Genomic DNA, 43,199 nt, shown 5'->3' with positions numbered 1-43,199 from the left:
TGGGGGCGGGGGGTGGGGGGGCGGGGGGGGGGGGGGTGGGGGTGGGGGGGGGGGGGGCGGGGGGGGGGGGGGCGGGGGGGGGGGCGGGGGGCGGGGGGGGGGGGGGGGGGTGGGGGGGGGGGGGGGCGGGGGGGGGGGGGGGGGGGGGGGGGGGGGGGAGGCGCGGGGGGCGGGGTCAGGGCCCGGGCTGGTGGGCCTTCCGCCTGCTGGAATCTAGGGTTTTCTGTCGTCCTTTGCTGTTTCCGGTGGCCAGTTGTTGGCCGTCACTCATTCGTGGTCAAGAGTTGTGGTGACGACATGACCAAAACGAATCTTCATCTGAGGGTCGTCCTCGGATAGCTACCTTCTGCGAACCTGGCAGAGTGCGCTCATCGCGTGTTTGTCCGGCCAAATGGGCCGTGCACATTGTGCACTTTTGTGCACGGGTGGCTTTTCGACCTTCATTTTGGTCCCTATCATCCTGGTTCTGCCTTCACCACTTCATGCAGGTCTCTGATGCAAGCGACATGACTTTGGGGTTCGGATCGTAGGTTTCCTTAGGACGTGCCGGGTTCAGCGGGAGCGTCTTGGGGGTTATCTGTGGCTGGCATAGAAATCATCGAAAGAGCGGAGGTGTGTGGGATCCGGACTCTTCTTCCGGGGCCGGTCCTGGTTTGGTTGATCAGTGCGACGTGTCCATAGTTGGACGCGCGGCTACCGGTTTCCTCCCATGCATAGGGTCAGTGCCGTTCCCGCTAAGAAAGGCGTCCCGGGCAGACTTGCGGTAGACGAGGCGGTTGCCGCGTCTCTCAGAGACGGGCCCGTCACCGACGGTCATTCCGCTGAACACAGCGATGATCACGTTGGCGGCACTGGCGTCGTGGACGAGGAAACCCGCACTGACCCACCGTGCCGGCGTCGTCCTCTACCCCCTCATCATCTGGCTACGCCAATAAGAAGACACGCCCCCTAGGTGTAATTCGGCGTGTGTTCCGCGCGGGAAGTGGGAGTCCGGATTGGGCGTCTGATGGTGAGAAATGCCGCCCTCGCTCCTCCTATTGACAGACCGTACGATTGTCGTACAATTTTCTCAGAGGGCCATCGCAACGTAGCGGCCGCTCCACAGAGAGTTACGAGGAGGTAACTAGTGAGCATCAATCAAGCTGATATGCAGCACAAGAAGTTAGGCCAGGCCGCTTTCGCAGTTGGCGTTGGCAACTTCATGGAATGGTTCGATTTCGCCGTGTACGGGTTCTTCGCCGTCATCATCGGCCAGCTTTTCTTTGCGGACCAGAGCCCTGTGGTGTCTCTCCTGTCTTCCCTGGGCGTTTTTGCGGTCGGCTTCCTTATGCGGCCGCTCGGCGGGTTCATCCTGGGACCGATCGGTGACAAGTACGGCCGCCGCGCGGCCCTGAGCTTCTCGGTCCTGGCCATGGGCCTGGCCACCACGATGATTGGGTTTATTCCGACCTACGCGGCCATCGGCGTCGCCGCTCCTCTGTTGCTGGTGCTCCTGCGCTGCGTCCAGGGGCTTTCAGCGGGCGGGGAGTGGACGGGTTCCGCTGCCTTCCTGATTGAAGGAGCCCCCCGCAACCGCCGCGCCACCTACGCCAGCGTCATTTCGGCAACGGCAGCCTTGGCCACCGTTGCCGGCAGCGGCTTCGCCCTCTGGCTCAACAACATCCTGACCAAAGATCAGCTCATGGACTTCGGTTGGAGGATCCCTTTCTGGGCCGCCGCACCGCTGGCCCTGGTCGGGCTGTTCGTGCGCCTCCGGCTGGACGACACCCCGGTCTTCAAGGAAATCAAGAAGACCCGCGACTCGGCCGCGGTTCCTGCGCCGAAGCTCAAGCGCAACCTGAAGGCTGTCGGGCTGACGATCTGTTTCGCGGCGGTCCAGGGCCTTGGCTATTACTATTTGGCCACCTACGTGGTGAACTACCTCGAAGTGACTCTCAAGATCCAGCGCCCGAATGCCCTGATGCTCAGCGCTATCGGCCTGCTGATCTACATGGTCTTCTGCCCTATCGCGGGCATGATCTCGGACAAGTACGGTCGGCGCATCCCCAACCTCGTGGGCACGGTGGGCTACGTCCTGCTGCCCATTCCGGTCTTCCTGCTGATGAGCACCGGCAATCCGGCCCTCATCATCCTCGGCCTGATCCTCTTGGGCGCCATCCAGTGCCTGGTCTCGGTGACCACAGTGGTCATGCTGGTCGAACTCTTCCCGGCGTCCACCCGGGCCACGGGTAGCGCAATCGGCTTCAACATCGCCCTCGCCTTCATCGCCGGCCCCGGGCCCTACATCGGCGCGTTCCTGGCCTCCAGCACCGGCAACGCCATCGCCCCGGCCTTCTACCAGGTCTTCATCGCCCTGATCGCCCTGGTGGTCCTCCTCAAGTGGCTGCCGGAGAGCAGCAAGCAGGATATCTTCAGCGACGAGATCGACTGGCACGCGAAGACGCCGGGGCCGGTCGAGGATGCCAAAGTCATTGCCTAAGCGAGGATAACGAGCATGACGAACAGCGATACGTATCAAGTCAGCATTGTGAAGTTCGGGACCCGATCCACAGTGAAGAGCGATGTGTACCTGAACTTCCACATCTACAAAACGCCTGACGAACCCGTGGACATGGACTACTTCTTCTGGGTGATCCGCAACGGGCAACGTACCGTCGTCGTCGACACCGGCTTCTCCCGGCACGGCGGGGAGGTGCGGAACCGCACCTTCCTGATCGAGCCGGCCGCGGCCTTCGCCGCCCTGGGCGTAGATCCCGGAGACGCACCGCAGGTGCTGGTCACCCACGCGCACTACGACCACATCGGGAACCTGGACCTGTTCCCGGACTCGAACATCATCATGGCCCGCGCTGAACTGGACTTCTGGCTCAGCAGCTTCGCCGCCCGCAGGCAATTCAAGCACTCGATCGAAACCGAGGAACTGGATTACCTGAAGCGGGCGGCGGGGGAGGGCAGGATCACGACCTTCGACGACGACTACACGGTTGCCCCCGGCATCCGCATCTCGCGCGTCGGCGGCCACACTCCGGGCCAGTCGATCGTCACCGTGCAGACCAGCGAGGGCCAGGTGGTGCTCGCCTCCGACGCCATCCACTACTACGAGGAATTCGAACAGGACCTACCGTTCATGTTCGTCAATGACGTGCAGGAAATGTATGCCGGCTTCGACACGATCCGGCAGCTGATGGACACGACCGCCAGCCATCTTGTGACAGGCCACGACCCCTCCACCCTGGAGCGATTCACTCCCGTCACGGCCGGCCCCCTGGCCGGGCTCGCAGCAACCATCGGCAGAAAGGAAGAACAGTCATGACCATCCTGCGTTTTGACGGCAAAGTGGCCGTCGTTACCGGCGCGGCGGGAGGCTTGGGCAAGGCCTCTGCCTGGCGGCTCGCCGCGGAGGGCGCGCACGTCGTCGTCGTCGACATCAATGCCGACGCCGCAGCCGCCGTGGCGCGATCGCTGCCCACCCGGTCCATCGCCGTGGCCGCTGACGTGGCCCGGGAGGCGGACGTCCACCACTACATGCAGGAGGCACTGGACGCCTTTGGCAGGGTGGACCTGCACCACCTGAACGCCGGGATCTTCGGAAAGTTCGCGGCTCTGCCGGACGTCGAAGTCGAAGATTTCGACCGCGTTATGAACGTCAACGTCCGCGGGCAGTTCCTGGGCATGCGGGCAGCCTTCCGGCAGTTCGCCGCGCAGGGCGGCGGCGGCAACATCGCCATCACGGCGTCCATCGCGAGCCTCACGGGGGCGGCGGACCTGCTGGCCTACCACACGTCCAAACACGCCGTCGTGGGGCTGGTCCATGGCGGCTCCGTCTACGGCGGCCCGCTGGGCATCAGGGTCAACGCGGTGGCACCGGGCATCGTGCCCACCGAACTCTTTGCCGCCGCCGCAACCACCAGCGGTGGCAAGAACGACATGGAGCAGCGCGCCAGTACTACCCCGCTGCGGCGGGCCGGCACCGCTGAGGAAATCGCCGGCGTCGTGGCCTTCCTGCTGAGCGATGACTCCGCGTACGTGACCGGCCAGGTGATCGCGGCCGACGGCGGCGCCTCCATTGTGAACACCGTCCGGCCCAGTGGCGGCGCTGGGGCCTGGGACACCACCAGCGTGGACGAAGCCATCTACGGCAACAACTTCCAGAGGGCAGGACAATGAGCGAACTCCGCATCGGGTTTATTGGCCTTGGCAACATGGGCGGCCGGATGGCCACCTGCATCACCAGCGCGCGGAAAGACGTGCTGGGCTACGATCCCGTCTCAGCAAATATCTCCGCGGCCGGCGCCACCCCGGCCGCCAGTGCGGCGGACGTGGCGGACGGCTCGGACATCATCCTCCTCTCCCTCCCCAAGAGTGCCGTCGTGGAGGCCGTTATGCTTGGTGACGGCGGTGTCCTGGAGCACCTGCGGGACGGGCAGATCGTCGTCGACCTGAGCACCTGCGCCCCTGCCTCCACCCGCAAGATCGCGGGCAAAGTGGCCGCCGCAGGCGCGAGCTACCTGGACGCCGGCATCTCCGGCGGCGCGGCGGCCGCAGAAAAGGGCGAATTGGTGCTGATGGTGGGCGGGGAGGAAAGCACCCTTGAGCGGGCACGGCCGGCGCTGGAATTCTTCTCCAGCAAGATCTTCTACACCGGGGCGTCCGGGGCGGGCCACACGACGAAGCTCATCAACAACTTCCTGAATGCCATCACCCTGTCCGCCACGGCGGAAGCAATGGTCGCCGGCAAGAAGGCCGGCCTGGACCTGGAGGTGCTGCTGGATGTCATCAACAACAGCTCAGGGGTCAGCTTCGCCTCGCTGAACAGGTTCCCGAAGATCATCAAGGGGGACTATCTCAAGGGCGGCCTCACCAATTCCCTGATGATGAAGGACGTGATGGCCTACGTCGAGCTGGCCGGGGACCTCGGGGTGGCAAGCCCGAATTCCGCGGGTCCGCTGGCGAGCTTCGGCCTCGCCAACGCTCTCGGCTACGCCGACCAGATCAGTAACACCGTGGTCGACGCCATCGGAGATGTGTCCGGCGGCGTGCGGCTGTTCGACCCGTTGCCGGCGGGCGACGAAACGCCCGAGGAACCGCATGCAGCGCCCGGACCGGCAAAGGAGCAGCCATGAGGATCATCAACGGACCCGTGCAGGACGGCACGGCAGGCAAAGCCGGCTCGCAGTTCAGCGGCACCGCTTTCCCGTATTTGACGATGTCATCCACGGACGGCGTCACCATCAACACGGTCAACTTCACCCCGGGGGCCAGGACGTACTGGCACCATCACGAAAATGGCCAGATCCTCCAGGTGCTCGCCGGGCGGGGTCTCATCCACGCAGAGGGGGAGGACACCCCCCGCGTCCTCAACGCCGGCGACACAGTCTGGTGCCCGCCGGGAGAACGCCATTGGCACGGCGCCGCCCCGGATTCCTTTATGACCCACACCGCCATTTCTCTGGGTGTGACGCACTGGGCCGAACCGGTGGACGAGCCCGACTACAGCAAGACCCCAGATCTCCGGAAGGAATAACCATGGACCGCAGCGACACACACGAAACTACTTACGACGAGGGTCTGGCAACACGCAAGGAAGTCCTTGGGGCCAGCCACGTTGAACGATCCCTTGGGCAGGTGTCCGAGTTCAGCCGACCCATCCAGGAACTGGTCACGGAGTACTGCTGGGGCGCCGTCTGGAACCGCGACGGCCTAGACCGGCGGAGCCGCAGCATGATCAACATCGCAATGCTCACGGCCCTGAACCGGTCCCATGAACTCGGGGTGCACGTCCGCGGAGCCATCAACAACGGTGTCTCGGAGCAGGAAATTCAGGAGATCCTTATGCAGACAGCCATCTACGTAGGCGTCCCCGCAGCCCTGGAATCCTTCCGGGTGGCTGAGAAGGTGCTGAACGAACTCAAGGTCAGTGAGGCGTCATGACCACAGTTGCCTTCATCGGGCTCGGGAACATGGGCTCGCCCATGGCACGGAAGCTTCTCGACGCCGGCTACACCGTCCGGGGATTCGACCTAGCGGAGGAGGCCCGGGCGAAGCTAGGGGCTGTGGGCGGCCTGGCGTTCGGCTCGCCGGCCGAGGCGGTCAACGGCGCCACCACCGTCATCCTCATGCTGCCAAATTCCGACGTCGTCGAGTCGGTGATCGCGAGCGCCGATGTCGAGGCGGCTTTGGCCACAAACACCTTGGTCGTCGACATGAGCTCGAGCGAACCGCTTCGCAGCCGGGCCCTCGAGCAACGCCTGCGGCAAAAAGGTATCCGCTTCGTCGATGCCCCAGTATCCGGTGGCGTGAAGGGCGCGGAAAACGGCGTGCTCACCGTCATGGCAGGGGGATCGGACGAGGATCTGGCGGAGGTATCCGCCATCCTGGAGTGCTTCGGAACCGTCAAGCACGCCGGGCAAGTGGGGGCAGGACACGCGGCGAAGGCACTGAACAACCTCATGTCCGCCACGCACCTGCTGGTCAGCAGCGAGGCCATCCTGGCCGGGCAAAGCTTCGGCGTGGATCCGGATCTCCTGCTGCAGATCGTCAATGGCTCGAGCGGCAAGAGCGGCTCGACCGAGAACAAATGGCCCAACTTCATCCTTCCGGGCACCTACAATTCGGGCTTCGCCCTGAAACTGATGCTCAAGGACATGAAGATTGCAGTCGACCTCGCCGACCAGGTCCACGCCGCGTCGAGGCTGAGCCACGCCGCGGTCCAGCTCTGGGAAGAAGCTGCTGCAGAACTGCCGGACAACGCCGACCACACAGAAATAGCCCGGTGGGTGGCCGCGACTTCACAAGAGTCCGCCGTCAGCCACAGGTAGGATTGCTGAGATCCGCGCGCAGGAAGAAGGAACACGATGACCGTGACCAATTCATTGGCCGACTCATGGGCGTCCGAGCCGCTGGGACGCGTGGCTGCGCCGGTGCGCGAGCAAGTTGCCGACCGGCTCCGGAGCGCCATCACCGGGCTTCAGCTCAAACCTGGCCAGCGCCTCGTGGAGCGGGAGCTGATGGAGCAGCTCGGCGTCTCTCGGACCACCGTCCGGGAAGCGATCCGGGAGCTTTCCTCCGAGGGGCTTGTGACTGTTGTTCCGCAGAAAGGCGCAATCGTCAGCAGGCCCACGCGCTCGGAAGCCGAGGACCTCTATGAGGTGCGCGCCACCCTGGAGTCACTCATTGTCCAGCGGTTCATCGAACGGGGGACTGACCCGGAGATTAGTGATCTTCGGAGGGCTACTGCGCACTACCGGAAGGTGACGGAAGAGCACAGCGATGACATGCGCGGGGTGCTCGCGGCCAAGGACGGCATCTACGCCGTGTTGATCGCGGGCGCCCGCAGCGAACCGTTGCGTCAGCTCATCGAGCAGATCCAGGCCCGCGTGCACGTACTGCGCGCGGCGTCCCTCTCACACCCCGGCCGTGCCATGGAAGCGGTGGAAGAGATGGAAGCCATCGCCGCCGCGGTAGCCAAACGGGACGCCCCGCTGGCCACCGCCCTGTACGCCGCCCACGTCCGGCGTGCCGCACGCACGGCCCTCGCCGATTTCGACGACTGACAGCCACTAACACCACAGCCACACCGCATTAGCGAGTGTTGCTCCGCCATGCCCGAAAGCGGTCAGCCGAGGCAACTCATTGACCGTCCGACCCACCCCAGTGAAGGAAAAACCATGGAGCTGACAGCCCGCCAGCAGCAAATCAAACAAGACTTCATCAGCATCCGCGGAACGTGGGGAGACTCGTGGGAGGCCATCCTGGCGCTCAGCCCCGAGTTCCTTGCGGGGTACCTCTCCATGTCCTCCGTTCCATGGAAGAAGAACCACCTGGAAGACAAAGTCAAGGAGTTCATCTACATTGCCGTGGATAGCGCGGCAACCCACATGTACCTCCCGGGTGTCCGGCAGCACGTCCGGGCCGCCTTGCGCTTTGGTGCCACGTCAGCGGAGATCATGGAGGTGGTGGAACTTGCAAGCACGCTCGGGGTGCACGCCATGAACGTCGGGGTACCCATTCTCTGTGATGTCCTGGACGAGACCGGGGGGCGAACCGTCAAACAGCCCCTGACGGAGTACCAGGAGCAGGTCAAGAAGGAATTCACCGAAAACCGCGGCTACTGGAACAAGACCTGGGACGACACCTTGGAACTCGATCCGGAATACCTTGAGGCCTACACGGAGTTCTCCTCCGCGTCCTGGAAGTTCGGGCCGCTGGAGCCCAAGGTCAAGGAATTCATCTACATCGCGTTCGACATTGCCGCCACCCACCTTTACGAGCGTGGTACCAAATTGCACATGGAGAACGCGCTCCGCTACGGCGCCACGGTGGAGGAGATCCTAGAGGTCATGGAAATCGCGAGCGTCATCGGCATCCATGCGGCCACCACCGCGGCCCCGATCATCCTCGAAGAAGTCGCCGCGTTCGAAGCAGAAAAGGCCGCCTCGTGACTGTAACTGCACAGCCCACCGTTACTGCGGAGCGCGAGAGCGAGCTGCTGGCCTCTGTTCCGACCGGACTGCTGATCAACGGCGAATGGCGGCCGGCCGCGTCCGGTAAGACGTTCGACGTCGAGGATCCCGCCACCGGCAAGGTCCTGCTCAGCATCGCTGACGCGGGTCCCGAGGACGGCAAGGCCGCCCTGGACGCAGCCGCTGCCGCACAGGATTCCTGGGCACAGGTCCCGGCCCGTGAACGCGGGGAGATCCTGCGCCGTGCCTTCGAAATGGTCACCGCCCGCGCCGAGGACTTCGCCCTGCTGATGACCCTGGAAATGGGCAAGCCGCTGGCCGAAGCCCGCGGTGAGGTCACGTACGGCGCTGAGTTTCTGCGTTGGTTCTCCGAGGAAGCCGTCCGCGCGTTCGGCCGCTACTCGGTCTCCCCGGACGGCAAGTCCCGCCTGCTCGTCACCAAGAAGCCGGTGGGCCCCTGCCTGCTGATCACGCCGTGGAACTTCCCGCTGGCCATGGCCACCCGGAAGATCGCCCCCGCCGTGGCCGCCGGCTGCACCATGGTGCTCAAGTCCGCCAACCTGACGCCCCTGACCTCGCAGCTGTTCGCCGCCGTGATGCAGGAGGCCGGCCTGCCCGCCGGTGTCCTGAACGTCATCCCGACCTCGACCGCCGGCGCCACCACGGGCCCGCTGATCAAGGATCAGCGCCTGCGGAAGCTCTCCTTCACCGGGTCCACCGAAGTGGGCCGCCGGCTGCTCTCGGACGCGTCCGAAACCGTGCTGCGGACCTCGATGGAGCTCGGCGGCAACGCCCCGTTCGTCGTCTTCGAGGACGCCGATATTGACGCCGCCGTGGCCGGGGCCATGCTGGCGAAGCTGCGGAACGTGGGCGAGGCCTGCACCGCCGCGAACCGGTTCATTGTGCACGAGTCCGTCGCGGCCGAGTTCGCGGAGAAGTTCGCCGCGAAGATGGCGGACATGACCACCGCCCGCGGCACCGAAGCCCACTCCAAGGTCGGCCCGCTGATCGATGCGAAGAGCCGCGACAAAGTCCACGAGCTCGTCACCGACGCCGTGGCCTCCGGGGCCGTGGCCGTGGCCGGCGGCGGACCCGTGGACGGGCCCGGCTACTTCTACCAGCCCACCATCCTCACCGGCGTCACCGAGGGCACCCGGATCCTGTCCGAGGAAATCTTCGGACCCGTCGCCCCGATCATCACCTTCACCACCGAGGACGAGGCCATCCGGCTGGCCAACAACACCGAATACGGCCTGGTCGCCTACGTCTTCACCCGCGACCTGAACCGCGGCATCCGGATGGGCGAACGCCTCGAAACCGGCATGCTCGGCCTGAACGCCGGCGTGGTCTCCAACGCGGCAGCACCCTTCGGCGGCGTGAAGCAGTCCGGCCTGGGCCGCGAAGGCGGCCTGGAGGGTATCGAGGAGTACCTCTACACGCAGTACATCGGCATCGCCGACCCCTACGCCGGCTAACACGAAAGGGCGGAAGATGTTCATCAGCTTGGAAAACGCCACTGAGGTGGGTACCGCTGCTCTGAGGAAACTGGGGTTGTCCGGTCCGGATTCAGACATCACCCTCCGGCACCTCCTCGACTGTGAGCTGAGAGGCTTGTCGTTCAGCGGACTAGCCCGGATCCTGAGCATCGGTGAGCGGTTGGCTGTGAAGCCCATGGGCGCGGACGGCATCAGAATCACGCGGGAGACACCTCTGTCAGCCCAGCTGGATGGTGGGGACAGACTCGGTTACGTTGTGGCGCAGCGAGCCGTGGGGATCGCCCTCGACAAGGCGGCGGACGTGGGCCTGGCAGTCGTCGGAGCGAACAATACTTGGTACACGGGAATGCTGTCTTATTACGCCGAAATGATCACAGCGCAAGGGCTCGTCGCTATGATCGCCTCGAATGCGTCGCCCTGGGTGGCGCCATTCGGCGGGACGGAGGGCCGGTTCGGCACGAACCCGTTTTGTCTGGGGTTTCCCAGCACGTCAACGCCGGTGATCTGGGACATCGGAATCTCGGAAATCATTCATGCCCAAGCCGTCCTCGCTCAGCGACAGGGACGCCACCTGCCTCCCGGTGTCGCCTACGACTCCGACGGTCAACCTACGACAGATCCGGCACGAGCCTTGTCCGGAGCCTTTACCGCATGGGGCGGACACAGGGGCAGCGGCCTCGGCGTGAGCGTCCAGCTGCTGGGAATTCTGGCCGGGTCGCCGGTTTTTCCGAAGCCGCTGGAGGACTTTGGTTTTCTTGTCTTCGCCATGCAGCCTGACCTGTTGACCCAGGGGGAAGAATTCGTGGTGAAGGTCTCGGCGTTTTCCGAGGCCATGCGGACAACCCGACGGGCGGATGAGGAAGTGCCCGTCCGGATGCCCTTCGAACGGTCGGCCGCCCTGCGGGCCGAGCAGCTTGCAGCCGGTGGGTTCGACGTCGACGCTTCCGTCCTTGAGGCCATCACGGCTCTGACGCAGAAGGATTAATCGCTTCGCCAGCCGGGCGACAAAGCTGCCGGACGCATTGCAGCCAGGATTTCCGGCTACGGCGAGGCCGTGTTCGGGACCGTTTTCTGGGCCCTTGCACGCAGCGCTTCTCCCATTTCCGGGGTCTCTCCAACGTCGATAAGCGGCTTTTCGTGGAGCAGTATCCGGTTGTGGAGAGGGCCATCATGACGCTGATCTGGCCGCGCCCTACGGGAGCCGGGCCAGCGACGGATCGCCTGCTGAGAAATGTCGGTCTGACAGATAGGGGACAGCTGGTCGGCGTCCTCAGATTCTGCGAATTCCAACCAGCGAGGCGACCGAGGAACGCCCACTTAGCTAGCCTGACCTAATACCGGCTATCGGCCCGCAGAAGAGCTCACAGATTCCGGGAATGACAGACTTCCCACTCTTATGTCCCATCGGGTCAGCCTTGGGGCTGATCAATGTAGAGATCCCGCTGGCCGCACTGGAGAAGCCTATCGATGCGCGGTTCCTCAGCGCGCAGGAGCGGGAGATGATCGGGGACCTGCAGGCTGCCGGTACTTCAATCAGGGCGGCCCAAAACGGCCAAGCTCGGTGGCGGGTCGGACTTGGGTGTGCACGACCCATGGAAACCGCCCACCAGCCGGCCCTTTTCGGTTTTAACTGATGAAGATGGTGGCGTATCCAAGCCGAGCACGGCGTGAGTGTCCTGTTAGCGTCCAGGGCCTCTTCAACCAGTGCGATAGATCCCCTCAGGGATTCTGATCAGTTCGAGCCGAAGAATGCGCCTCCCGGTTGGGTTCCTCATGCGAGGACCCTCAGCTTGAATCAACCCTGGCTGAGGGCGCAACCGGAAGGACGCTGCCGGCTCCTGCATCAGTCGAGGTCGGCAACTGTCGCTGTCTGCTGTTCAGTCATCGTCTTAGTTGCCTTCCGCGACTTGAATGATGGTTTTGCCGTTCGCTCGCCGCAGGGAGTTGAATGCGGAAGGTGCTTCGGCGAGAGGGCGGACCGCGCCGAGGATGGTGCGCAGACGCCGGTCTCTCAGCCGCTGTGCGAGGTCTGTTAGCCGACTCCGGTCCGCTTCCACGACGAAGAAGACGGCTCGCCCGTTCTCGGGCTGCAGGGAAGGAGGACCAGCGATAGTTACCAGGGTCCCCCCTGCACGGACGAGCGCCGTGGAACGATCGCGGATGTCGCCGCCAATGAGATCGAAAACCAAATCCACCTCACCGGCGTCTTCCACCTGATCGGCGTCCAGATCAAGGAATGTATCGGCGCCAAGATCAAGCACCGTCTCCCTATCCGCTGCCCGCCCCGTGCCGATGACACGGGCACCGGCTTCGCGGGCCAGTTGCGTTGCGATTGATCCGACACCGCCGGCTGCGCCGTGGATAAGGACGGTCTGGCCCGGTTCAAGGCGGCCGTGCTCGAAGATCCCCTGCCAGGCGGTTAGCCCTGAGATCGGCAGTGTAGCGGCCACGGTGTGATCGATGTCTGCCGGAAGCGGAGCGAGATTTCGGGCTTCCACGGCGACGTACTCAGCCAATGCGCCGTTGCGGGTCCAGTCGCACAGGCCGAACACCCGCTGACCTATGGTGAGGCCGGTAGTGCCGTACCCGAGTTCGGTGACGACGCCGGAGAGTTCGTGTCCGGGGATGCTGGGGGTGCGGTCCCTTCCTGACCTGTCTGACCAGGTTCCCGGCCAGTCAAGTTCCCCCGGCGTGAATCCCGCTGCATGGACACGAACGATGACATCGTTTTCAGCTGCGTGCGGGTGGGGCTGTGTGGTCAGTGTGAGCCCGGCAAGACCGGCATGGGGGTCAGAGACGGTGAGTGCGTGCATGTCAGATCCTCTACTTCAGATGATTTAGAACAGGGCGCGACGGGCGTCCCAAAGAACTGACGACGTACCAGTTAATGATGTGAGGTCTGCGGACCGTGACCAGGCCAGAGACTAAGTTTCGCCGGGTTCCATTGAATCCAGACCCTGGTGACCCGATCACCGTCGACGAGCAGATTAATCACGCCGGTCACGCGCCCGTCCCGCACCAGCGCGAAGGCCGGTCCGTCGCCGGTGGTCTGGGGCTCGAGGCTGACCGTGGGTTGTTTGGCGAGGACGCCAAGGAGGAAACGGGCCACCTTCGATACTCCGTTGATCGGATTCAATGCTGCACGCGCGAATCCACCGCCGTCGGACCGGAGGGTCGCGGCAGGATCGAGCAGTGACATCAAGGTGCTGATGTCACCCTCACGGCACGCTTCACCAAACGCTTGCACCACCCTGGCATGCTCGGCCTCGTCGACCGCGTGTGCGCGCTGGGATCGGACGCGCCGGCGAGCCGAACTCGCCAGCTGGCGGGCCGCTGCCGGGGAACGCCCAACGATGCCAGCGATCTCCTCAAAGGGAACCGCAAAGACATCATGCAGAATGAATGCGACGCGTTCTGCCGGTGTCATCGCTTCGAGCACCACTAGCAGTGCCGTGCTTACCGACTCGTCAAGCGTCACCCGGTCCAGCGGGTCGTCCGATTCTGACGGCACGAGCGGCCTGCTGTTGTCTGTCGTCGTAGCGGCGAAAACGTTCGCGGGTACTGGCTCGGGCAACCACTGGCCGACGTACGTTTCCCGGCGGACACGGGCAGTGCCGAGCATGTCAAGGCATATGCGGCTGGTTACCCGAGTGAGCCAGCCCGCTGGGTTCGCGATACCTGCGCGCTCGGCGTCGTCGAGCCGGTACCAGCGCACGAACGATTCCTGCACGGCGTCCTCCGCCTCGCTGACCGTGCCGAGCATTCTGTAGGCCAGACCGACCAGCCGTCGCCGCTCATAATTGAACAGCTCAGCTACCGCATCGCCCGGTTCCACTCCCATGAAGACCTCCACAGAGCCGGCTACAGGAACCGGCCATCGTAAAGACTGACGATACTAGCCGGGCTGTTGTGAGGACCGTTCGAATCCCAGTGAACCCTGGACTCATCAAGCGGCCGTCTACCGCCACGCAGGCACTGAGGAATACTTACGGTTGCGCATCTGGGCGATCATGTGTTGGCGCGAGGACCGACTGGTCGCCGTGGCCGGGCGCCGCCCTGATCAGGGTCGAGTGAGGTCTGGATGGTGGAGTTTCGTCATCAATGCCCACCGTGCTGGTTGTTCCTGGTCGGTCGGTGTGCGGGTTGCGTGCAGCGATCGCAGTGAACAGGGCACCGATTAGCGCAAGTGAGCCGTATCCGAGGGCGATCTGCGGCAGCGAGAAGGTGTTGGAGAGTTTGCCGGCGATGAGGGCGGGGATCGTGGCGCCGCTGTAGCAGAGTAGGTAGATGACGCTGAAGATCGGTGCCCGGTCGGCCAGGGTGCTGCCGTGCAGCAGGGCCCGGGTGGCGGCGCTGATGGCGATGCCTTGACTGGCGCCGGCGACGATGGTTGCGACGATGAACAACGCCAGTGTGCCGGTGGCGATCGCTGTGATGATGCCGATCATTCCGCCCAGGAAGGCGATCATGCCGAGGCGTTGGGCCGTCGCCGGTGAGAATCGGCCACCGAGGGGAGCGCCGAGAACGCTGGGACCCATGTAGGCGGCGAACACCAGTCCGAGGATGAGCGGGCTGCTGGTGTGGAGTTGATCTTCGACCAGCGCGGGCACGAAGGCTTGGTAAAAGGCTCCGGTCGCCCAGGTGGCGAGGAACACCGACGCCGCTGCGAGGAGCAGGTGCCTGACCCGGGCTGGTACGCGGACTCGGGGTCGCAGTGATTGCCAAGCACCCGGCGTCGGCGTGGCGGTTTCCGGGCTGACAGCGATGAGTGCAATAGACAGGAGGAGGAGGCCGACGACAACCAGATAGATGAGATCGCGCGGCCAGGGGCCGAACTGGACCAGGGCACCGGAGGCGATGGCACCGACTGCGAGGCCGAGCATGACTGTCTGGCTGGAGGCGACGGAGGCCAGCCAGGTCGGCCTGGCCGGCGCGGCGTCGACGATGTAGGAGGTGAGGCTACTGCTGGCCAGCCCGGCGCCGAGGCCCATCAGGAGCCGGCCGGCGATCAGAGTGCCGACGTCGTGCACGTTCAGCAGCACCAGACAGCCGAGTAGGAGCAAGCCGAGGCTGGCGATCGAAGTGGGCCGTCGGCCCACATGACTGGACAGTCGTCCCAGCACCAGCAGTGTGGTGAGAGTAGCGGTGGAGTAGGCGACGACGGTCAGCGAGATGTCGGCGTTGGTGAACCCGTCCTCGGCCCGGTAGATGTTGAAAAGAGGGATTGTCGACCCCACTGCGGCAAACGCGGCCACCAGGGAGACCACTGCGGAAACGAACGCCAGGCGGAGCGTTCTGCCCTTGCGAGTCATGTTGACCACTGGTGCCATGTTTTGCATCGAGTCGTGCCTTCCTATTGTTCTTAACCACCCCGGAGTTCTGCAGCGGTCAGCTGTGCGCGGGCATGATGGCCGCGGTCACGTCGACGTTCAGCCAACGGACCTGCGGCACGGCTGCGAGCATGTCTGTGGGCCAGATCCCCGCTGGGATTGCTTTTGGGTGTTGCGTCCCACCCGAGGTCCGGGGTATCTCGCGACCAGCAGCCTCGCGGGCGCGGGTTAGGCTCCGGGAGCGATCGCGCAGGCCGAGACGCATACCCAGGTGCCCTCACGCTTCTGATACACATCGGTGTACAGGGCTTCCTGCTCCGCGCCATTGGCCAGCAGCGTGTACGTTCCACGGCCATGGATCAGAGCAACGTCGCCGAGGAGGCGGATCTTGACTTCGAGCAGAGCGAGATCCTTGAAAGGGCGAGGCTTAGCGATGTACTCGAGGTACTCGTCGCGGTTGCGGGTGACACCCGGTGTCTGCACGAGGAAATCTTCAGCAAGGAACTCGCTGAAGCGCTTGGCGTCGCTGGCCTGGTCCGCATTGTTGTAGTCAAGGTTGAGCTGCTCGAGAATCGTCAGATCTTCAGTGGACCGCGTGGTGTCATTCATTTCTTGCTCCTTCTGCGTGTAGTTCGCCGTTCGCTGTAGGTGGGCACAACGAACGGCGTCATTGTCCGAGTAGTTTGTGGCGGTTCGCGGCGTCGTCTTACCAACAACGTTGCAATGTCGCTCGCCACTTGACGCCGACCCCCGCGGGCCCTTTCCGGTCAGCGTGGGGTGCCGCCGAGGGGCTATGAAGCTAAGGACGGTGAGCCGATGAGGCGCCAAGTCGGCCAAGGGCGAATGACCGATCGGAACTGCTCCCTAACGCGCCGTGTGAAGTCACAGCGATCCCAATAGACGAGACCCAGCTAAGATGAAGCGATCTGAAAAGAATAAAGGGACCATATGGTCCATTGGTGTTGCAGAAAGGCGGCATATTTCTTTGTACAGAGCGTGAAGCGCCATACGAACTGGACTTAATCGTCCACGTGATGGCAGGATGTGTGAATGGTGTCGACTGGCTGGGTGGACGGATGAGGACATACTTTGTGGAGGTCTTGGCCCGCGAAAGAGCTTGTCTGGCTGGAGTCACCGACGGGGCGATGCTTGCCGGCTGGCGCCGTGGCGTCGTCGAGGAGCTCATGACCCCGCAGTCGCCGTACGTGTTGGCGTTGCGACAGACAGGCGATGTGCGCGACCGTGCCGACTTCCTCGACCGGTGGCGCGAGCTCATCGCCGAGACGGTGGATCGTCTGCTGCAGTCCGGCGCCAGGGGGGACACGCACTGCTCTTCCGCGCGGGGCCCGAAGGCCGATGTCGACGCTCAGAAGACTGCTGTGCTGATTCTTGCGGCGCTTTGTGGAGGCAGCACTCTGAGTCAGGTTGCACGAGACCCCCGGCCTCTCAACGCCGCACTCGACCTCGCGCTCATGTATTTTGTGGGCAGCCGAGGACAATAGCCCGCAAGGACGGGAACGAGTAGCTCGATAAGTAAAATGGTGTCATGACAACCCTTGACTCGCGGAATGGCAGGCGCCTGACGGCGCGCGGTGAAAAGACGCGGGCCAGGATCGTCGCCGCAGCAGCCGACCTGATGAATGTCCAGGGAGTCGGGGCTACCACGCTCGACGACGTGCTATTGGCGAGTGGAGTGAGCAAGTCGCAGTTGTACCACCACTTCGCAGGCAAGGACGCGCTCGTGCGGGCCGTCATCGACCATGTCGGAGGACGCGTCATCGAGCGTGAGCGCGATGCCCTTGGCCATGTCTCGACGATCCCGGGCCTGCGACGCTGGCGCGATGCCTTGGTACAGAACAACGCCCTACGGCATGGCGCCTACGGCTGTTCGCTCGGCTCACTGGCCTCCGAAGTCTCCGATCAAGACGACGCCGCCCGCCGGGCCGTGTCTCAACTCTTTACCGAATGGCAGGGACTCCTGGCGGGCGTCTTGCGCAGGCTCCAGGACGGTGGCACGCTTCCACCCGAGGCATCAATCGACCAGCTCGCGACAGGACTCATGGGCGCCCTCCAAGGCGGGTACATGCTGGCCCAGACTGCGCGCGATGTCACACCGATGGCAACATCAATCGACATGGCGCTAGCGCATATCGAGAGCCTGCTACTGATTGAGCCCACCCCTGACCAAGCTACGCATGGGGCTGTGATCCTCGCCCGAGATTCGGTTCGAGCTCACCAGTCGCCTAGCGCGTCTGGGTCGTAGGGAGGGCTCGACATCGACTCCGGCCGCCAGTAGGTCGACATGGCATGAAGAACAGCCATCACATCCGATGCCGCGCGGGTCAGCGTCCAGGAATTGCTCGAAGCACTCCCACCACCGGCTATGGCCTTCCACCTCTACCGCCTGGTCATTCAATAAGTTGGGCAGTCGCCGGCTCCCCTTCCAGGTACCCATTAGCGGTCAGGTAGGCTCGGATCTTTCGTCGTGCCTCGAAAACGGTCTTGTAGATCGCGCCCCGATTCGATCCAGACTGAGACACCATGGCGTCCATCGGGACACCGTTGACCACGATCGCGACGAAGAAGTGGCGCTGGTGATCGGTCAATGTCTCGTTCATTGCCCGCTGCACGGCCGTGATCAGTTCCCGCTGCTGTGTCAGTGCGAGCGGGTCGGCAGAGAACCGTGCAGGGAGTCGTTCCCAGTCCTCGACATCTAGGGACACGGATGGCCTGCGCCAAAAGTGGCGGACGAGTTTGTTGGAGACCTCCAGCGCGACAAAGCGGTACGCCCAGGTCGTGAATCGGCTCTCCCCGCGAAAGGTATCGAGCTTCCCCAGCAAGGAAACCATCGCATCGTTGGCGGCCTGATGTGCAAGGTCCTCGAGTTCCGGCCCGCCAATGCGGAAGGTGGGTCCACGCCGATATGTCTCATGTATGGCGACCCTCAGCAACATCTCGTGCAGGCGGGCCAATGCCGCGTCCCGTTTGGTTGCGGCATCGTCGAGGGCGGTCAGCCACGATGATGAGTCCATATCCATGTTGGTAAGTCCTAATTCGCTGAGTGCGCCGTATGTCTGTCTTTGGGGGTTCGGCAATCGGCGCAGGCGGCTCTGCGGCTGATGGTCCTGCGTACTCCGTCGTCGAGTTGAGGGTTTGCCCGATAAGGTCGGTCGATCTGTCGATCGAACACAGAACTATTTAGTCCAGCCTAGGCTCCTAACGTCGATCCGGCAAGCCATGCGTTTGATCCCAGCGTGCGACCTCCATTCATCCAATTGCTCAGACCACAAGCGGGTTTTCCTCGGCCTGACCTGCGAGCATGGAGTTCAGCCGCCATCCCTCAGTGGCACTTTCGGGAATGCAAGTATGGACTAAAGGGTCCTGTTTGGTGTAGAACTGACACAGTGTTCGACAGCCGATTCGAGCACCAGCAGTTTGCCTCTGGCGCGACCGGAGTCATCGAACAGCACGGGAGTCAGGATGTCTAAGAACCGCTTCATCAGCGACGCCATCAATGCCAGCGCGGAGACCGCAGAGGACCGCGTCAAGCTGACCGACATGGTCGCTGAAGCTGCGACCGACGCGCCGGCGGATACCACAACCGAGGACGGGCCCAGCGATGCTTCGATCCTGAACTTCGCGCTCAACCTTGAATACCTTGAAGCCGAGTTCTACCTTCGTGGCGCAACGGGGCAGGGACTTCCCGAGGACATGGTGGGAGGGACGGGGACGCCCGGCCAAGTGTCCGGCGGCCGGCAAGTCGATTTCCGGAGTCCCTTGATCAAGAACATTGCCCGTGAGATCGCCATGGACGAGCGAGCCCATGTCGCGTTCCTCCGCGGCGCACTCGGTAAGGCGGCCGTTGCGCGCCCACGGATCTCTCTCGATCACAGCTTCACCGCGGCCGCGTTGGCTGCCGGCTTGATAAAGCCCGGAGAGATCTTCGACGCCTACGCGAACGACCGTAACTTCCTCTTCGCCGCTTTTCTCTTCGAAGACGTGGGAGTCACCGCCTTCAAGGGTGCGGCACCGTTCATCTCCAACAAGACCTACCTGGACGCAGCAGCAGGCCTGCTGGCAACCGAGGCCTACCACGCCGGGATCGTGCGGGCCACGCTGTTCAACGAGGGACTCGTGGATGATTCCGTTTTCGACGTCGTGCACAAGATCTCCGCGGTTCGCAACGCAGTGAGCGGCCCAGCCGAGGATGATCAGGACCTCGGCACCAAGGACGCAGCCAACCTCGTTCCCACCGACGAATACGGCCGGGCATTCGGACGGAGCGCAGCGGAGATCCTCAACATCGTCTACCTCGACGCCCAAGCGGGAAGCGCCGGCGGCTTCTACCCGGATGGGCTCAACGGAGACATCGTTCACGGCACCGGACCGACCGCGGACTAATTACGTGCCATCGCCAATCAGCAGTGCTGACGTGAAAGCTCATCGAGTGAGCGACGCAACTGCTGATCACCGGCAACCGAGTCGCCTGGACGCGTCCAGAGCGACACACCATTCGAAGGGAGCAAGCCATGTCCATAGCTGAGGGACCTACCGTCAAGAACGGTGACCGCATTGACGCAGGCGACATAGCGGAGGCCCTGACAAGAGCACCATTCACCTACACCGACGAGGCAACGCAGGTATTCACTCGTGACGGTCGCACCACCTACACCGAGAACGGGAGCCCTACATCCGGAAGGTGGGGAGTAGACGATCAGGGGCAGTTCTGGTCCTTCTGGCCACCGACCTATCGCGCTACCTACGACGTCTTTTGGATTACAAATGCCGATGGTGATGTCGTCGGCGTCCGGTTCACCGAACTCATTCGCGGAGCCACGTCCGAAGGACGATACGCCCCCCAGCTCACCTCAAGCCCGGGGTGAGGCTCACCATTAGCGCCCTTCACGCCAGAGACCAGACGCGTCTTTGACCCGGGCACGCGATCCACGATCTAGTAACCACCCCAGAGAAAGAAGGGTCCACATGGCCGCCACCGAGTACCGCAAAGATCCCGAGAAGGTTGCGAAACTCACCCCAGATCAGTACGAGGTCACCCAACAGGCGGCCACCGAACCCGCGTTCCGCAACGAGTACTGGAACAACCACGATGCCGGTCTGTACGTCGACATCGTCTCCGGCGAGCCCCTCTTTGCGTCGATCAACAAATTCGACAGCCACACCGGATGGCCCAGCTTCACCGTCCCCATCGACCCTGGCAACGTTGTGCTGAACGAAGACCGCAGCTACGGCATGGTCCGCACCGAAGTGCGCTCCAAGCACGGCGACAGCCACCTCGGCCACCTGTTCGATGACGGACCAACCGCGGAAGGTGGCCTCCGCTTCTGCATCAACTCGGCAGCATTGCGGTTCGTCCCCCTGGACCAGCTCGAGACCGCCGGTTATGGGCAGTTCCGCAGTCTCTTCACCACGGAGGCAGCATCATGAGCCGCGACCGAGCCATTCTGGCCAGCGGCTGTTTCTGGGGCGCGCAGGAGCTGCTCCGAAAGAAGCCGGGCGTGATCTCCACCGTTGCCGGCTATTCCGGTGGCAACACACCGAACGCCACTTACCGAAACCACGGCGATCATGCTGAAAGCGTGGAGATCGTTTTCGACCCCGACATCATCTCGTTTCGGGATCTGCTCGAGTTCTTCTTCCAGATCCACAATCCCTCGACCCTGGACAGGCAGGGCAACGACATCGGCCGCAGCTACCGGTCAGCGATCTTCTACACCAGTGACGAGCAGAAGCAGGTCGCGCTGGACACCATCAAGGACGTCGACGCGTCCGGGCTTTGGCCAGGGAAAGTCGTCACCGAGGTGGAACCGACCGGAGATTTCTGGGAGGCAGAAGAGGAGCACCAGGACTACCTGCAGAAGTACCCCGACGGCTACACCTGCCACTACGTCCGCCCTGGTTGGAAGCTCCCGCACTGCGAGGACCAGACCGCGCTAACCCGGTAGTCGGCCAGAGGCCTACGAAATTTCTTGCTGACCCCGCTGAAAGGAGAAAAGATGGCAGTTTTCGGAGGTCGCCGCGGCGACGACAACCCTGCGCTCCCACCTGGGCAACACCTGACGGCGTCGTTCCCCGTGCTGTCGGCAGGCCCGACCCCGTCGATCGATACGGAGGACTGGGAGTTCTTCATCCAAACCGAAACAGGACAGACCCATCGGTGGAATTGGGACAAATTCCTCGCCCTCCCGTCCGAGGACATTACCGTCGATATCCATTGCGTGACCAGCTGGTCAAAGTTCGGCACCCGATGGCGGGGCGTGTCACTGGACACCTTGTTCTCTGAGGTCGAAACGGGTTTCGATTTCGTGATGGCGCACTCCTACGGCGGTTACACCACGAACCTCCCACGTCAGGAACTTCTCGACGGAAAGGCCTGGATTGCCTACGAGTACGGAGGCAGCGAGCTTGACCCCGAACATGGCGGCCCGGCACGCCTCCTGGTGCCTCATCTCTATTTTTGGAAGAGCGCCAAATGGGTGCGGGGACTTGTCATGCAGAGCGAGGACAACCCAGGCTTCTGGGAAGAATACGGCTACAACCTGCACGGAGACCCTTGGCGTGAAGAGCGCTACTCGTGACCAGCCAGGCCGTCGGCTGGCTCACCGGCAGTCTGACGAGTGCACACCCACTGACCGCCGCTGCGCGCAGCACCACCTTAACAGTGCCCGGATGGCCAGGTAACGATGCGGGGCAGCACGTCGATGTTAGGCTCACCGCGCCGGACGGGTATCAGGCTGTCCGCTCATACTCCATCGCCAGTGCTGGCCCAGGCGAGGAGATCGAACTAGCCATCGACCGGTTGCCAGACGGTGAAGTCTCTCCATTCCTCGTCGACGACCTCGAACTCGGTGACACGGTCGAGCTCCGGGGCCCACTGGGTGGATGGTTCGTGTGGCGGCCGGAACAGACCCAACCGGTCCAACTGATCGCTGGCGGCTCCGGTGTCGTGCCGTTCGTCGCGATGACCCGCGCTCACGCCAGCGTCGGCAGCACCGTGCCTATGCAGCTTCTCTATTCGCTGCGGACGCCGGAGGACGCGTTCTTCCGCGACGAGCTCTCCCAACCCACAGCAACCGTTCGAACGACGTGGCATTACACCGGTGCTGTGCCGCCGGGTTGGTCTCGCTCAGCCGGGCGGCTGACGGTTGAGGACTTGCAAAGGGAGACACTTCCCCCGGAAAAGGCCCCGCTGACCTATATTTGCGGCCCCACTGGATTCGTCGAAGCCGTCTCCCGTGCCCTCATCAGCCTCGGGCACGCACCCGATGCCATCCGCACCGAGCGATTCGGAGGAACCTGATGGACCACCTTGACGGCAATGTCCTCGCTGGACCGACCACCGATCTTTTCGCCTTCGAACCGACAACGGCCCAGGGCCAATGCCGGTCCTGCGCCGACATCGCCGCGTTGGGACAAGCGATGGTGTATGGCCAGCCCATGGGCTTCGTCGCGCGCTGTCGCAACTGCGACAACGTCCTCCTCGTCGTCGTCGAACACGCCGGACAGAAATCTCTCAACATGCGAGGGCTCCGCTGGTTGCGGGTTGCGGACCCCGTCGAGCACAACCGCATCTAAACCCATCAGTAGAAGGAGTTCCAGGTGCGCCAGACCATCATCATCGGCTCCGGTCCCGCCGGGTACACAGCCGGGATTTACGCCGGCCGCGCCAACCTCGATCCGCTACTCATCGCAAGCTCAGTCGAAGCCGGCGGCGAGCTGGTCAAGACGACTGAGGTCGAGAATTTTCCCGGGTTTCGGGACGGCGTCCTGGGCCTCTCATGTTCAAAATCAAGCCAAAGCCGAAAGGTTTGGCACCGAGGTTGTTCTGGACGACGTCGTGGACCTTCAACTTGAAGGCGATCTCAAGCACGTCACCATTGGCGACGGTGATGTGCACAAAGCTCTCTCGGTGATCTTTGCCACTGGCTCTGCGTACCGCAAACTCGCACGCGAATTCTCCGCGGGACTCGGCGAGCAGGAACTGTGCCAGGTTTTCGCTGAGCACTGTGTCCTTTGCTACTGTGCGCCCGGTCAGCTTCCGCTGCCCTTGGCGGAGTAAAGGGGCCGATGTTGTTGTTTCCGTTCTGGCTCCTTGTACTGATCTTCCTCGCCGCCGTCGGCGCGATCTGGGTCGCCGGCATTCAACTCAGTCGCTACACCGACGTTCTGGCCGAACGTTTACATCTCGGTGCGGCATTTGGCGGCCTGATCCTTCTCGCCATCACCACAAACCTTCCCGAGCTGGCAATAACCGTCAGCTCCGCGATCCAAGGTGATCTCTCGATCGCTGTCGGTAACATCCTCGGCGGCATCGCCATCCAGACCGCAGTACTGGCATTTCTTGACCTGGTCGGGGTACGCGGCGCTAAATCGCTGACCTACCGAGCCGGGTCGCTATCGCTCATCGTCGAAGCAGCGCTCGTCATCGCGATCCTGTCCGTCGTCATCGCCGGCAGCCAGATGCCAGCGGACCTCATATTCTTCCGCCTCACCCCAGACACCGCTCTCATCGCAGCGATCTGGGTCATTGCCTCCTGCTGGTCAATCGCGCCGGGAGAGGCATGTCGTGGTACGACGACGGCCACGCGCCCGGATCCCAACCTGAACCGATGGGACACAGCCGTGCGATGCAGGATGAGATCGCAACCTCAACCGGCACCAGCACTGCCAAGGCAGCCGCGATCTTCATCGCCGCCGCACTCCTCACCTTCGTAGCCGGCATCGCGCTCGAACGCAGCGGAAGCGCCATGGCCGACCAGTATGGCCTTTCCGGCATCCTCTTCGGAGCCACGGTACTGGCGGCTCTTGCCACGTCCCTTCCCGAGATCTCGACGGGGCTCGCCGCAGTCAAGACTGCCCGTGCTGTTCCTCCTCGCGACCGTCATCTCAGGGAAGGCTGTCTTGCCCTCAGCAGAGGCTACCGATATCTACCTCACCGCACTCGCCATCCTGCTCACCCTCGTTTACCTGCTGGGGATCGCGTTTCGCCCCCGCCGGAAAGTCCTCGGCATGGGAATCGACTCGCTGCTCGTCCTTATTCTCTACGCGGTCGGCACGGCCGGACTCTTCGCAATCAGCAGAACCTAACCGCGTCAGGGACTCTCGAGCGCCCCCATTGACGACCTCACAGCCCCACATCTCTCCCAAAGTACCTACCCCCTACCTACGAGCAGCCTGAGTCAACGTTCGAACCGCGCCAGGGACACTTCGATGCGATATCAGAAGGACGCTCGTTTCGCTCTGGCTATCTGATCTCCACCGGAACACGGGGGCACAACTCAGGTCTCCAGACTTCCGCGAACACGTATCTCGTCGGGGTCTTCGGCGCGGATACTTGTCAGAAAAGCAATGTCCTCAAGCTCAATCCTTGCGGCGAGCTTAAATACTTCGTCAACAAGCCCGGATGGAATAATCACCGCCGCCGCGGCGTCGGCATACACGAAATCGCCAGGGAGAACAGTCACACCCCCAACAACTACGGGGACGTTCGCAGCGATGGGCATCAGATCAGCCGTTCCCGCCTTCACGGTCTCGCCGCTGCAGTAGAAAACAGGCTCATACCGTTCGAGCTCACCAAAATCCCGAAGCCGGCCGTCTGTGAGAAGCCCCGCAAGTTTCCGATTCTGTAGCCGCGAAAACTTCGTCCCACCACCCACGGAGATATCCGGCTGGCCGCCGCTGTCCAGCACCAACACTATTTCCTCAGGATCAGCGGGAACCGCCTCATAGAAGAGGCGTGCGAAACTGTTCACCTGTGCGTCAAAAACATCCTGCCGAAACGGAACAAACCGGATGGTGACAGCCCTCCCGCACAATACGCGCCCCGGTGTGGGCGATACCAGATCGAGAACATGCGCCCTATGTGTCGAGACGCGGCCGAGCGCATCCGTTAGCGATGCCGAGGATACGCCGCCCTTCCGCGAACCGTTAAGATCGGTCACCGTCCGACCCGGCCAACGTCGTTCGGCGCCACTGTGTCCAGCACCGGCACAGCCACCTGGGCAAGTTTCAACCTAGTCCAGACATTCATATTGATAACCACAGCAGCGAATTCAGCGATAAACTTCTCATCAAAAAATCGGGCCAATCGCTCGTGATGTTCAGCGAAAGCGGACACGTCAAATGCCGTGAGCGCCTCCGTGTATGCGAGAGCCGCACCCTCGCCTTCAGCGAACATGGTGCTCTCTCGCCAGCTCGCAAGGTGAGCGGCCTTGGCCGCGTTCAGACCCATATTCCGCGCGACGGCAGTATGCAAAATCAAGCCGTACGAGCACGGACTCAACGGAGCCACACGAAGCCGCAACCCCGCCCGCAGGCATGGTGCAACGTCACGGATGATCGTCAGAGCAGCTTCCCTTCCCGCGTCACGAGGGCGTACCTGGTGCTCACTCAGGATCGAGATTCCGTTGAACGCGTTGGTCGTTGCAGCAACCCACTCCGCCGCCATGAACGTCAGGTCACCGAGCAAGCTGCGGGCGGCTACGAGGTCGGCTTTGCTGTTCCCATTCAGGGGCGACTGTGTTGCGGCTTCTGCGATCGCCAGCACGGCTGCTTCCCACTCGCCGAAGGGAGACGCGTCCCGCAACCCCCGGTCCCAGATCGAGCTCCTGCGTGCCGCCAGCTGCCGCCCGTGCCATAAATGTAGATCGAGGCAGAACAGGCATCCGTTGGGCTGTGACACGCACAGCTTGATGAGTTCGCTTTCCGTACGAGCCAACCCCTGCGGGAGGGCTTCGCCCGAGACCTCGGTCGCATAGGCCGCCGCCTTCCACGCTTCCGGATAGCCTCGTCCAGATCGGGCAGCGCGTCCCTACCCGAGTACATCAATTCTCCGGCGCGGACTTATCGTTCTGAGCGGCTACGTCTTTGCGAACCTCGCGCATGTCGAGGCTCTTGACGGACTCTACGACCTGCGCGAGAGCCGTGGCGGGAAGAGCGCCCGCCTGGCTGAAAACGAGGACCCCCTCACGAAACGCCATCAGAGTCGGAATCGCCGTGATCCCCGCGGCCGCCGCAATGCGTTCCGCGGCCTCGGTGTCGAGCTTGCCGTGAACGATGTCAGGATTATCCTCTGCGGATCGTTCAAAGATCGGGGCGAACTGCTGGCAAGGGCCACACCACGTGGCCCAAAAATCAACGAGGACGATGTCGTTGTCCTTAATAGTGGTCTCGAAATTGTCGTCCGTGAGCTCGACGGTTGTCATAATGTTCCTCTCCTCGATACATCTCATACAAGCGGTCTTCACGTGTGTTGGATGTGAAATCGGGCGTAAGTTCAGCCCGTGCCTCACGCCGCTATTGCCCGGGACGGCCAAATCAAGAACATCGGCATACTCGGGATGGGCAATAACGAATTCTGCGGCGAACGGGCAGGTGATAGTGACGGTCGCTCCCTGCGCCCGAAGCCTGTCAAAGATGCCGCTGAGGAGCCTTGCAGGGATCCCCTTACCCCGGAACTCGGGGAACACAGAGGTCGCCAGCAGTGCGACTCGATTGGCCGCTTTGCTGTAAATGACGCCAGCGACGATTTCACCTCCCAATACGGCTTCATAGATGCCGAAAGCACTGTTTTCGATGATGATGAGATCTTCCGCACCGGACGCGGTGGAAAGATCCACGTCTGCACCCTCCTGCTCTGTACCGGTCAGGGTGGTGACGCTGCTCTCAGCCGTTCCTGCCATGCTGGCTCCTAGTCGTTCGGCTTGTGGGCGTGTCCGGGAGCACCCGACCACCCGGATGACGTGTTCTTCTACGTGGCGTGGTCGCCGAGGTCCCAGATGGCGCCTGTCCGATCGCCGTACCTGCTGACGAATCGGTCGCGAGGCCGGCACACCGGCGCGTTCAGGACCTTGGCTACGGATCCAGCCCTGCATAGCAGGGTCGGCACCCCTTGGCCGGTAGACCTGAACACACGACGCACTCGCTCTGATCGTGTTGGCCGTCTCGTCGAGCTGGTCGGGAGTACGGTCGAGAAGAATTACATAGTCTCCGGGCTGGGCAAGCCCGGTCGCGATCGCTGCGCCGATGCCCCGGCCAGCGCCGGTGATCAGCGCGGTCTTGCCAGCAAGACCAGCTGTCATGATTGAAGGTTCCTTTCACGCGATGTGTAGCACGGCCTACCCAGGACCACCTGGCGCTCCACGCGGTCCGATGAAGGAGAAGCACAACAGCTGTCACCTGCACCTACCTCATAAGCGTCGATCTTTCGCGCCGTCTTACCAAAGACCTTTATCGCGTTGTCCTCGCCAACCAGGTGTGCCACAACCCGTCCGACCAGCGTTGTAAGACGCCGCGGCTTGGCGCCGCTAACGCTTCAAGAACTTAATGAGGGAGGCGATCGAATATGAACAGCACCGATGATGGCAACAGCTTCGAGAATCCGGCCGATGACTATGGCTTGCTTCCACCCGACGAGAGCCTCGACACCGATGAACTCGGCGACGACATAGACGAAACCGGGTACTCCCCGTTGGATTGGCCGGCCGACCTCTCCTGGGGGTTCACACAACGCGAGGCCCGGTCCCACGAGCCCCTGTCCGCCCGGCTCGCCCGAGAGATCCCCGACGAGACAGAAGAAATTCTCGGAGATGGTATTGGCGACACCACTGACACGGACGGTGAGGTTATCGACGATCAGGTCGGTTCGGTCCGAGCTGGCCGTCTGGCCTGGGCTTCCCCGGAGAGCTACGACCCGGCGACGGACTACTGGGCGAACGACATCGGCATTGACGGGGGAGGTGCATCAGCGGAAGAAGCCGCAGTCCACGTCGTCATAGATCAAGACGACCTGAGCTGACAAAGATTTGCACCTGCCCCACGGACGTTGGCCTAGGGTCTTTGCTGGGCGTCCGAGCGCACACTTCAGTCGACTGGACCGCATCGAATTCAGAGTCATCCGCCCTTTTTGTGTGCTGCACCGTTGAATCTTCCACGACGGCGGAGCAGCAGCGGAAGACCTGTCAAACGCTCAGAACACGGCGAACTGCGTCGAGGTGTGGCTCCTGAGCGGCTCTCGTGCCAGAAGTTTTAACGACCTGCGTGGTAAGACATTGAGATTTGGTGCCGCTAACGTAACAAACCAAAAAATGCGGTGTAAAAAAGCCGTGTAGGCAAGGACTGGATACAGGGAGGTACTTGATGAAAGCAATTGTGGTGACGGATCAGGCCGCGGGAACGGCCGGGATGACGCTGGTGGAGCGCCCCCAGCCGTCGGCAGCGATAAACGACGTCATCGTCGAGATTCATGCGTCGGGGTTCGTCCCGTCTGAGGTCGAGTGGTCCTCGACCTGGACTGATCGCGCCGACCGTGATCGAACACCGTCGATCCTCGGGCACGAGCTGGCCGGCGTGGTGACCGCGCTCGGCTATGGCACGACGGGGCTGTCTGTGGGCCAGCGAGTATTCGGCCTCTCGGACTGGCATCGCGACGGCACTCTGGCGGAGTATGTGGCGATCGAGGCGCGCAACCTCGCGCCGCTGCCGGGCGACGTAGACTTCACGGTTGGCGCAAGTCTGCCAATCTCGGGCCTGACGGCGTGGCAGGGATTGTTCGTACACGGCCGTCTTCAGTCGGGTCAGAGCCTCCTCGTGCACGGCGCGGCCGGCGCAGTCGGGTCGATGGTGACACAGCTGGCCCGTGAGGCCGGCGCCTACATCATCGGCACCGGACGCGCCGCCGACCGACAGAAGGCACTTGACTTCGGCGCACACGAGTTCGTCGATCTCGCCAACGACACCCTGGAAGACGTCGGGGGAGTCGATCTGGTATTCGACGTGATCGGTGGTGAAATCCAGAAGCAGTCCGCGGGCCTAATCCGGGCCGGAGGAACGCTGGTGAGCATCACTGGGCCGGTCGAAGCGCGCCCTACGGATGGCCTGGCAATCGACTTCGTTGTCGAGTCTGATCGTGCACAACTCGGTGAGATCGTACAGCGAGTGCGGGACGGACGACTGCGCACGAACATCGGCAACATCGCCGCCCTCAACGATGCCGTCGCCGCCCTCAACCCGACCGAGCGACGGGGCGGAAAGACGATCATCCGCGTGCGTCCGTAAGGATACGGCATACCCCGGACAGTCAATCAGCGAAAGGACACCTCCATGGCCGAACCAGCCGAGCCAACCCGCTACGCCTTTGAGTACCCCGACCAAGCCGGATACCCCGACGGAACAGGCACCCTCAGCCAGGACCAGGCCGTCCTCATCGACGAGGTCGTCGATGATCCGCATGCCCCTGCATTCGACTTCTACGTCGTCAACGACGAGAAAACCGGCATCTACGAGGCCATCGTCGGCGACAACGAGATAGCCGGTCTTCCCTACAACATCGCCGGCGACGACCGATTAGTGCTGCTGGCCACGTCAGTGTTCCCCGAGTTCCGCAAACAGGGCATCGCCACCGAGCTGATCCGACGCGTCCTCGACGACGTGCGCGCACAAGGAAAGACGGTCACGATCATGTGCCCGATCGTGCGCACGTTCATCGAGCACCACCCCGAGTACGCCGACCTCATCGACCCCAAGCACCCAGGAGTTACCAAAGGGTCACACCGATCCTAGCCCGCAACGCTCCGGGCTTCCCCGACAGAAAGTGTGACAGTGACGACCAACATCGAGACCGAGGAGACCAAGCGCCAAGAGAGCAACGCGGCGCTTGTCGCTACTCTGAAAAAGAAGGCTCTCAGTGAGGTGGAGTCCAGCTGGGAGCTCGATGTAATCAACGATACGGAGCGGGGCCGATGGATCGCTGCCCTCGGCGCTGAGGCCATCGGAGAGCTCACGTATCGGTTCGTGGGCGGCCGGGTCGTGTTGCTTTCAACCTGGGTCAACCATGCCTACCGGAACCATCGGGTAGCGACGGAACTCGTAGCTCGCGTGCTAGATGAGATCCGCGAGAGCGGGAAGAAGATCACCATCATCTGCCCGGTCGTGGGTGAGTTCATTGACCGCAACCCCGAATACCTCGACCTCATTGACAAGGTCCATCCCGGCCCCGGTGCCTACCCTCACAAACCCGCGGTCGGCCAGGACGACGACGAGCAATTCACGACGTTTGAGCGTGACATGACGTAGCCGTTCGACACCCAGACCTTGGGTCGAGTTGTCCAACGAGTCCGGGATTGTCGGCTGCGGACGAACACCGGCACCATAGCACCCCCGGTGAGGTCGTTACCGCCTTCAACCCGATCGAAAGAGTCAAAGACAAGACCATCAAACCCAACGACGATCCGCGTTACTTCGAAGCGCGATGAACGAGAACTGTTACAGGGAGAAGTATCCAGATGTTCCAATTGAGAGGTCGAATTGTGGCAATCCCACTTGATTTTTTAAGGCGACATTTTCATCCGTCGTGGTGGGCTTACGTCCTTTTGGGCCCCGCCTCGCGGGGTGATTATTTCGCGCCGATCGTGCATTCGCACGACGATTTCGAGCAGGCTTCTGAAAGGGACCTTGCTGGATTCGAAGTGGAGACCGACGCGCACGCGTATCGCTATGCGGTACGGCGGTACGACCTTCCGAAAGAACAGGTCTGAGACCCGCCCCGGCAGGGAGCAGCTGGTGTGACGCTCTTATGTCCTCTGTTAGCTCGTCGAGGCTCAACGGCGGGTTCTTGGCTGCCGGAAATGGGGGAATGCAGCAATACCGCACCAACCCGTAGGCCCCGGCTTCGGCCATCATCCAGCCAGCCCCTGATGATTCATTAGTGCCCGTGGCGGCCTTCAGTCAGCCCCCGGTTTCTTGGTTGGATTACTCAAAGGAGAGACAATGTCCACCGCCACCTCAACGATCACTGTCAGGGTCGAGGACCCGGCTTCACGACGAACAACTAGAGGGTGCCAGTTCACTGCTGCTCCGTGAGAACGCAGTTGGTTACGGCATTCTCGTGACTAGGGTCGACTACACAACATTTACCGTCGCCCTCAGTCCCGAAGTTGTTTACGGCCAGACCCGGGAAGTCGATTTGCTGTGAAGAATCCCTGATGCCGGGTGCGGTTATAGGCCACGTCATAGCAACGCAGGACGATGACCCCGAAGCAGGACAGCGACGCGATGACGCTGAAAAGCATCCCCTGCTGACCTGGACAGGCCTCGACTCCGGGGACGTTGTGTCACTGCGAGCGTGGGGGAAACGGGAGTATGTCGGAGCGGTGGAGCAAAGGACTAAGGATGGACTCATTATTTGGATCAGGGATGACCTGAATGAAAGAAAGCTGTTCCATTTTCGTGACTGCCAATCCGTTGTTTTAGTCGCACCTATTTCGCACTGATAGCCGTCGTTTCGTCGCGTTAGGACTGAGTTCTGTGCACCTGACTCAGAGCCAGGGAGCTCCGGATCTCAAAACTGGAGTCTAATGCCAGGCTCGCTGTCGACGAGCTCCACGCGAACCGCCAGGATGCACTCCGATCCATCGATGTTCCTGCCTGCAAAATTCTCAACGCTGACCATACTCTCAAGCAGTTTGTCCTACTCGACGCATGCCGGCACGTCGCTCCTGCCCGGGAGACAGGCCGGGGGATCCCTGGAGCAGCTTCTCGGCCTAGGTTCGGGCGCGATCTTCTATGAATACGACTTTGGCGACAGCCGGCTTCACCGGCTCGAACTCTTTCCCGTCGGCCAGCAAACGAAGGCACTCCGCCGGACCGGCTGATCGACGGCGCCCGGCGCGGCCCACTGGAAGACTCCAGCGAATTTCCTGGATACGAGGAAATTATGGACGCGCTGGCCGATCCGTCCCATCCTGCCACCGTCGGCAAGGCGACAGCCCTCATTGGCTAAGCTCCGAACAGACCGAGCTGGACGTCCCAGCCGCACAGGCCATCAGCGTGCAGCCCTGACGCCCACGCGCCGTTCACCCGTTCCGGCCGTGGTGCGCGGGGCGCTCCACCCGACTGGCAGCATCCGTGGATCAGCGACGCAATATAACCTAAGGAAAACCCATGCGGAACATATTTACACGACCAGCCGTTCTCATTACCGGACTTCTGCTCGTCCTGGGTCTGACTGGATGCAGCTCAAACCCGCTGGAAAACGGCCAAGCAGCAGGGTCAGCCGGTGCCAAAGGACCATTGGTAGTGGGGTCGGCAAACTTCCCCGAGAGTGAAACGCTCGCTGAAATCTACGCGGGGGCACTGAACGCAGGAGGCATCGCCGCAACGACCAAACCGCGGATTGGCTCCCGGGAGGTCTATGTCAGAGCAGTACAGGACGGCTCTATCGACCTGGTCCCCGACTACAGCGGCAACCTCCTGCGTTACGTGGACAAGAACGCAACAGCCGTCAGCGCCGTAGACGTGATGGAGGAACTCCCGGGGAAGCTGCCGGCAGGGCTTGCTGTCCTGGAACCTGCCGCCGCCGAAGACAAGGACTCGATCGTCGTAACAGAACAAACTGCGGCCATGTATGGTCTGAAAAACCTCGATGACCTTGGAAAAATCTGTGACCAGATCGCGCTGGGAATGCCGGCCGAGGCCCAGGAACGGCCTCAGGGTCTACCCGGCCTCACAGCCAAGTACGGGTGCGTCCCCAAGGAGTTTGTACCATTCAGCGACGGTGGCGGCCCAGTGACCCTTCGGGCGCTGCTGGACGACCGAATCCAGGCCGCGGACATCTTCAGCACTTCGCCGCTGATCGCAAGAAATAACCTCGTGCCGCTTGAGGACCCCAAGGACAATTTCGCCGCCCAGCAGGTGCTGCCACTGATCCGCACAGACAGAGTCGGCAACGAGGCCAGGAAAATCCTCAACAGAGTTTCGCGGGTACTAACCACTGAGGACCTCATGCAGCTCAACGAACAGGTCTCCGGAAATGCCAAGCAAAACCCCAAGGACGCCGCATCCGCGTGGCTCCATAACGAAGACCTTGCCTAATCAGATGCGGCACGTATGCACGGCCAACCAATAGCATCCTGGGAAGGATCAAGCTCATGGCAGCAACCTACAGAATTGGCTACTTCGTCGGCAGCCTGGCTAGCCGCTCCATTAACCGTACGCTGTCCAAGGCCCTCATCAGGCTGGCGCCGGGCAACCTTGATTTCACCGAGATCCCCATCAAAGATCTCGCCCTGTACAGCTACGACTACGACGCCGACTTCCCCGCTGAAGGACGGGCACTGAAGGAGGCCATCGAGGCCTGCGACGGCATCCTCTTCATCTCGCCCGAATACAACCGCTCCATCCCCGGAGCTTTGAAGAACGCCATCGACTGGGGTTCCCGCCCTTGGGGATCCAACTCGTTCGCCCGCAAACCAAGCGGCATCATCGGCGCCTCGCCCGGAAGCATCGGCACCGCCGTCATGCAGTCCACAATGCGCTCGGTGCTGAGCTTCCTTGATGCCCCGCAGCTGAACGCTTCGGAAGCGTACATCCAATTCAAACCGGGAATCTTCGGCGATGACGGGGCAGTAACAGACGAGTCCACGGCAGCTTTCCTGCGACATTACATGGACGAATACGGTGCCTTCGTGGAGCGGGTCCTGGCGGCAAACGCCCCCGGACATATTGGCGATACGCACCCGGACGACCAGAAGCTCTCCCGATAGGCATCCCAACAACCGTAGGAGGTAGGACGACCGTCCTAGGTTTGTGCGGGAAGTCCCCCCGCCCCGCATTAACCTAGGCGCCCGCTGCTGGCGGGGGAGGGGCGCCACCCCAGCTTGGCGTGGCGCAGGTACTGGTAGACGGTCTCCCGGCTGATCGTCATTTCCGACTTGGACGAGGCGTGCATGTTTGCCAGGAAGACGATGGAGCTCCGACACTTCCCTGTTCATGGGTGGCATCGAGGTGGCTTCCGTGGTTCGGCCGAAGGCGGGGCGATCACCGAGGAGAGGCATGGTCATGGGTGAGCTCCGGGCGCATTTCCGCCCCGAGTTCCTCAACCGCGTCGACGATACGGTCCTGTTCGCGCCCCTGGGACTGCCGCAAATCGAACGCATCGTTGATCTGCAGTTCCAGCAGCTGCGGCAGCGGCTGGCCGAGCAGCAACAGAGCTGCACCTAACCGAGGAGGCGCGCCTCCTGATAGCCGAACGCGGCTTCGATCCGGAGCCCGGCCCCTGCGCCGCTATATTTCCCACGTGGTGGAAACGCAGGTGGGCCGTGCCGTGCTGCGGGGCAGCATCGCGGAGGGCGGAGTGGTCAGGGTGACCGCATTCGAAGGGGAACTCGTGGTTGACTACAGCACGATGAAGCTGGAAGGGGCCGGAACCGCATGAACAAGGGCATCATCAAATGTCCCCATTGCGGCAAGTTCAACCGAGTTCCGGCTGTCGCGGAGGGCCGGCCACGCTGCGGGAGTTGCCACCGGGAGCTTCCCGGTGGTTGAAGCGGGCGACTACGACTTCGGCGAGATCGCCGAACGGTCCGGCGTTCCGGTACTGGTGGACTTTTGGGCGGTGTGGTTCGGACCCTGCCGGATGGTGAGCCCCGTGCTGGACCAGTTGGCACACGAACGCGCGGGGCAGATCAAACTTGTGAAGGTCGATGTGGACCACTCGCCGCAGCTCTCTGCCAGATTCGCCATTCAGGCAGTGCCAATGTTGCTGGTCATCCTCGACGGCAAGATCGTCGCGAGGCTGGCCGGCGTAGCTCCCGCCCCGGTACTAAGGTCCTGGTTGGAGGGGGCTCTCACGAAGTAGCTGAACCGCAAGCTCCTCAGTCGGTGCCTCGGCGGCCAACTACTACAGCAGAGACGATATCGGCGGCCATTCTTGGCTGCACGGCGATCGCCAGTGGCGCTAATTGGACTGGCGCGAAGAGGATAGCGAGGCAGTCAGAGGGGAGTCGACGAGGTTCGGAACGCCTCCGAAAGGAGACGGTGACAGCGTCTTCCCTACCGGGCTTCCACGCATACAGGACAGTGACAATCCCGCGTTCCAGCAAGGCGCAGGAGTTGTGGGAAGTGTTCATGGATGAGTACCGGAACTCTTTTACGGCTCGCTGGCGGACATTTGTCACGCCCGCTGGTGAGGAAGGTACGGACGGGTTACCGGTGTTCTTGGTCAGCTTCCGCTGGCTTATGGGCGGCCACCTCTGCCCGTACGGGTTCGGGTTCTTCCTGCTCTGGGCCTTCGTCCGGCCTGAGTGCATCGATGATTCCGCGTTCTGCTTTCTCTCGCTCTGCTGTTGCGACGGCTTCTGCCTGTCTGGCTGTGAGCCAGCTGAAAACCGCAAGTAGTCCTTCGGGGGAGTGAACGCCGAAAGTATCGTAGGCTCTGCTTACATATTTCCGGACATCATCCTCGCTTCTCCCTTGGTCCTCGGCAATGACTGCCGGGTCGTATCCGTTGGCGAATTCCAGGACTATGAAGGTTTCGGTTTCGGAAAACCCGTAGTTGGAAATCAGTCGGGCGTATGCAAATCTCTGCCGTTCCTCGTCAAGGGGGCCGGGCTGGGCATCAGTGCTGTCAGGGGGCAGGGGCGACATGATGGCGAGGTTCCTCAGTTCCTCCGGCAACGCTGGATCGGAGGGGGAAATTGCACCGGGTTCTTTTGGTGTCTCCTGTTCAGCCGCACCGGATGCCCGCATCCATGCTTGCACTGCGTTTACTGCGGCATTCCTTGCAGGGTTCCGCCAATCACTGCGGGATGTCTCAAGTTGCGAGGCCAGGGCTGCGAGTTCCAAGGAAACCTGCTGTGCCTTTTCCTCGGCCACCCTGATGTGTGCCGGATCGAGGTCCCGCCCAAAGGCCTGAGCAATCTCCTCATGAACGGCACGCACATCAGCATCAATGACAGACACCAGATTTTCACGGGTGGAATTCAGCCACTCGGACGCAGTGCGTTCGCCCTCCCATGATTCCCCACTAGGCGTATTCGGTCCTGTGACAGGGGACACTGAGGGCATATTCGTTGCCGGCTCCTCAACCCTGGTCTGGTCTGCTGATGGTTGTTCTGAACCCGTCCTCACATCAAATGAAGCGTGCCTTAAGAACGCTGCGATTTGTTCTCTCGTAGCCGGCTCCCAGATGTCTAGGATTTCCCCGCTTTCGCTTTCCGGTGCGTTCGCGCCGTACTTAATCCGGGGCTTGAAGTCGGACGGTATAACAATGTATCTGATGTGTCCGTTCTCGGGTTCCCGAGCAGGAGAATCAGCCTGACTGTCAGGTGCCTCGGCGGGAGAATCGGACGCGCTGCTGTGGGGTGTTTGTGTCGGCTCTACATTGGGTCTGGTGGACACAGGAGGCCTGTAGGGTGGCCGCAACAAGAGGGAATTGATTGCGTCTGCCCAGAAGTCATCTCTCATGATTGCCGGCTTAGACATCTTGCTGTGCCGCCTCGGAACTGTGACTCGGGTAGTCCTTGCCCAGCATGAGGATAAATCCGAGAGCGCCAAGCCCGGTAAGGAAGGGGCTCACGGGGGGAGGTGCCGTTGCCCAGGCCACGATCATGCCAAGTACGCTGAGAACCACGATGGGAATGCTCTGAGCGGCGAGGAACCGCCCCATCTTAGGATCCTCCATGTGATTGAGGCCGATGTAGGAGATGAGCAGCCGCCCGAGTGCCAGACAGAATCCGCCTGCCCCACCGGCCAGAAGAACCTCTACTGTTTCCGCATCCATGATGCCTCCACACACCTTTGTTGGCTATGCCAAAACCTTACAGGTCCAGCCGCTGGAGGTGTGGGAGTTAAAGGGGCCTTCCCATGGAATCCCGAAGCTGCATCGCGGGACGAAACCCGGAACGACACCACTCACTGCAACCCCTAAACCATGGAAACATGCATTAGATGCAGGAAACCTACAGCGACAAGGGATCCGCGGGCAAACTCAGGCTTGAAGTCATATTCATCGCATCGCATGTCTGACCTGCGGAAACCGCCAGTTCCTTCATGCACGGAAGTTCTCGCAGCTACTTCTACTCCCGTGGTTTGAACGCCGATATCGGAGGTTCCGTTAACCCAGTGCGGCAGGCTGAACCGGGAAAAGCGCACCTCTGTCCTGCGGGCGGGCGGCAAGGAACCCGGCAGACCGGGCACGCCGCCCGCAGGAGCCTTCCACAAGACCGACCGACGCCTGGTTCGCTAGATCGCACGGGAGAAGCGCCGCATTTACGAGCAATGCGAAAGGCTATTCTCAGTCATGGCCTTAAAGATCGGCTCCGGATAGCCGTAAGGTAGGCAGCGGTCGCTGCGAGGACGCTGCAAACGTCTTACGGTTGAATGCGTCTGGATGCTGCTTCCTAATCAGTCGTTCTCGGCTCAGCCGATCACAACGGTCAGCTCCACTGGGACAGCGCGGCGGACCGCATCGTCAACGGGGGAGTGCTCGTCTGCCCATGAAACGATGTCGCGGAGAGCGGCCTCTTCGGTGTCATTGGCTGCTATGCGGACCACTGTGCGCAGAGCGAGGGGTCCTGGAGGAGTGTCCTTACCGATTCCCAGCAGACCGCGGTCATCAGATTCACTGTCAACATCAACTTCGAGCAGGTTTAGGCTCACTCCCTTTTCGGCGGCACGCATGGCGATGAGCGAGAGCAAGCAGGCGGCGCTTGCCGAGCGCAGCATCCATCCAGGAGTAGGCGCCGAACCCTTCCCGCCAACTCCTGGCCCCATGTCCGTCACCAAGGACCAGCCGTGCGGGCCGTCAACCCGGACCCGGAGCCCATCCTCCAGCACGGCAGTGGCCGTTGAATCGCGGGTGCGGGCCTTCTCCGGGCTTTCGGTCAAGTACTGCCGAGACCTGCTGATGGCTTGGGCTACTTCCGATTGCGACATCTTGGGCACTCCCTTTCCGGCCGGACCGAATCGGGCAAGAATACACCTCTACGAGTCAGCAGTGGGTATCCCATGGCATCGAAGCGAGGATCTCATGCGGCCATACTTCGGTAACAACGTCGTTCAGGTCCCGTTCGGGCTGCTCAAACAATAGGGTGCTTGGTCCGGGGTTCAGCACGGTGAGATTCACCGGGGCGCCGAGAAGGCCCAGGGTTGGACCTTGTTGGCCAGATAGCCAGCGAGTTTCAGGTCGCTGTACGCGGACGCGTTCCAGAGGCTGTACGCATGCTGGAGGTCGTCAGGAGGATGGCGATCCACGTGCATGATTCCTCATCTAATGGCGGTAACCGCAAACGCCGGTAACGGATGTCCCGTCAACTCCCAACTGCTTTGTCCCCCGCGATCGTCAGAAAGATTGCACTGAGACGAAGCCGCCGTCCCACTCGGTGTTCCTTCACGATGACGGCGTGGGGGAGCGGGCCGGATATCCTCTTCCCGATGGACCTTGCCGGTCCTGGCAGTACTGGCCAGATAGGGATTGATCGAAGCATGATGGATGGCGCGGCGGATCTAAAACGTGTGAAGTTCTATGGTGCAGCGGATTTGGCATCACATTGGCATCTTGAACGGATTGCCTACCTGATTGCCCACTTCGATACCACCGACGTTCCACCGACCGTTGTTGATGCCATTGAGCTTCACAACGTTCACTCATATATCGAGGCCGGTGTCCTGCCCCTCACGTATAGCCCAAGGGAACGCGCGACTGCCGAGGCGTTGGCCCCGCAACTCCGAGCTGCCGTCTCCAAGTTCTTTTTCGGCTTCAATGACACGAATGTCGCGGCTCGGCTGAGTGGGATCCCGTACTACTACCGTTTCAATCTCCTCGAGCTTCTCGGAAGGAACAGGGCTTTCGAGCGTTGCACACCCGAAGTCATGCTTCCGGCTCTAACTGAGGCAGGGGTCAACCTGGCAGAGATGCTTGACTGCAAGAAACTCGTTTCTACCTATGACAGTCATATCCGTGACGCGCTGCTTGCTGATGCGCGCAACGCCGAGCACCTAATTCGGAAGTACCTACAGAAGGACGTGTCGTCTGAATTGTACGTCCCGAAGAATTTCACCTCCTTCGACGCGAAGGAGTTGCTCTCCAACTACCTAGATAGTGAAGATGCGAACCTCAACTTTGTTCGACTGATTGAGACCGCCCCCATCGACGTCCAAACAGGAATCGATGCGAGACTCAAGCTCAAAGCCAAGCGGCGAAGTCAACGAATGGTCGAAGAACTCTTCAGGGAAGAGTCTGCGATGAAGATCAAAACTGGAGCCGAAGTGAGGCTTTCGGATTCCCAACGAGAGCCAGCAAAAACGGAGCTCGACGACATGGTGACGACCCACACTTACAGCCGGAGCTGGCTTGACGGGACGCTAGACAAAGCGAGCATTCTCAACAACTTCCAGCACCTGTTCGAATTCGCTGATGATCACGCCCTCCTTACGCTGCCGTCGTACCCTTCCGAACTGGGCGTCTTTGAGAGATTCATGACGACTACAGGACGCAGGGACTATCAGATCGGCGCCGCTTTCCGCGCCAAAGAAATCAGCTCACTGCTACAAACGCGCCTGTATCAGGACTATCTGTCCTCAAAGGACATCGACCTGGAAACTGTGATCTCTTGGTTCTTCGACTCATACCTGGTCGAAGAATTTGGAGCACTCAATTTTTCCTTCGCCCCGTCAGCCCCGGCGTCTTCCTTTTTGGAAAAGGCACGCCACCTGTTCGCCGAGATGGAGGGCATCGTCAACCAGTTCAGGCTTTACGTCCAAGAGGGCGAGCTTGACAGGGAACTTCTCGCGCTTACGTCGGACCCGGTGGCCTACCGCCAAATTCCCAGCCTGCTTAACGGAAAATATGTATATGCGACCGACCACGAAGAGATCCATGGGGTGCTCCATACGCTCTTTTCCGACCAGTCTGGATTGACTTACATCAACGACACTCTCCATGACTCGAGCGCTGCGCGACTCCTAGTCCGCAATGAGATTTCGTATACCGATTTCGCTGTGCACCAGCAATCCATAGTCGACAAGCTAATCCACCTGAGGGTGTTGGAAGATACAGGCGCCCGCGTGCAGATCGCGAAGACAGAACAGTTCGGGCTCCTTTACAGGCTCTTTGCCAGAAATGCAGCGACGTATCACCGTCTCTCGCGCGAAGGACGCACGCACGTCGATGCTTTTGAAGCCCGCGGATGGGTTACCCGCAGCTCCTCACTACTGACAGAAGCGGAAGCCAGTTATTTCAACTATTTTCTAAACAAGACCGAGTTCAGCAATGGACCAGAGCTTAGGAACAAGTACCTGCACGGGTCGCAAGCAGCCTCAGCAAGCGAATCCGAACACTTCCAGACCTATCTCACGTCTCTGAAAATGCTTATCGCGCTCGTGATCAAAATCAACGACGAGTTCTGCCTATCGATGACCTAGAGCGGCATCACTCCATAGCAAGCATGCCAACTTCTCAATGAGCCGGCCCTCAGCCCCAGCGACGGAAGAGTTTCGGGCAAGCTGTGAGTAGGGTGCGTTTGCAACTATCAGGCAAATAGCTTTACATAACGTCCACTGTCAGTTGTCTGCCGCCAGGCAGTCGGGCACGTCTGGGCCGGGGAAGAGGCGCTCGTTGCGGTCGGCTCGGCTGCGCTTCGGTGGTCCGTGCTCATTCCTGGAGGCCAGCCTGTCGGTTGGTCATGCAGGTCGCTGTTCGTTTCTCCATGAGATGTTCGGGGAGGAGGAGCCCGACATCATGAAGCTCGTTGATTCCAGCAGGAGGCCCGCCGGGGTAGTGCGGTGCTTATTCGGGGCCTGCTCGTTTCCGGACCCGTGCTATCGTGTTCGAGCGGAATCGCGCCCTGCCCGGACGGCCGTCTTAGCAGCCCGTTTTCTGGCCGCCGAAATAGACAAAAAGAGGGTGTGCACAATGTGCACACTTTGGGCTTCGGACTGGGGCGTGTTATGTCTCCGGACATGGGTGACAGTTCTGTATCAGCACATCGGTGACACTTCAGGGATTCTTGGTGGTGACACTTCTGCCATTCTGATGGGTGGATGAGTGGAGTTGAGCCTGTTGATCCTCGTGTCCGTTTAGCGATCTCGCAGTGGCCGGATGATCCGCCGCGTGGTGCCGTGACGTCGTTCTGTGCCGAGCATGGCATCTCCCGTAAGACGTTTTACGTGTTGCTGGGCCGGGCCCGGGCCGAGGGCCCCGCCGCGGCGTTGGAACCGCGCTCCCGCCGGCCGCGCAAGAGCCCGTCCAGGATCAGTGAGGAGGCCAAGGACCAGGCCCTCCAGGTGCGGGCGGCGTTGGAGCGCTCGGGCCTGGACCACGGACCGATCAGCGTATTCGAGAAGATGAATTCCATGGGCCTGGAACCGGTGCCCTCGGTCGCGTCGCTGGCCAGAATCTTCCGTCAAAGCGGTGTCTCGAGGCTGGAGCCACGAAAGAAGCCCCGGGCCGCGTACCGCCGCTTCGTTCACCCCGCCCCGAACTGTCTGTGGCAGCTGGACGCGACCGAGTACGTCCTCACCGGTGGCCGTAAATGCGTGATCTTCCAGCTCATCGATGACCACTCCCGTTTCGCGGTCGCCTCCCACGTCGCCGCCGGGGAAACATCCGAGGCCGCGATCACGGTAGTGAAAAAGGGCATCACCGCGCACGGGGTGCCCCAGAAACTGCTCACGGACAACGGGGCCGCGTTGAACCCTTCACGGCGAGGCCTCCGAGGCCAGCTCCTCACGTACGTCACCTCCCTGGGGATCGAGGCGATCACCGGGAAACCGTACAAACCAACCACGCAGGGCAAGAACGAACGCTTCCACCGGACCCTGTTCCGTTTCCTGGACAAACAACCCCTCGCCGGGAGCCTTGAACAGCTTCAGGAGCAGGTCGACGCGTTCGATGAGCTCTATAACACCGAACGCCCGCATCAGGGCCTGCCCGGGCGGATCACCCCGCGACAAGCATGGAGGCCACACCGGCCGCCGAGCCACCCCACCCGAAACCTGTCCCGGCCCTCACGCAGGACGGGACCCGCGGCAGCGGCCAGGCTACCCGCATCGCCTACCCCAACGGCAGAGTCACGATCAACAGCGTGGTCTACATGATCGGCAGACCCTACGCCCGGCAGGCCATCCACGCGCTCTGGGACACTGAGACGATCCAGTTCTTCGATGACCAGGGCACCCACATCACGTCCTACCCCCGTCCATCGGCCGGGACCAAATCAGTCGGAAACGGCAAGCCCCCAGGACGCACCATGAAACAACCCACAACCGTCACCGAAGTCCTGATACACGAAATGTCACCGATCTCCTGATACAGAACCGTCACCCATGTCCAGAGACATCACACTTCGGACTGGGGCGTACTGGGGGCGGATCGGGTCGGACTGGCGATGTTTCCGGGACTTCCCAGTGTTCACAAGGGCTGGAACCCGGTTCGAGTCCCACCTCGGGCACGCATGACCCCTCGTCAGAGGGGTTTTTGCTTTAATGTGTGGACATTGTCCGTCGTTGGGTTCCTCTGACACTGGCTGCGGCCTGGGCCTGGCGCCGCGGTCGCCTGTGAAGTTATGTGGGCAGAGGCCTGACTGGCGGGCCCTCTGCTTGCTGGAATCTAAGGTGTGTGCCGTCCTATCTGACTGTTCCGCTGGCCAGTTGTTGGCCGTCACCCATTCATGGCCCGGAATTGTGGTGACGACATGAGCAAGACGAATTCTCTTCGATGATCTTCCTCGGATAGCCGCTTTCTGCGAGCGGGCAGAGTCCGCTCATCGGGTGTTTGTCCGGCCAAAGGGGGTGTGCACATTGTGCCCACCTTTGTGCACGGGCGGCTTTTCGACCTGCATGTTGGTCCCTTCCTCCTGGTGCTGCCTTCACCACTTCATGAAGTTCTCTGTTTCAGGCGACATGACTTCGCCGCCAGACCGTCGGTTTCGCAGGACGTTCCATTCAGTGACAACGTCTCCGGGGGTGTCTGGGGCCGGCGCGCGATCCGTCGACAGAGCGGAGGTGTGTGGGATCCGGACTCTTCTTCCCGGGCGGCCTAGGTGTATTGACCTGAGAGGTTAGTGACGCGGCTGGCCGGTGGCTGACCTTTGAGTGAGGTGTGGCCTCGGTGATGATTG

General features: G+C 61.9%; 44 protein-coding genes and 6 pseudogenes. 36 read left to right on the top strand and 14 right to left on the bottom strand.

Going from position 1 to position 43,199, the window contains the following annotated elements:
* Window positions 1-776 precede the first annotated feature (776 nt).
* The 12 genes from CXQ91_RS24930 to CXQ91_RS22300 all read left to right on the top strand — a co-directional run bounded on the left by CXQ91_RS24930 (window position 777) and on the right by CXQ91_RS22300 (window position 10,943).
* Window positions 777-935, top strand: coding sequence for a hypothetical protein (locus tag CXQ91_RS24930; RefSeq protein ID WP_181039008.1), 159 nt, complete (start codon window positions 777-779; stop codon window positions 933-935).
* 191 nt (window positions 936-1,126) lie between these two features.
* Entirely contained in the window at window positions 1,127-2,479 is a 1,353-nt protein-coding gene (locus CXQ91_RS22350; RefSeq protein WP_219816584.1) for an MFS transporter, read from the top strand.
* Window positions 2,480-2,494: 15 nt separating this feature from the next.
* Window positions 2,495-3,313 (top strand): N-acyl homoserine lactonase family protein, encoded by an 819-nt coding sequence (locus CXQ91_RS22345; RefSeq protein ID WP_104176060.1) that lies wholly within the window; start codon window positions 2,495-2,497, stop codon window positions 3,311-3,313.
* Entirely contained in the window at window positions 3,310-4,167 is an 858-nt protein-coding gene (locus CXQ91_RS22340) for an SDR family NAD(P)-dependent oxidoreductase (protein WP_104176059.1), read from the top strand. The genes CXQ91_RS22345 and CXQ91_RS22340 overlap by 4 nt, the downstream gene beginning before the upstream one ends.
* Window positions 4,164-5,123, top strand: a complete 960-nt coding sequence (locus tag CXQ91_RS22335; RefSeq protein ID WP_104176058.1) for an NAD(P)-dependent oxidoreductase — start codon at window positions 4,164-4,166, stop codon at window positions 5,121-5,123. Before CXQ91_RS22340 ends, CXQ91_RS22335 begins: the two co-directional genes overlap by 4 nt.
* Window positions 5,120-5,524: a cupin domain-containing protein gene (locus tag CXQ91_RS22330; RefSeq protein ID WP_104176057.1), complete on the top strand. Its 405-nt coding sequence runs from the start codon at window positions 5,120-5,122 to the stop codon at window positions 5,522-5,524. The genes CXQ91_RS22335 and CXQ91_RS22330 overlap by 4 nt, the downstream gene beginning before the upstream one ends.
* A 2-nt stretch (window positions 5,525-5,526) precedes the next feature.
* Window positions 5,527-5,931, top strand: a complete 405-nt coding sequence (gene pcaC, locus CXQ91_RS22325; RefSeq protein WP_104176056.1) for a 4-carboxymuconolactone decarboxylase — start codon at window positions 5,527-5,529, stop codon at window positions 5,929-5,931.
* Complete coding sequence (locus CXQ91_RS22320) at window positions 5,928-6,818, top strand: NAD(P)-dependent oxidoreductase (protein WP_104176055.1); 891 nt, start codon at window positions 5,928-5,930, stop codon at window positions 6,816-6,818. The genes pcaC and CXQ91_RS22320 overlap by 4 nt, the downstream gene beginning before the upstream one ends.
* Before the next feature lie 42 nt (window positions 6,819-6,860).
* On the top strand, window positions 6,861-7,553 hold the full coding sequence (locus tag CXQ91_RS22315; RefSeq protein WP_219816583.1) for a GntR family transcriptional regulator: 693 nt from the start codon (window positions 6,861-6,863) through the stop codon (window positions 7,551-7,553).
* Window positions 7,554-7,667: 114 nt separating this feature from the next.
* A complete protein-coding gene (locus CXQ91_RS22310) occupies window positions 7,668-8,441 on the top strand; it encodes a carboxymuconolactone decarboxylase family protein (RefSeq protein ID WP_104176053.1) in 774 nt (257 codons plus the stop codon).
* Window positions 8,438-9,937, top strand: coding sequence for an NAD-dependent succinate-semialdehyde dehydrogenase (locus CXQ91_RS22305; protein WP_104176052.1), 1,500 nt, complete (start codon window positions 8,438-8,440; stop codon window positions 9,935-9,937). The genes CXQ91_RS22310 and CXQ91_RS22305 overlap by 4 nt, the downstream gene beginning before the upstream one ends.
* Before the next feature lie 16 nt (window positions 9,938-9,953).
* On the top strand, window positions 9,954-10,943 hold the full coding sequence (locus CXQ91_RS22300; protein ID WP_104176051.1) for an Ldh family oxidoreductase: 990 nt from the start codon (window positions 9,954-9,956) through the stop codon (window positions 10,941-10,943).
* A 904-nt stretch (window positions 10,944-11,847) separates the two neighbouring features.
* Here the strand turns inward: CXQ91_RS22300 and CXQ91_RS22290 are convergent.
* The 4 genes from CXQ91_RS22290 to CXQ91_RS22275 form a co-directional block, all read right to left on the bottom strand.
* The gene (locus tag CXQ91_RS22290) at window positions 11,848-12,771 is read right to left on the bottom strand and encodes an NADP-dependent oxidoreductase (protein WP_104176049.1); all 924 of its coding nucleotides are present in this window, start codon (window positions 12,769-12,771) and stop codon (window positions 11,848-11,850) included.
* Between the two features lie 71 nt (window positions 12,772-12,842).
* Window positions 12,843-13,799, bottom strand: a complete 957-nt coding sequence (gene sigJ, locus CXQ91_RS22285; protein ID WP_104176048.1) for an RNA polymerase sigma factor SigJ — start codon at window positions 13,797-13,799, stop codon at window positions 12,843-12,845.
* Window positions 13,800-13,944: 145 nt separating this feature from the next.
* On the bottom strand, window positions 13,945-15,270 hold the full coding sequence (locus tag CXQ91_RS22280; RefSeq protein ID WP_258074225.1) for an MFS transporter: 1,326 nt from the start codon (window positions 15,268-15,270) through the stop codon (window positions 13,945-13,947).
* A gap of 246 nt (window positions 15,271-15,516) precedes the next feature.
* Window positions 15,517-15,897: a nuclear transport factor 2 family protein gene (locus tag CXQ91_RS22275; protein ID WP_104176046.1), complete on the bottom strand. Its 381-nt coding sequence runs from the start codon at window positions 15,895-15,897 to the stop codon at window positions 15,517-15,519.
* A gap of 350 nt (window positions 15,898-16,247) precedes the next feature.
* Between CXQ91_RS22275 and CXQ91_RS22270 the strand changes: the two genes are divergently transcribed.
* Window positions 16,248-16,790 (top strand): hypothetical protein, encoded by a 543-nt coding sequence (locus CXQ91_RS22270; protein WP_146072415.1) that lies wholly within the window; start codon window positions 16,248-16,250, stop codon window positions 16,788-16,790.
* Window positions 16,791-16,834: 44 nt separating this feature from the next.
* Complete coding sequence (locus CXQ91_RS22265; RefSeq protein ID WP_104176044.1) at window positions 16,835-17,551, top strand: TetR/AcrR family transcriptional regulator; 717 nt, start codon at window positions 16,835-16,837, stop codon at window positions 17,549-17,551.
* A gap of 145 nt (window positions 17,552-17,696) precedes the next feature.
* Here CXQ91_RS22265 and CXQ91_RS22260 read toward each other — a convergent pair whose 3' ends face one another.
* A complete protein-coding gene (locus tag CXQ91_RS22260) occupies window positions 17,697-18,326 on the bottom strand; it encodes a sigma-70 family RNA polymerase sigma factor (protein WP_104176043.1) in 630 nt (209 codons plus the stop codon).
* A gap of 442 nt (window positions 18,327-18,768) precedes the next feature.
* Between CXQ91_RS22260 and CXQ91_RS22255 the strand changes: the two genes are divergently transcribed.
* The 9 genes and pseudogenes from CXQ91_RS22255 (at window position 18,769) to CXQ91_RS25530 (ending at window position 24,393) form a co-directional block, all read left to right on the top strand.
* A complete protein-coding gene (locus CXQ91_RS22255; RefSeq protein ID WP_104176042.1) occupies window positions 18,769-19,689 on the top strand; it encodes a ferritin-like domain-containing protein in 921 nt (306 codons plus the stop codon).
* A 582-nt stretch (window positions 19,690-20,271) separates the two neighbouring features.
* On the top strand, window positions 20,272-20,733 hold the full coding sequence (gene msrB, locus CXQ91_RS22245) for a peptide-methionine (R)-S-oxide reductase MsrB (protein ID WP_104176041.1): 462 nt from the start codon (window positions 20,272-20,274) through the stop codon (window positions 20,731-20,733).
* The gene (gene msrA, locus CXQ91_RS22240) at window positions 20,730-21,251 is read left to right on the top strand and encodes a peptide-methionine (S)-S-oxide reductase MsrA (RefSeq protein WP_104176040.1); all 522 of its coding nucleotides are present in this window, start codon (window positions 20,730-20,732) and stop codon (window positions 21,249-21,251) included. Before msrB ends, msrA begins: the two co-directional genes overlap by 4 nt.
* 51 nt (window positions 21,252-21,302) lie before the next feature.
* Window positions 21,303-21,884, top strand: coding sequence for a molybdopterin-dependent oxidoreductase (locus CXQ91_RS22235; protein WP_104176039.1), 582 nt, complete (start codon window positions 21,303-21,305; stop codon window positions 21,882-21,884).
* Window positions 21,881-22,606, top strand: a complete 726-nt coding sequence (locus tag CXQ91_RS22230; protein ID WP_258074223.1) for a ferredoxin reductase — start codon at window positions 21,881-21,883, stop codon at window positions 22,604-22,606. The genes CXQ91_RS22235 and CXQ91_RS22230 overlap by 4 nt, the downstream gene beginning before the upstream one ends.
* Entirely contained in the window at window positions 22,606-22,881 is a 276-nt protein-coding gene (locus CXQ91_RS22225; protein ID WP_104176038.1) for a DUF6510 family protein, read from the top strand. The genes CXQ91_RS22230 and CXQ91_RS22225 overlap by 1 nt, the downstream gene beginning before the upstream one ends.
* A 24-nt stretch (window positions 22,882-22,905) precedes the next feature.
* A pseudogene (locus CXQ91_RS25540) lies at window positions 22,906-23,251 on the top strand (NAD(P)/FAD-dependent oxidoreductase); the annotation flags it as partial.
* A gap of 122 nt (window positions 23,252-23,373) precedes the next feature.
* Complete coding sequence (locus tag CXQ91_RS25535; RefSeq protein ID WP_258074222.1) at window positions 23,374-24,021, top strand: hypothetical protein; 648 nt, start codon at window positions 23,374-23,376, stop codon at window positions 24,019-24,021.
* 186 nt (window positions 24,022-24,207) lie between these two features.
* Window positions 24,208-24,393, top strand: coding sequence for a hypothetical protein (locus CXQ91_RS25530; RefSeq protein WP_258074221.1), 186 nt, complete (start codon window positions 24,208-24,210; stop codon window positions 24,391-24,393).
* Between the two features lie 191 nt (window positions 24,394-24,584).
* Here CXQ91_RS25530 and CXQ91_RS22210 read toward each other — a convergent pair whose 3' ends face one another.
* The 5 genes and pseudogenes from CXQ91_RS22210 to CXQ91_RS25850 all read right to left on the bottom strand — a co-directional run.
* The gene (locus tag CXQ91_RS22210; RefSeq protein ID WP_104176037.1) at window positions 24,585-25,247 is read right to left on the bottom strand and encodes a dimethylmenaquinone methyltransferase; all 663 of its coding nucleotides are present in this window, start codon (window positions 25,245-25,247) and stop codon (window positions 24,585-24,587) included.
* Window positions 25,244-25,852 (bottom strand): carboxymuconolactone decarboxylase family protein, encoded by a 609-nt coding sequence (locus CXQ91_RS25070; protein WP_374953699.1) that lies wholly within the window; start codon window positions 25,850-25,852, stop codon window positions 25,244-25,246. Before CXQ91_RS25070 ends, CXQ91_RS22210 begins: the two co-directional genes overlap by 4 nt.
* Window positions 25,853-26,053, bottom strand: a pseudogene (locus tag CXQ91_RS25855) (carboxymuconolactone decarboxylase family protein); the annotation flags it as partial.
* 76 nt (window positions 26,054-26,129) lie between these two features.
* Entirely contained in the window at window positions 26,130-26,510 is a 381-nt protein-coding gene (gene trxA, locus CXQ91_RS25525) for a thioredoxin (protein WP_258074224.1), read from the bottom strand.
* Window positions 26,511-26,639: 129 nt separating this feature from the next.
* A pseudogene (locus tag CXQ91_RS25850) lies at window positions 26,640-27,386 on the bottom strand (SDR family NAD(P)-dependent oxidoreductase); the annotation flags it as partial.
* Window positions 27,387-27,649: 263 nt separating this feature from the next.
* On the opposite strand from CXQ91_RS25850, the gene CXQ91_RS22195 reads away from it, so the two are divergent.
* The 11 genes and pseudogenes from CXQ91_RS22195 to CXQ91_RS22150 all read left to right on the top strand — a co-directional run bounded on the left by CXQ91_RS22195 (window position 27,650) and on the right by CXQ91_RS22150 (window position 34,939).
* Window positions 27,650-28,102, top strand: coding sequence for a DUF5709 domain-containing protein (locus CXQ91_RS22195; RefSeq protein ID WP_104176035.1), 453 nt, complete (start codon window positions 27,650-27,652; stop codon window positions 28,100-28,102).
* A gap of 341 nt (window positions 28,103-28,443) precedes the next feature.
* Window positions 28,444-29,361 (top strand): NADP-dependent oxidoreductase, encoded by a 918-nt coding sequence (locus tag CXQ91_RS22190; protein ID WP_104176034.1) that lies wholly within the window; start codon window positions 28,444-28,446, stop codon window positions 29,359-29,361.
* 45 nt (window positions 29,362-29,406) lie between these two features.
* On the top strand, window positions 29,407-29,865 hold the full coding sequence (locus tag CXQ91_RS22185) for a GNAT family N-acetyltransferase (protein ID WP_104176033.1): 459 nt from the start codon (window positions 29,407-29,409) through the stop codon (window positions 29,863-29,865).
* A 39-nt stretch (window positions 29,866-29,904) separates the two neighbouring features.
* Window positions 29,905-30,378 (top strand): GNAT family N-acetyltransferase, encoded by a 474-nt coding sequence (locus CXQ91_RS22180; protein ID WP_104176032.1) that lies wholly within the window; start codon window positions 29,905-29,907, stop codon window positions 30,376-30,378.
* A gap of 233 nt (window positions 30,379-30,611) precedes the next feature.
* Window positions 30,612-30,839: a hypothetical protein gene (locus CXQ91_RS22175; protein WP_374953698.1), complete on the top strand. Its 228-nt coding sequence runs from the start codon at window positions 30,612-30,614 to the stop codon at window positions 30,837-30,839.
* Between the two features lie 927 nt (window positions 30,840-31,766).
* Window positions 31,767-31,955, top strand: coding sequence for a plasmid pRiA4b ORF-3 family protein (locus CXQ91_RS25515; protein WP_258074220.1), 189 nt, complete (start codon window positions 31,767-31,769; stop codon window positions 31,953-31,955).
* The gene (locus CXQ91_RS25845) at window positions 31,871-32,083 is read left to right on the top strand and encodes a hypothetical protein (protein ID WP_374953701.1); all 213 of its coding nucleotides are present in this window, start codon (window positions 31,871-31,873) and stop codon (window positions 32,081-32,083) included. The genes CXQ91_RS25515 and CXQ91_RS25845 overlap by 85 nt, the downstream gene beginning before the upstream one ends.
* A 296-nt stretch (window positions 32,084-32,379) precedes the next feature.
* Window positions 32,380-33,174 carry an ABC transporter substrate-binding protein gene (locus CXQ91_RS22165; protein ID WP_374953697.1) on the top strand — a complete coding sequence of 265 codons (795 nt, stop codon included), beginning with the start codon at window positions 32,380-32,382 and terminating at the stop codon, window positions 33,172-33,174.
* Between the two features lie 56 nt (window positions 33,175-33,230).
* Window positions 33,231-33,845 carry an NADPH-dependent FMN reductase gene (locus CXQ91_RS22160; protein ID WP_104176030.1) on the top strand — a complete coding sequence of 205 codons (615 nt, stop codon included), beginning with the start codon at window positions 33,231-33,233 and terminating at the stop codon, window positions 33,843-33,845.
* A 252-nt stretch (window positions 33,846-34,097) separates the two neighbouring features.
* Window positions 34,098-34,516: pseudogene (locus CXQ91_RS25840) on the top strand (type VI secretion system ATPase TssH); the annotation flags it as partial.
* A pseudogene (locus CXQ91_RS22150) lies at window positions 34,513-34,939 on the top strand (thioredoxin family protein). The pseudogenes CXQ91_RS25840 and CXQ91_RS22150, both read left to right, overlap by 4 nt.
* Window positions 34,940-35,286: 347 nt before the next feature.
* Here CXQ91_RS22150 and CXQ91_RS22145 read toward each other — a convergent pair.
* The 4 genes from CXQ91_RS22145 to CXQ91_RS25500 form a co-directional block, all read right to left on the bottom strand.
* The gene (locus CXQ91_RS22145) at window positions 35,287-36,042 is read right to left on the bottom strand and encodes a hypothetical protein (RefSeq protein ID WP_104176029.1); all 756 of its coding nucleotides are present in this window, start codon (window positions 36,040-36,042) and stop codon (window positions 35,287-35,289) included.
* A 514-nt stretch (window positions 36,043-36,556) separates the two neighbouring features.
* Window positions 36,557-36,862, bottom strand: a complete 306-nt coding sequence (locus CXQ91_RS22140) for a hypothetical protein (RefSeq protein WP_104176028.1) — start codon at window positions 36,860-36,862, stop codon at window positions 36,557-36,559.
* 638 nt (window positions 36,863-37,500) lie between these two features.
* Window positions 37,501-38,016 carry an OsmC family protein gene (locus tag CXQ91_RS22135; RefSeq protein ID WP_146072414.1) on the bottom strand — a complete coding sequence of 172 codons (516 nt, stop codon included), beginning with the start codon at window positions 38,014-38,016 and terminating at the stop codon, window positions 37,501-37,503.
* Window positions 38,017-38,202: 186 nt separating this feature from the next.
* Window positions 38,203-38,334, bottom strand: a complete 132-nt coding sequence (locus CXQ91_RS25500; protein WP_258074217.1) for a hypothetical protein — start codon at window positions 38,332-38,334, stop codon at window positions 38,203-38,205.
* A 180-nt stretch (window positions 38,335-38,514) separates the two neighbouring features.
* Between CXQ91_RS25500 and CXQ91_RS22130 the strand changes: the two genes are divergently transcribed.
* Both CXQ91_RS22130 and CXQ91_RS22125 read left to right on the top strand, forming a co-directional pair.
* Window positions 38,515-40,503, top strand: coding sequence for a hypothetical protein (locus tag CXQ91_RS22130; protein WP_219816577.1), 1,989 nt, complete (start codon window positions 38,515-38,517; stop codon window positions 40,501-40,503).
* A gap of 696 nt (window positions 40,504-41,199) precedes the next feature.
* Window positions 41,200-42,389: pseudogene (locus tag CXQ91_RS22125) on the top strand (integrase core domain-containing protein).
* Window positions 42,390-43,199 lie beyond the last annotated feature (810 nt).

The sequence above is a fragment of the Arthrobacter sp. Y81 genome (genome assembly GCF_002929335.1).
Taxonomy (GTDB): Bacteria; Actinomycetota; Actinomycetes; order Actinomycetales; family Micrococcaceae; genus Arthrobacter.
The sequence above is the reverse complement of the archived record's forward strand: the minus strand, read 5'-3'. Positions and strand labels throughout refer to the sequence as shown.

What these genes read in the sequence shown, in the direction of transcription:
- CXQ91_RS22290 (WP_104176049.1), bottom strand. Translation starts at nt 12,771, where the DNA reads ATGCACGCACTCACCGTCTCTGACCCCCATGCCGGTCTTGCCGGGCTC.
- CXQ91_RS22320 (WP_104176055.1), top strand. Translation starts at nt 5,928, where the DNA reads ATGACCACAGTTGCCTTCATCGGGCTCGGGAACATGGGCTCGCCCATG.
- CXQ91_RS22260 (WP_104176043.1), bottom strand. Translation starts at nt 18,326, where the DNA reads ATGGATATGGACTCATCATCGTGGCTGACCGCCCTCGACGATGCCGCA.
- CXQ91_RS22130 (WP_219816577.1), top strand. Translation starts at nt 38,515, where the DNA reads ATGGACCTTGCCGGTCCTGGCAGTACTGGCCAGATAGGGATTGATCGA.
- CXQ91_RS22135 (WP_146072414.1), bottom strand. Translation starts at nt 38,016, where the DNA reads ATGTCGCAATCGGAAGTAGCCCAAGCCATCAGCAGGTCTCGGCAGTAC.
- sigJ (WP_104176048.1), bottom strand. Translation starts at nt 13,799, where the DNA reads ATGGGAGTGGAACCGGGCGATGCGGTAGCTGAGCTGTTCAATTATGAG.
- CXQ91_RS22335 (WP_104176058.1), top strand. Translation starts at nt 4,164, where the DNA reads ATGAGCGAACTCCGCATCGGGTTTATTGGCCTTGGCAACATGGGCGGC.
- trxA (WP_258074224.1), bottom strand. Translation starts at nt 26,510, where the DNA reads ATGACAACCGTCGAGCTCACGGACGACAATTTCGAGACCACTATTAAG.
- CXQ91_RS22225 (WP_104176038.1), top strand. Translation starts at nt 22,606, where the DNA reads ATGGACCACCTTGACGGCAATGTCCTCGCTGGACCGACCACCGATCTT.
- CXQ91_RS22265 (WP_104176044.1), top strand. Translation starts at nt 16,835, where the DNA reads ATGACAACCCTTGACTCGCGGAATGGCAGGCGCCTGACGGCGCGCGGT.
- CXQ91_RS22280 (WP_258074225.1), bottom strand. Translation starts at nt 15,270, where the DNA reads ATGACTCGCAAGGGCAGAACGCTCCGCCTGGCGTTCGTTTCCGCAGTG.
- CXQ91_RS22190 (WP_104176034.1), top strand. Translation starts at nt 28,444, where the DNA reads ATGAAAGCAATTGTGGTGACGGATCAGGCCGCGGGAACGGCCGGGATG.
- pcaC (WP_104176056.1), top strand. Translation starts at nt 5,527, where the DNA reads ATGGACCGCAGCGACACACACGAAACTACTTACGACGAGGGTCTGGCA.
- CXQ91_RS25535 (WP_258074222.1), top strand. Translation starts at nt 23,374, where the DNA reads ATGTTGTTGTTTCCGTTCTGGCTCCTTGTACTGATCTTCCTCGCCGCC.
- CXQ91_RS22330 (WP_104176057.1), top strand. Translation starts at nt 5,120, where the DNA reads ATGAGGATCATCAACGGACCCGTGCAGGACGGCACGGCAGGCAAAGCC.
- CXQ91_RS22275 (WP_104176046.1), bottom strand. Translation starts at nt 15,897, where the DNA reads ATGAATGACACCACGCGGTCCACTGAAGATCTGACGATTCTCGAGCAG.
- CXQ91_RS22310 (WP_104176053.1), top strand. Translation starts at nt 7,668, where the DNA reads ATGGAGCTGACAGCCCGCCAGCAGCAAATCAAACAAGACTTCATCAGC.
- CXQ91_RS22185 (WP_104176033.1), top strand. Translation starts at nt 29,407, where the DNA reads ATGGCCGAACCAGCCGAGCCAACCCGCTACGCCTTTGAGTACCCCGAC.
- CXQ91_RS22160 (WP_104176030.1), top strand. Translation starts at nt 33,231, where the DNA reads ATGGCAGCAACCTACAGAATTGGCTACTTCGTCGGCAGCCTGGCTAGC.
- CXQ91_RS22140 (WP_104176028.1), bottom strand. Translation starts at nt 36,862, where the DNA reads ATGGATGCGGAAACAGTAGAGGTTCTTCTGGCCGGTGGGGCAGGCGGA.
- msrB (WP_104176041.1), top strand. Translation starts at nt 20,272, where the DNA reads ATGGCCGCCACCGAGTACCGCAAAGATCCCGAGAAGGTTGCGAAACTC.
- CXQ91_RS22255 (WP_104176042.1), top strand. Translation starts at nt 18,769, where the DNA reads ATGTCTAAGAACCGCTTCATCAGCGACGCCATCAATGCCAGCGCGGAG.
- CXQ91_RS22300 (WP_104176051.1), top strand. Translation starts at nt 9,954, where the DNA reads ATGTTCATCAGCTTGGAAAACGCCACTGAGGTGGGTACCGCTGCTCTG.
- CXQ91_RS22195 (WP_104176035.1), top strand. Translation starts at nt 27,650, where the DNA reads ATGAACAGCACCGATGATGGCAACAGCTTCGAGAATCCGGCCGATGAC.
- CXQ91_RS22340 (WP_104176059.1), top strand. Translation starts at nt 3,310, where the DNA reads ATGACCATCCTGCGTTTTGACGGCAAAGTGGCCGTCGTTACCGGCGCG.
- CXQ91_RS22345 (WP_104176060.1), top strand. Translation starts at nt 2,495, where the DNA reads ATGACGAACAGCGATACGTATCAAGTCAGCATTGTGAAGTTCGGGACC.
- msrA (WP_104176040.1), top strand. Translation starts at nt 20,730, where the DNA reads ATGAGCCGCGACCGAGCCATTCTGGCCAGCGGCTGTTTCTGGGGCGCG.
- CXQ91_RS22235 (WP_104176039.1), top strand. Translation starts at nt 21,303, where the DNA reads ATGGCAGTTTTCGGAGGTCGCCGCGGCGACGACAACCCTGCGCTCCCA.